This is a genomic window from Undibacterium sp. FT79W, assembly GCF_014284215.1.
In the GTDB taxonomy this organism is placed as follows: domain Bacteria; phylum Pseudomonadota; class Gammaproteobacteria; order Burkholderiales; family Burkholderiaceae_D; genus Undibacterium; species Undibacterium aquatile.
This window is the reverse complement of record NZ_JACOGB010000006.1, coordinates 1-57671: the sequence shown is the minus strand read 5'-3', so window position 1 is coordinate 57671 and position 57671 is coordinate 1. Positions and strand designations below refer to the sequence as shown.

52 protein-coding genes, 2 tRNA genes and 1 other RNA gene (1 of these 55 running past the window's edge) are annotated in these 57671 nt (G+C 46.2%); 24 read left to right on the top strand and 31 right to left on the bottom strand.

Features of this window, described 5'->3' with window-relative positions:
- The 3 genes from H8K38_RS11725 to H8K38_RS11715 all read left to right on the top strand — a co-directional run.
- Positions 1 to 148: the 3' portion of a sensor histidine kinase gene (locus H8K38_RS11725; RefSeq protein WP_186885023.1), read on the top strand. Its footprint begins 926 nt before the window's first position; 148 of the gene's 1074 nt are visible here — the last part of the coding sequence; its start codon lies off the left edge, out of view; it ends in the stop codon at positions 146 to 148.
- Positions 145 to 897, top strand: coding sequence for a LytTR family DNA-binding domain-containing protein (locus tag H8K38_RS11720; RefSeq protein ID WP_255422940.1), 753 nt, complete (start codon positions 145 to 147; stop codon positions 895 to 897). Before H8K38_RS11725 ends, H8K38_RS11720 begins: the two co-directional genes overlap by 4 nt.
- A gap of 167 nt (positions 898 to 1064) precedes the next feature.
- Positions 1065 to 1334 (top strand): hypothetical protein, encoded by a 270-nt coding sequence (locus H8K38_RS11715; RefSeq protein ID WP_186885022.1) that lies wholly within the window; start codon positions 1065 to 1067, stop codon positions 1332 to 1334.
- A gap of 36 nt (positions 1335 to 1370) precedes the next feature.
- Here the strand turns inward: H8K38_RS11715 and pyrF are convergent, their stop codons facing one another.
- Positions 1371 to 2192, bottom strand: coding sequence for an orotidine-5'-phosphate decarboxylase (gene pyrF, locus H8K38_RS11710; RefSeq protein WP_186885021.1), 822 nt, complete (start codon positions 2190 to 2192; stop codon positions 1371 to 1373).
- Positions 2193 to 2353: 161 nt separating this feature from the next.
- Between pyrF and H8K38_RS11705 the strand changes: the two genes are divergently transcribed.
- The 5 genes from H8K38_RS11705 (at position 2354) to H8K38_RS11685 (ending at position 5322) form a co-directional block, all read left to right on the top strand.
- Positions 2354 to 2806: a MarR family winged helix-turn-helix transcriptional regulator gene (locus tag H8K38_RS11705; protein WP_186885020.1), complete on the top strand. Its 453-nt coding sequence runs from the start codon at positions 2354 to 2356 to the stop codon at positions 2804 to 2806.
- Positions 2807 to 2946: 140 nt separating this feature from the next.
- Positions 2947 to 3366, top strand: coding sequence for an organic hydroperoxide resistance protein (locus H8K38_RS11700; protein WP_186885019.1), 420 nt, complete (start codon positions 2947 to 2949; stop codon positions 3364 to 3366).
- Positions 3367 to 3648: 282 nt separating this feature from the next.
- Positions 3649 to 4041: a hypothetical protein gene (locus tag H8K38_RS11695; RefSeq protein ID WP_186885018.1), complete on the top strand. Its 393-nt coding sequence runs from the start codon at positions 3649 to 3651 to the stop codon at positions 4039 to 4041.
- Positions 4038 to 4229, top strand: coding sequence for a helix-turn-helix transcriptional regulator (locus H8K38_RS11690; RefSeq protein WP_186885017.1), 192 nt, complete (start codon positions 4038 to 4040; stop codon positions 4227 to 4229). The genes H8K38_RS11695 and H8K38_RS11690 overlap by 4 nt, the downstream gene beginning before the upstream one ends.
- Before the next feature lie 121 nt (positions 4230 to 4350).
- A complete protein-coding gene (locus H8K38_RS11685; protein ID WP_186885016.1) occupies positions 4351 to 5322 on the top strand; it encodes an ornithine cyclodeaminase family protein in 972 nt (323 codons plus the stop codon).
- Positions 5323 to 5389: 67 nt separating this feature from the next.
- Here the strand turns inward: H8K38_RS11685 and H8K38_RS11680 are convergent, their stop codons facing one another.
- The 3 genes from H8K38_RS11680 to rpoD form a co-directional block, all read right to left on the bottom strand.
- Positions 5390 to 6838, bottom strand: coding sequence for a DEAD/DEAH box helicase (locus H8K38_RS11680; protein ID WP_186885015.1), 1449 nt, complete (start codon positions 6836 to 6838; stop codon positions 5390 to 5392).
- A 6-nt stretch (positions 6839 to 6844) separates the two neighbouring features.
- A tRNA-Ile gene (locus tag H8K38_RS11675) sits at positions 6845 to 6922 on the bottom strand.
- A 169-nt stretch (positions 6923 to 7091) separates the two neighbouring features.
- A complete protein-coding gene (gene rpoD / locus H8K38_RS11670) occupies positions 7092 to 9311 on the bottom strand; it encodes an RNA polymerase sigma factor RpoD (RefSeq protein ID WP_370587097.1) in 2220 nt (739 codons plus the stop codon).
- A gap of 163 nt (positions 9312 to 9474) precedes the next feature.
- Here rpoD and H8K38_RS18450 point away from each other — a divergent pair, with 163 nt between their 5' ends.
- A complete protein-coding gene (locus H8K38_RS18450) occupies positions 9475 to 10143 on the top strand; it encodes a hypothetical protein (RefSeq protein ID WP_186885014.1) in 669 nt (222 codons plus the stop codon).
- A 177-nt stretch (positions 10144 to 10320) separates the two neighbouring features.
- Here H8K38_RS18450 and dnaG read toward each other — a convergent pair whose 3' ends face one another.
- From dnaG to H8K38_RS11645, 4 genes are all read right to left on the bottom strand, one after another.
- A complete protein-coding gene (dnaG, locus tag H8K38_RS11660) occupies positions 10321 to 12117 on the bottom strand; it encodes a DNA primase (protein ID WP_186885013.1) in 1797 nt (598 codons plus the stop codon).
- A 50-nt stretch (positions 12118 to 12167) separates the two neighbouring features.
- Entirely contained in the window at positions 12168 to 12614 is a 447-nt protein-coding gene (locus tag H8K38_RS11655) for a GatB/YqeY domain-containing protein (RefSeq protein ID WP_186885012.1), read from the bottom strand.
- A gap of 127 nt (positions 12615 to 12741) precedes the next feature.
- Positions 12742 to 12954, bottom strand: coding sequence for a 30S ribosomal protein S21 (gene rpsU / locus H8K38_RS11650; RefSeq protein WP_005877634.1), 213 nt, complete (start codon positions 12952 to 12954; stop codon positions 12742 to 12744).
- A gap of 286 nt (positions 12955 to 13240) precedes the next feature.
- Positions 13241 to 14437 (bottom strand): NAD(P)/FAD-dependent oxidoreductase, encoded by a 1197-nt coding sequence (locus tag H8K38_RS11645; RefSeq protein ID WP_186885011.1) that lies wholly within the window; start codon positions 14435 to 14437, stop codon positions 13241 to 13243.
- Here H8K38_RS11645 and H8K38_RS11640 point away from each other — a divergent pair.
- Both H8K38_RS11640 and H8K38_RS11635 read left to right on the top strand, forming a co-directional pair.
- A complete protein-coding gene (locus H8K38_RS11640) occupies positions 14436 to 14651 on the top strand; it encodes a hypothetical protein (protein WP_186885010.1) in 216 nt (71 codons plus the stop codon). The two genes, H8K38_RS11645 and H8K38_RS11640, sit on opposite strands and share 2 nt — an antisense overlap.
- A 249-nt stretch (positions 14652 to 14900) precedes the next feature.
- Positions 14901 to 17150: a TonB-dependent receptor gene (locus tag H8K38_RS11635; RefSeq protein WP_186885009.1), complete on the top strand. Its 2250-nt coding sequence runs from the start codon at positions 14901 to 14903 to the stop codon at positions 17148 to 17150.
- A 91-nt stretch (positions 17151 to 17241) separates the two neighbouring features.
- Here H8K38_RS11635 and ybiB read toward each other — a convergent pair whose 3' ends face one another.
- The 5 genes from ybiB to H8K38_RS11610 all read right to left on the bottom strand — a co-directional run bounded on the left by ybiB (position 17242) and on the right by H8K38_RS11610 (position 19591).
- On the bottom strand, positions 17242 to 18234 hold the full coding sequence (ybiB, locus tag H8K38_RS11630; RefSeq protein ID WP_186885008.1) for a DNA-binding protein YbiB: 993 nt from the start codon (positions 18232 to 18234) through the stop codon (positions 17242 to 17244).
- Positions 18235 to 18238: 4 nt separating this feature from the next.
- Positions 18239 to 18694 (bottom strand): EVE domain-containing protein, encoded by a 456-nt coding sequence (locus H8K38_RS11625; protein WP_186885007.1) that lies wholly within the window; start codon positions 18692 to 18694, stop codon positions 18239 to 18241.
- Positions 18695 to 18785: 91 nt separating this feature from the next.
- Positions 18786 to 18966, bottom strand: a non-coding RNA gene (gene ssrS / locus H8K38_RS11620) — 6S RNA.
- A gap of 77 nt (positions 18967 to 19043) precedes the next feature.
- Complete coding sequence (locus tag H8K38_RS11615) at positions 19044 to 19355, bottom strand: cell division protein ZapA (protein ID WP_186885277.1); 312 nt, start codon at positions 19353 to 19355, stop codon at positions 19044 to 19046.
- Between the two features lie 11 nt (positions 19356 to 19366).
- Positions 19367 to 19591, bottom strand: a complete 225-nt coding sequence (locus H8K38_RS11610; protein ID WP_223826996.1) for a DUF904 domain-containing protein — start codon at positions 19589 to 19591, stop codon at positions 19367 to 19369.
- 438 nt (positions 19592 to 20029) lie between these two features.
- Between H8K38_RS11610 and trxA the strand changes: the two genes are divergently transcribed.
- On the top strand, positions 20030 to 20356 hold the full coding sequence (gene trxA / locus H8K38_RS11605) for a thioredoxin TrxA (protein ID WP_186885006.1): 327 nt from the start codon (positions 20030 to 20032) through the stop codon (positions 20354 to 20356).
- Between the two features lie 214 nt (positions 20357 to 20570).
- Complete coding sequence (gene rho, locus H8K38_RS11600; RefSeq protein ID WP_186885005.1) at positions 20571 to 21833, top strand: transcription termination factor Rho; 1263 nt, start codon at positions 20571 to 20573, stop codon at positions 21831 to 21833.
- A 159-nt stretch (positions 21834 to 21992) separates the two neighbouring features.
- Here rho and H8K38_RS11595 read toward each other — a convergent pair whose 3' ends face one another.
- The 3 genes from H8K38_RS11595 to H8K38_RS11585 form a co-directional block, all read right to left on the bottom strand.
- A complete protein-coding gene (locus tag H8K38_RS11595) occupies positions 21993 to 23423 on the bottom strand; it encodes an efflux transporter outer membrane subunit (protein ID WP_186885004.1) in 1431 nt (476 codons plus the stop codon).
- A gap of 2 nt (positions 23424 to 23425) precedes the next feature.
- Positions 23426 to 26593, bottom strand: coding sequence for an efflux RND transporter permease subunit (locus H8K38_RS11590; protein ID WP_186885003.1), 3168 nt, complete (start codon positions 26591 to 26593; stop codon positions 23426 to 23428).
- Between the two features lie 102 nt (positions 26594 to 26695).
- The gene (locus H8K38_RS11585) at positions 26696 to 28021 is read right to left on the bottom strand and encodes an efflux RND transporter periplasmic adaptor subunit (RefSeq protein WP_186885002.1); all 1326 of its coding nucleotides are present in this window, start codon (positions 28019 to 28021) and stop codon (positions 26696 to 26698) included.
- A gap of 382 nt (positions 28022 to 28403) precedes the next feature.
- On the opposite strand from H8K38_RS11585, the gene H8K38_RS11580 reads away from it, so the two are divergent.
- Positions 28404 to 29114, top strand: coding sequence for a TetR family transcriptional regulator (locus tag H8K38_RS11580; protein WP_222610836.1), 711 nt, complete (start codon positions 28404 to 28406; stop codon positions 29112 to 29114).
- A gap of 39 nt (positions 29115 to 29153) precedes the next feature.
- Here the strand turns inward: H8K38_RS11580 and H8K38_RS11575 are convergent, their stop codons facing one another.
- Positions 29154 to 29783: a trimeric intracellular cation channel family protein gene (locus H8K38_RS11575; RefSeq protein WP_370587092.1), complete on the bottom strand. Its 630-nt coding sequence runs from the start codon at positions 29781 to 29783 to the stop codon at positions 29154 to 29156.
- A gap of 321 nt (positions 29784 to 30104) precedes the next feature.
- On the opposite strand from H8K38_RS11575, the gene H8K38_RS11570 reads away from it, so the two are divergent.
- From H8K38_RS11570 to H8K38_RS11545, 6 genes are all read left to right on the top strand, one after another.
- Complete coding sequence (locus tag H8K38_RS11570) at positions 30105 to 30371, top strand: type B 50S ribosomal protein L31 (protein ID WP_186885000.1); 267 nt, start codon at positions 30105 to 30107, stop codon at positions 30369 to 30371.
- A gap of 97 nt (positions 30372 to 30468) precedes the next feature.
- A complete protein-coding gene (locus H8K38_RS11565; protein WP_186884999.1) occupies positions 30469 to 32190 on the top strand; it encodes a glycosyltransferase family 39 protein in 1722 nt (573 codons plus the stop codon).
- Positions 32191 to 32907: 717 nt separating this feature from the next.
- A complete protein-coding gene (locus H8K38_RS11560) occupies positions 32908 to 34029 on the top strand; it encodes a hypothetical protein (RefSeq protein ID WP_186884998.1) in 1122 nt (373 codons plus the stop codon).
- Between the two features lie 257 nt (positions 34030 to 34286).
- Complete coding sequence (locus H8K38_RS11555) at positions 34287 to 34541, top strand: AlpA family transcriptional regulator (protein ID WP_186884997.1); 255 nt, start codon at positions 34287 to 34289, stop codon at positions 34539 to 34541.
- Positions 34542 to 34853: 312 nt separating this feature from the next.
- On the top strand, positions 34854 to 36278 hold the full coding sequence (locus H8K38_RS11550; RefSeq protein WP_186884996.1) for a YfjI family protein: 1425 nt from the start codon (positions 34854 to 34856) through the stop codon (positions 36276 to 36278).
- 639 nt (positions 36279 to 36917) lie between these two features.
- Positions 36918 to 37913, top strand: coding sequence for an inovirus-type Gp2 protein (locus H8K38_RS11545; protein ID WP_186884995.1), 996 nt, complete (start codon positions 36918 to 36920; stop codon positions 37911 to 37913).
- A 216-nt stretch (positions 37914 to 38129) separates the two neighbouring features.
- Here the strand turns inward: H8K38_RS11545 and H8K38_RS11540 are convergent, their stop codons facing one another.
- The 7 genes from H8K38_RS11540 to H8K38_RS11510 form a co-directional block, all read right to left on the bottom strand.
- Positions 38130 to 40247 (bottom strand): hypothetical protein, encoded by a 2118-nt coding sequence (locus H8K38_RS11540; protein ID WP_186884994.1) that lies wholly within the window; start codon positions 40245 to 40247, stop codon positions 38130 to 38132.
- Position 40248: 1 nt separating this feature from the next.
- Positions 40249 to 40524: a hypothetical protein gene (locus H8K38_RS18260; RefSeq protein ID WP_222610835.1), complete on the bottom strand. Its 276-nt coding sequence runs from the start codon at positions 40522 to 40524 to the stop codon at positions 40249 to 40251.
- Positions 40525 to 40694: 170 nt separating this feature from the next.
- A complete protein-coding gene (locus H8K38_RS11530; protein ID WP_186884992.1) occupies positions 40695 to 41624 on the bottom strand; it encodes a hypothetical protein in 930 nt (309 codons plus the stop codon).
- Positions 41625 to 42145: 521 nt separating this feature from the next.
- Positions 42146 to 42583 carry a hypothetical protein gene (locus tag H8K38_RS11525; RefSeq protein ID WP_186884991.1) on the bottom strand — a complete coding sequence of 146 codons (438 nt, stop codon included), beginning with the start codon at positions 42581 to 42583 and terminating at the stop codon, positions 42146 to 42148.
- 185 nt (positions 42584 to 42768) lie between these two features.
- Positions 42769 to 43797 carry a toxin-antitoxin system YwqK family antitoxin gene (locus H8K38_RS11520; protein WP_186884990.1) on the bottom strand — a complete coding sequence of 343 codons (1029 nt, stop codon included), beginning with the start codon at positions 43795 to 43797 and terminating at the stop codon, positions 42769 to 42771.
- Positions 43798 to 43957: 160 nt separating this feature from the next.
- Positions 43958 to 44176 carry a hypothetical protein gene (locus H8K38_RS11515; RefSeq protein ID WP_186884989.1) on the bottom strand — a complete coding sequence of 73 codons (219 nt, stop codon included), beginning with the start codon at positions 44174 to 44176 and terminating at the stop codon, positions 43958 to 43960.
- A gap of 37 nt (positions 44177 to 44213) precedes the next feature.
- Positions 44214 to 44384 carry a hypothetical protein gene (locus tag H8K38_RS11510; RefSeq protein WP_186884988.1) on the bottom strand — a complete coding sequence of 57 codons (171 nt, stop codon included), beginning with the start codon at positions 44382 to 44384 and terminating at the stop codon, positions 44214 to 44216.
- Positions 44385 to 44494: 110 nt separating this feature from the next.
- Between H8K38_RS11510 and H8K38_RS11505 the strand changes: the two genes are divergently transcribed.
- Positions 44495 to 44740, top strand: coding sequence for a helix-turn-helix domain-containing protein (locus H8K38_RS11505; protein WP_186884987.1), 246 nt, complete (start codon positions 44495 to 44497; stop codon positions 44738 to 44740).
- Positions 44741 to 44746: 6 nt separating this feature from the next.
- On the opposite strand, the gene H8K38_RS11500 is transcribed toward H8K38_RS11505, so the two are convergent.
- The 4 genes from H8K38_RS11500 to H8K38_RS11485 all read right to left on the bottom strand — a co-directional run bounded on the left by H8K38_RS11500 (position 44747) and on the right by H8K38_RS11485 (position 48506).
- A complete protein-coding gene (locus H8K38_RS11500; RefSeq protein WP_186884986.1) occupies positions 44747 to 45682 on the bottom strand; it encodes a hydrolase or metal-binding protein in 936 nt (311 codons plus the stop codon).
- A 143-nt stretch (positions 45683 to 45825) separates the two neighbouring features.
- Positions 45826 to 46842: a YqaJ viral recombinase family protein gene (locus H8K38_RS11495; protein ID WP_186884985.1), complete on the bottom strand. Its 1017-nt coding sequence runs from the start codon at positions 46840 to 46842 to the stop codon at positions 45826 to 45828.
- 144 nt (positions 46843 to 46986) lie between these two features.
- Positions 46987 to 47946 carry a DUF932 domain-containing protein gene (locus H8K38_RS11490; RefSeq protein ID WP_186884984.1) on the bottom strand — a complete coding sequence of 320 codons (960 nt, stop codon included), beginning with the start codon at positions 47944 to 47946 and terminating at the stop codon, positions 46987 to 46989.
- A 227-nt stretch (positions 47947 to 48173) separates the two neighbouring features.
- A complete protein-coding gene (locus H8K38_RS11485; RefSeq protein WP_186884983.1) occupies positions 48174 to 48506 on the bottom strand; it encodes a hypothetical protein in 333 nt (110 codons plus the stop codon).
- Between the two features lie 364 nt (positions 48507 to 48870).
- On the opposite strand from H8K38_RS11485, the gene H8K38_RS11480 reads away from it, so the two are divergent.
- Entirely contained in the window at positions 48871 to 51381 is a 2511-nt protein-coding gene (locus H8K38_RS11480) for a hypothetical protein (protein WP_186884982.1), read from the top strand.
- 5 nt (positions 51382 to 51386) lie between these two features.
- Positions 51387 to 53105: a hypothetical protein gene (locus tag H8K38_RS11475; protein ID WP_186884981.1), complete on the top strand. Its 1719-nt coding sequence runs from the start codon at positions 51387 to 51389 to the stop codon at positions 53103 to 53105.
- Positions 53106 to 53584: 479 nt separating this feature from the next.
- On the opposite strand, the gene H8K38_RS11470 is transcribed toward H8K38_RS11475, so the two are convergent.
- The 3 genes from H8K38_RS11470 to H8K38_RS11460 all read right to left on the bottom strand — a co-directional run bounded on the left by H8K38_RS11470 (position 53585) and on the right by H8K38_RS11460 (position 55599).
- Positions 53585 to 54817, bottom strand: coding sequence for an integrase arm-type DNA-binding domain-containing protein (locus tag H8K38_RS11470; RefSeq protein ID WP_186884980.1), 1233 nt, complete (start codon positions 54815 to 54817; stop codon positions 53585 to 53587).
- Positions 54818 to 54982: 165 nt separating this feature from the next.
- Positions 54983 to 55067: transfer RNA gene (locus tag H8K38_RS11465), tRNA-Leu, on the bottom strand.
- A gap of 115 nt (positions 55068 to 55182) precedes the next feature.
- Positions 55183 to 55599, bottom strand: a complete 417-nt coding sequence (locus H8K38_RS11460; protein ID WP_255422937.1) for a hypothetical protein — start codon at positions 55597 to 55599, stop codon at positions 55183 to 55185.
- Between the two features lie 222 nt (positions 55600 to 55821).
- Between H8K38_RS11460 and H8K38_RS11455 the strand changes: the two genes are divergently transcribed.
- Positions 55822 to 57207 carry an IgA Peptidase M64 gene (locus H8K38_RS11455; protein WP_255422961.1) on the top strand — a complete coding sequence of 462 codons (1386 nt, stop codon included), beginning with the start codon at positions 55822 to 55824 and terminating at the stop codon, positions 57205 to 57207.
- The last annotated feature ends 464 nt before the right edge of the window (positions 57208 to 57671 follow it).

The following is a 57671-nucleotide window of genomic DNA, read 5'->3' as shown; positions in this document are numbered from 1 at the left end:
TATCGGCCTGGGATTAACAAATTTACGCGAGCGCTTTAATACGATTTATGGTGATCGTGCCCGGGTGCACTGGTCTCGCACGGAAAATCTCTTCTTTGTAGAAATATCGTTACCAATAGAGTTAAAACGACAAGCTGACACGATATGAATCATTCCCTGAGAGTATTAATTGCTGATGATGAAGAACTTGCCCGCCGCCTGATTCGGGAGTATCTGCGCTCTCATCCGGACATCATCGTTATCAGTGAATCTGAGACTGGCACTGAAGCAGTTGATGCGATATTTGCGCATCAACCCGATCTGATTTTTTTAGATATACAAATGCCGGAATTAACCGGGCTGGAAGTATTAGATGCCACCGGCAGAAAATCCGGCATTATCTTTACGACCGCGTATGACCAATATGCGGTGAAGGCCTTTGACTTACACGCAATAGATTATCTTTTAAAGCCATTTTCCCAACAGCGTTTTGATGAGGCACTGCAGAAGGCCAAAAAGCTCGTACAGGAAGATAAGGTTGTCGCCTCACCACCAATCGGTATGCAACAACTGATTACATCAAGTGTGCAACAATCGCAACGCCTGACGATACGCGACAGAGAGAAAGTACATGTGCTGCCATTCGAGGAAATTGATTTTATCGAGGCGCAGGATGACTACATTCTGGTTCACGCACAAGGCAGAACAGTGATGAAAACGCAGAGTCTGTCGGATATCGAGGAACAGCTTTCGTCAGCCGGTTTTGTCAGAGTCCATCGCTCTTATCTTTTGCAGATTAAGGCATTAACAGGAATAGAACGCCAGAGTAAAGATACTCAGGTGGCCGTGCTACGCAGTGGTATAAAAATTCCAGTCAGCCGCACGGGCTATGAGCGCCTGAAAACGAGATTGAATTGATCGACTTGAACCACGTTCCCTGTCCGTGAATCAGTCGGCGACAACGACCAGTCATTCTCGTTTTTTGTTGATTTGAACCCAGAATAATTCCGTTCATCGCAGCTCGTGTGCAAAGCAAAGAAATTAAGTCTATCTTTCTGCTTCAGACAAACAACCGAGGAAAGAAGATGAACTCAATAAATCTGGATGAAGTGACAGCATTTTTCCGCCAAAGCCTGCATGAATTTATTTACCTGATCAAAAAAGCGGCTTACCTGATTGCCAGTTTGCCACTGCACAGCATTTTCATCGCTTGCATCGCCATCGCACTGATATTCACTGTGCTCCCGTTGGCAATCAGTCTTTTTTGTATTTTTCTTTTATTGAAAATATTCAGCGTAATTATTATTTTTGCAGTCAGAAAAACACGACGCGGCTCCGTAAAGCAAATTCTTTAGCGTCATGACTAACGGTAAAAATGAATACTGTTTCAGTTAAGCTCGATGCTGATTAATCGCGTCACGAGTTTCAATCGCGACGCGTCGGGCAGCTTCTGCAAAGGTTTCATTACCGGAAGTTTTTGCGTACAGAATTGCGCGCGACGAATTAATCATCATTCCTGTTCCGTTCGCTGTTTTGCCTGCCGCGACAGTTGCAGCAATATCGCCGCCTTGCGCACCAATGCCGGGCACCAGCAATGGCATATCGCCGACAATATTGCGTACCTGCGCCAACTCATCAGGAAAGGTCGCGCCAACGACCAGTGCACATTGCCCATTGGTATTCCACTTTTCTACAACCAGTTTGGCAACATGCTGATACAGAGGCACTCCACCGACGTCCAGGAATTGCAAATCAGATCCGCCTGCGTTTGATGTGCGGCATAAAACTATCGCGCCTTTATCTTTCCATTCCATATACGGTGCGACAGAGTCGAATCCCATATAAGGATTGACGGTCACCGCATCGGCGGCATATCGTTCAAATGCTTCGCGTGCGTATTGCTCGGCAGTGGCACCGATGTCACCCCGCTTTGCATCCAATATGACGGGAATCGCGGGATAAGTCGTTTTGATATAGCGGCAAAGGGCTTCCAACTGATCTTCTGCACGTAATGCGGCAAAATAAGCAATCTGCGGTTTGAATGAGCAGGTAAGATCGGCAGTGGCATCGATCATCGCTTTGCAAAAAGTAAAAATGGCATCAGGTTTGCCGGCTAACTCGGCCGGAAAACGACTGATATCAGGATCGAGTCCAACGCAAAGCAGAGATTGATTTTCAGCCCAGGCGGCATTTAATTTTTCGATAAAAGTCACAACTTACCTCTGCATATACGGGTTTTCATTAATCCTGCATTATACCGTGCAGACTCAGGCCCGATAGACCAGAAGATCAAAGACAAGCGATACCGAATTTGATTATCATGTCAGGCAACCATTACTATTTCTTTTTAGTTTCCATTTTTTTTGAGTGTCATATGAACGAATCTGTAAAAAAAGAACCGGACTTACTGGCACTTGATAACCAGTTTTGCTTTGCGCTGTACTCTGCGTCGCTGGCACTCACCAAAAGTTATAAACCATTATTAGAAGAACTCGGCCTGACGTATCCGCAGTATCTGGTCATGCTGGTACTTTGGGAACAGGATCATATTCTCGTTAAAGATATAGGAAGCGCCCTGTTTCTTGACTCTGGCACACTGACGCCTCTGTTGAAACGCATGGAAGCAGCTGGATTGCTGGAACGCCAGCGGGACGACGCTGACGAACGACAGGTCAGAATTATTCTCACGAACAGTGGAAAAGAGTTGAAAAAGGCAGCAAAAAAAATTCCACTCAAAATCCTCTGTGCCAGCGGACAAGACCAAAAAACACTGACGCAACTGCGCAGCCAACTCTCAGAGTTGAGAGCAAATCTCACAGAAAAATAAAATTCCTTTATCGAGTACATAGAAAAAAACAATCGCCATTTACATTGCGCGCAATTAAATTGTGTAATATCATTCTTCCATCGACTCATTGGGTCGTAGCGGAAATATTCTTCATGCAGTCAATTTAAATGGGAAATCTTATGCAAGTTCTTTACACAGCAAGTGCAACCTCTACCGGTGGCCGCGATGGTCGCTCTGTTTCCAGTGATAATCAACTGGATGTTAAACTCACGACGCCAAAAGAATTAGGCGGCGCGGGCGGCGCAGGTACGAATCCGGAACAATTATTCGCTGCGGGTTATTCTGCATGTTTTATCGGTGCACTGAAGTTCGTCGCTGCGGCGAGTAAGACTGCATTGCCAGCAGATCTTTCAATCAAAGCGGACGTTGGTATCGGCCCCAATGGCAAGGGTGGTTTTGGTATTCAGGTTGCACTGAATATCTCGTTACCGGGAATGGATCGTCAGTTAGCTGAAGATCTGGTCAATAAAGCGCATGAAGTTTGCCCTTATTCGAACGCAACCCGCGGCAACATTGAAATAACACTGACCATATTGTAATAACATCGCGCTTGCCAGGGAAAATCACCCTGGCGCGGCAGAATCAGAACAAATACAACTTACCTGCACCGGTTTTTCCTTAAAAAATCGGTGCAGGTATTATTTTTCTTATCGATGTAAAGTTAGCTTGACATTATTTATTTTAACGCTAGTATGTAAAGCATGCTTTACTTTTCAATACATCAATTTCAGATTATTCAAGAAGTAAGGTAAAACAGCCTGCATTTGCAATGGCTATTTTTCTGCCTACACATGTCAAACAAACTTTACATGGAGAATATAATGCGTGAAAAACAAGCGAATTACATGTATTTCAAAGAGTTACTGGGTGCTTTTTTTATTTACTTTATCGTCATATTTCTCAGTAATTTCCTTGCCGATCAGATGACACCACAGCCGCTCCGTACCCTGATTATTCTGGCGCCGGTCATTCCAGCCATCATGATGATCTGGGCGATTATCAGACAATTCCGCCGTATGGATGAATACATCAGACGTCGCCAATTAGAAAATGTCGGCATTTCCGCAGCGATGACTGCTGTCTTCGCATTATCTTATGGCTTCATGGAAGCAGCAGGTTTTCCTAAATTAAGCATGTTTATTGTCTGGGGCTTGCTGATGGCGGGCTGGGGAGTAACCGATGCAGTGCGCTGCTGGAAAGAGAAATCAACATGAAAAATTCGCTCAGGGAATTGCGATCTCAAAAAGATTGGAGTCAGGCACAACTCGCCGATCTTCTGGAGGTATCCAGGCAGACGATTAACGCCATAGAAACAGGCAGATACGATCCCAGTTTGCCGCTCGCTTTTGCAATCGCAAAATTATTCGGAATGCCGATAGAAAAAATTTTTGAAGCGGAATAAAACTGAAAACTGGCCTGCAAACGAAGATGGGCTGAATGCATATTTTTCACCTCTTCTTCTTTGCCGACTCGATATGATGTGCATTTGATTCTTACCAGAAGTCTCTTGTGATTCTATCTATATGATTCCATTTATAAGCAAAGAAAAAGTACGGCAGGCATTGCAATATCCGCAGCTAATACACGCGTTACGGGAAGCTTTTCAGCAAGAGATCATTACCCCCAAACGACATGCACATCAACTATCGGAACAGGCCAACTCAAGTTTGCTCTTGATGCCAGCATGGAATCCGTCCGGTCATACTGGTGTGAAATTAGTCACGGTTGCGCCACAAAATATAGACACTCCGACGGTGCATGCGATATTCATTTTATTTGATTCGATCACTGGCGTACCGCTGGCCTTCATGGATGGTGAGGAAATAACGCAAAAACGAACTGCAGCAGCATCGGCGCTCGCTTCCAGTTTTTTATCCAGAAAAAACAGCAGTCATTTACTTCTCGTCGGCAACGGCAGTCTTGCACCGCATATGGCACTCGCACATTGCCATACCAGACCGATCGATAAAATCACGATCTGGGGCCGCTCTGCAGAAAAATCAGAACGTTGCCGTCAGACGTTAATGTCTTTCACAGATTTACCAAAGGGGATCAAGATTGAAGTAACCAGCGATCTCGCCGGATCCTGCATGTCTGTAGATATCATCACCTGCGCAACAACAAGCAGACAAGCCATCATCAAAGGAGAATGGATACAAGCAGGTACGCATCTTGACCTGGTTGGCGGTTTCAAACCGGATATGCGGGAAGTTGACGATGAACTGATGGCAAAGTCTGTCGTCTTCGTGGATACGTTCACGGGAGCATTAGCAGAGGCCGGCGATATTCTGCAGGCGCTGCAAAGTGGCAGCTTAAAGAAAGAAGCGATTGTTGCCGAGCTTGCCGATCTCTGCTCTGGAAGACATACCGGCCGTCGATCGGAACAGGAAGTGACGGTATTTAAGTCAGTAGGAACAGCTCTGCAAGATTTGTGTGCCGCGAACCTCGTCTGGCAATCTCACCAGCAGGAAGCTAATGAAAAAGCATCTGTCTGAGTTTTTCAACAATGAAATCGTCAACTGAGATCCGCTATACGTGACCTCAGTTGTCATTGAGGAGCGTTCAGACTTTAGGGATGCCACCCAGTAAAGCTGCACGTTTTTGTGGCTTCACGTCGGTATTTTCACTGGTTTTAGCAGAGCTACCGGTTTTCAGGGAAGAGGATACAGCTGGCTCATAAGGCTTCAAGAACCACGGGTCCACTTTTTCTCTTGGCGGCTGATAACCTCGCGCAGGCTTTTCGCTACGCTCAGCACGCTCGGTAGTACGTTCAGATTTATCGCGCGCCGGACGACTGCGCTCCACTTGATGGGTAACAGGGACAAAACCAGCGAGAGTCAATCTGACAATTTTCTGTTTGATCAGCTTCTCAATATCGACGAGCAAGCGCTCGTCCTGATCCGTGTACAAAGAAATGGCGTCACCTTTAGCACCAGCACGCCCGGTACGGCCAATACGGTGAACATAGTCTTCGGCGTTATACGGAAGATCGTAATTGATCACGCAAGGCATTTCGGATATGTCCAGACCACGTGCAGCCACATCCGTCGCCACCAGCACTTCCACTTCACCGCGTTTAAAATCTTCCAGCGCGACCATACGTTCATTTTGCGATTTATCACCATGAATCGCAGACGCTTTCACACCTTGCTTAACCAGATGGACGGCGAGACGTGACGCACCGATTTTCGTGTTACTGAAAACAATCACTTGCTTCAAACCACGCTCACGAATAATGAAGGAAACCGCATCGCGCTTCTCATCTTCCGCGACCTTGTACAAAATCTGCGTCACGTTGTCGGATGTTGCGTTACTACGAGCCACTTCTATCGTCTGTGGATCGTTCAAAAAGCTGGCTGCCAGCTTTTTAATTTCAGGAGAAAAAGTCGCTGAAAACATCAGGTTTTGTCGCTGCTTAGGCAACAGATTGATGATGCGTTGCAGATCCGGTAAAAAACCCATATCAAGCATACGATCAGCTTCATCCATCACCAGAATTTGTGTCTGCGATAAATTAATCGTCTTTTGCTGAACGTGATCGAGCAAACGCCCCGGTGTTGCAATCACGATTTCCACGCCGGAACGCAACATGGCAACTTGTGGCGCCATATCCATGCCACCAAAGACAACTGTGGAACGTAACGGTGTGAAGCGAGAGTATGCCTTGACGTTCTCAGCAACCTGATCCGCGAGCTCACGCGTTGGCGTCAGTATCAAAGCACGGACAGGGTGGCGCGCCGGCGAGGCACTGGTACTCGCATGAGCGAGCAAACGCTGGATAATCGGTAAAGAAAATCCTGCTGTTTTACCAGTGCCCGTTTGTGCGGCGCCCATCACATCCCTGCCTTGCAATACAACAGGAATTGCTTCCGCTTGTATTGGCGTAGGGTGGACGTAACCCTGCTCAGTCAAAGCACGCAGAATATCAGGAGATAAGCCGAAATCTTCAAACTTCACTTTGTGTTCAGTCTGGTCGGAAGGGGAATTGGGGATGGACTTAATATCAGTCATGGTAAATGGTGGGCCTCCCGTGAGTCGAACACGGTACCAACGGATTATGAGTCCGCTGCTCTAACCAACATGAGCTAGAGGCCCAATTCTTTCTGCAAGCTCTGCCTGCTGTAATCTGAGGTTAATCCAGGTTTGGAAATCACTTCAGGATTTGCAGGAAAAGCCCGATGCTGCCGCCTGCAAAACATTGCGCTGAAAACTCAGCTCAATATATTAACGGGCGCTGAAAAAAATCAGCGCCAATTATATAACATTAATTACCTTCAAGGAAGCTCTTCAGCTTATCTGAACGTGATGGGTGACGTAACTTACGCAATGCTTTTGCTTCTATCTGACGAATCCGTTCACGTGTCACGTCAAACTGTTTACCAACCTCTTCTAAAGTATGGTCAGTCGACATTTCAACACCAAAACGCATACGCAATACTTTCGCCTCACGTGGCGTCAGAGAATCCAGCACATCTTTAACGACATTGCGCATGGATGCGTGCAGAGCTGCATCTGCCGGCGCCAGCGTGTGATTATCCTCAATGAAATCGCCAAGATGAGAATCATCGTCGTCACCGATCGGTGTTTCCATCGAAATCGGCTCTTTCGCGATCTTCATGATCTTGCGGATTTTATCTTCCGGCATTTCCATCTTGATCGCTAACGTTGCCGGATCTGGCTCAGCACCTGTCTCTTGCAAAATCTGACGCGAGATACGATTCATTTTGTTAATCGTCTCTATCATATGCACAGGAATACGAATCGTACGCGCCTGATCGGCAATCGAGCGGGTAATCGCCTGACGTATCCACCATGTCGCATAAGTGGAAAACTTGTAACCACGGCGATATTCAAACTTATCCACGGCCTTCATCAGACCGATATTACCTTCCTGAATCAAGTCCAGGAATTGCAAGCCACGATTGGTGTATTTCTTCGCGATAGAAATGACCAGACGCAAGTTTGCTTCAGTCATTTCACGCTTTGCTTTACGCGCCTTCATCTCACCAGCCGACATCTTTTTATTGATGCCACGCAGATCAGGCAATGGCAATACCACACGCGCCTGCAAATCAATCAATTTCTGTTGCAATTGTTGAACCGCAGGGACATTGCGTCCAAGAATCGCGCTATAGGAGTGCCCTGCATTCACTTCGCCCTCAACCCAGCTCAGATTGGTTTCATTGCCGGGGAAAACTTTAATGAAATGCGAACGTGGCATACCACAACGGTTCACTGCCACATCCAGAATTTGTTTTTCAATATGACGAACTTCGTCAACCTGTCCACGCAAAGTATCGCAAAGCTTTTCAACTACTTTGGCAGTAAAACGAATGCCAAGCAGCTCATTCGAAATAGCTTCCTGAGCTTTGACGTAAGTCTTAGAGTTATAGCCTTCTTTCTCATAAGACTTGCGCATTTTTTCAAAATTAGAAGCAATGATTTCAAACTTGGCGAGCGCATCACGCTTCATTTGCTCTAACTGTTCAGAAGATATTGCGGCAGCGGCAGCGGCACCGCCATCCTCATCTTCTTCCTCTTCATCTTCTTCCTCGTCCTCATCTTCATCAGATTCTTCTGCGGCAGCAACGACAGCTGGTGCAGGAGGCGCGTCTTCGGTCGCGTTTGGATCGACCAGACCATCGACGATTTCATCGATTTTTATTTCGTCTGCGGCAATTCTGTCGGCCGCTGCCAGAATTTCTGCGATTGTCGTAGGACATGCTGAAATCGCCTGAATCATATCCTTCAGGCCTTCTTCAATCTTCTTCGCAATAACGATCTCGCCTTCGCGAGTCAACAATTCAACCGAGCCCATTTCACGCATATACATGCGAACCGGATCGGTAGTGCGCCCGAAATCAGAATCAACAGTTGACAATGCAGCCTCGGCTGCCGCTTCCACTTCATCATCATCCGTCGTGACAGTAACGACGTTATCGGATAACAACAATGTTTCAGCATCAGGGGCGCGCTCATAAACTGCAACACCCATGTCGTTAAAGGTACTGATGATGCCTTCGATCGCTTCAGGATCAACAACATTTTCTGGCAAGTGATCGTTAATCTCGGCAAATGTCAGATAGCCGCGATCTTTACCAAGCTTAATCAGTGTTTTCAGTTTCTGACGACGACGTTCGAGCTCTTCCTCTGTCGCCTCTGGGTCAGAGGAAAACGCGTCCTTCAATAACGCTTTCTCTTTTGCTTTGCGATCTTTTGCCTTCGCCTTATCGATTGCCTTCATTTCCGCGCGTTCAACCGCATTCAATGCTGCAATTTCTTCGTTTTCCGGCTGGTATTCTTTTGGTTTGCGGCCACGGCGTCCAGGCACCTTTACTCCGGGCAAAACATAGCCGGACGTATCGATAGCAGCAAGTACGGCAGCGTCTGTAGTCTGACTGACGGTAGGCGCAGATCCGGTCTTGATTTCCTGAACTTCAGGTGCAGCAGCTTTCGCTGATTTCTTGGTAGGTTTGGTCACTATCTTTGAATCGGTTTTGTTAGTTGTCACGGAAGCTTTCGATGTTGCGGATGGTACTGATTTAGCTCGGGACGACTCCGTTGTCACTCGCTTTTGCTTACCTTCAGCCTGATGAACTGCACCTTCCGCCAGCTTCTCATCAATTTTTTTTGCTTTCGGTGGCGCCTTGACTGCAACCTGCTTTACAGTCGTTTTCACAGTCGTTTTTTTAGATGGGACGCTAACTGATTTCTTTATATCTGTTTTTGCAGCAACCGACTTTGATACCGTCTTTTTGACTGCCGGCGCGGACGCTGTCGCTTTACTTACTTTAGGCGCTTTGATATCTTTTGCCCCCGTTTTTTTACCCGCCACACTAACAGTTACTGCAGCCTTTGCTTTTGCGACAGCCTTAACTGGCGCGACTACTTTCGGTGCTTTGGCAGCGACGGGCTTACTAATGGCTTTGGACGGCGCTTTCGGGCTGGTAGTTTTTGTTTTGGCTACAACTGCCTTACTCACCGTTTTTGCTGCGGTGCTGACACCTGCATTTTTAGATGCCTTTGCCGTAGTTTTTTTAACCGTTGTAGGCATCAGGGTTTTCGAGGGTTTCTTCATTGCGCTAGCCATTGAATCAAACCATCCGGAACTGAGGAAGTCGCCTGCTGACATATTCTGCAAAAAAGACATACTCCTGCATCAGACCAGACGATCTGTATGCGGAGCAAACCATTTTTGCTTCAGACTTCCCGAGTCTCAGCGCCAGTGTTTTGGGTTACTCGGAGGAGCATTACGCTCACCTAAACAACACATTTTGCGACAATCAAATGATTTTACGCAAAATGAAACAACCTAAGACCTTGAATCGTAAGCCTTTAATTATACCACGCGAGCGTCACATTCTCTAGCCCAAAGCCAGAGTAACGACAACTAAATTGATAAAAAAATAGGCAAACCATTCATCGTCACGGACATACCCGGAACAAATTCAGACGAAAAAATTACAAATTAATCAATAAAAACTGTAGTGAGTTTATTGGCGGCTTCCAGCTTCTGCGGCAGCCTCTTTGCGCAAATCTTCCTGCAACTGCATAATTTCACGCCAGCGCGCCTTTTCTACTTCAGTGCGCAAACCGGATGCCACCAATCTTTCTGCTTCATATTTGAGCGCCTGAGAGCGAATCTGTCGAATGGCACCAAGCAATTCCAGCCTGACCAATTCGGCATCAGCATCGGTCTGGCCTGCCACTTCCGCGATCAAGCCATCGAAATCGGAACTAACGACACGCAATCGCTCAGCCAGCGCTGCAAATTGCGCCCCCTCGCCCATCTCTTTCGCAATACCGACTAACTGCATCAACATCTCTGCGCCATCCGGCGCCAACAATGCCGCCTCAGCAAGAGCAACGTCGTCGAGCATTAGCGCTAAGGCTGGATAAGCCACGAGTATCCGCATAATCTGGCGCTCAAGGCCAACCGGCGCACTGCGTTTCGACCGTGGCGGAGCAAGCTTCTGACGGGCAACTGGCTGGGAAAGCTCAAACAAAGCCTCTATCTCGGCGGGAGTCGTCTGCGTCACCTGCGCCAGATTGCGCACCATTTGCAAACGCAACCCAGAAGGCTGCATCGTTTGCAGCAAGGGTTTAGCGTCAAACTGCGTTTTTGCGCGCCCCTCTGCCGAATTGAGATCATGATCAGCGATCATCTCCCGCATGAAAAACTGGGACAACGGCATCGCCTCATGTACTTGCTGCTCAAACGCGTCCGCGCCGAATTCACGGATAAAGCTATCAGGATCATGCTCGGCAGGCAAAAACAGAAACTTAATAAATTTATCGTCATTCGCATGAGGTAAGCAGGCATCGAGTGCACGCCGGGCAGCACGGCGGCCGGCAGTATCACCATCGAAGCTAAATACAACATGATCTGTCTGCCGCAACAATTTTTGTACGTGAGTTGGCGTACAAGCCGTTCCCAGCGTCGCAACGGCTTGCGGAAAACCCATTTGCGCCAGCGCAACGACATCCATATAGCCTTCAGTGACCAGCACATAACCTGCATCCCGAATCGCCTGGCGCGCTTCAAATAAACCGTAGAGTTCGTAGCCCTTCTGGAATAGCGGCGTTTCAGGGGAGTTCAGATACTTAGGCTCGCCCTGCTCCATAATGCGCCCGCCAAAACCGATGATCTGCCCCTTCGTATTGCGAATCGGGAACATCACGCGATCGCGGAAACGGTCATAGCGCTTGCGTCCACCACCTTCTTCGTCGCTTTTATCGATGACCAGCCCAGCCTCAACCAGCTCAGGTGCCTGATAGTCCGCAAAGACAGAACGCAAACCATCCCACGCATCCGGCGCAAAACCCAAACCGAAACGAGCGGCAATCTCCCCGGTCAGACCACGCTTTTTCAAATACGCAATCGCTGGCGGCGCCGAGCGCAACTGTTGCTTGTAATACTCCCCGGCCTTGGTCATGACTTCTGACAAGGCCAGACTTTTAGCCTGCACCTCCGCCCGTTGCGCTGGCAGCATGCGATCTTCTTCAGGAACGACCATGCCATTGCTTTGCGCCAGATCACGAATGGCATCGACAAAACTCAAACCTGAGTATTCCATCAAAAACCCGATGGAGCTGCCATGCGCACCGCAACCAAAGCAGTGATAAAACTGCTTGGTCGGGCTTACGGTAAAACTGGGGGATTTTTCATTATGAAAGGGACACAAACCCATATAGTTTGCGCCACCTTTTTTCAGCTGGACGTATTTACCCACCACGTCAACAATGTCAACGCGGGCGAGTAAATCCTGAATAAAACTTTGTGGAATCAAGTCTGCTTACCGGTTTTTCAACCGCCGCGATTGACAAATAAAATACAAAATTAACGGCTCAAAGCGGCTTTCACCAAGCCGGATACTTTTCCCATATCTGCGCGGCCGGCGAGCTTCACTTTTAACACGTCAATTACTTTACGCATATCCTGCGGACCTGCAGCGCCAGTCTCGGCAACAGCAGCAACAACCGCCGCCTGAACTTCCTCATCAGACAAAGCTGCTGGCATATAGGTCGACAGCACAGCCAATTCCGCTTTTTCGATATCGGCCAGATCCTGGCGGCCACCCGCTTCGAATTGCTGAATCGAATCTTTACGCTGCTTGATCATTTTTTCAATAATGGCGAGGATCATGCCGTCATCCAACTCAACGCGCTCATCGACTTCTTTTTGCTTCATTGCTGCCGTCAACAAACGGATAGTCCCGAGCTTGCCAGCTTCCTTGGCACGCATCGCGGCTTTCATATCATCGGTGATTTGCTCTTTTAAGCTCATGACTTACCCCTGAGTAACTGAATCAGATAAAAATAATAAAGCCCGCTGCGGCTGACCGGAGCGGGCATGCAATACCTAGGCAATGCAATACCGAAAGTATCTGACTACGCCAGACACTAAATCGGAATTAATACATTTTCTTAGGCAATTGCTGACTACGAATACGTTTGTAGTGACGCTTAACTGCTGCTGCCAGCTTACGCTTACGCTCTGCAGTTGGCTTCTCGTAGAACTCGCGAGCGCGCAATTCGGTCAACAGACCGGTCTTTTCGATAGTGCGCTTGAAGCGGCGCATGGCGACTTCGAACGGCTCGTTTTCTTTAAGGCGAATTGTGGTCATGTAAGTTCAAACCAATGAAAGATTTATAGAAGAACGAGATATTAGCAGGCTTTTGCAGATATGGGAAGGACGATGATTAAATCTTACGCAAAAAACTTGCCTCACCCTAGCAAAAAACAACAAGAAGTCAACACCTCAAGCCATATTTTTTAAGAAAAATGGGGAGTATCCGGCAAAAACGAATAAATGTCCGCGTTAAATCTGGGGTTTAAAATATACTCCCCCCAGTATATTTAGCCTCTCCAGATTGCCTCTGCTCTCGCTACTTCAGATTGGGCAAACCGGATCACACTGCCATTCCGGCAGCGCTACCCGAAGCCCATGCCCATTGGAAGTTATAACCTCCCAGCCAGCCAGTGACATCCACCGCCTCACCAATAAAATACAGTCCGGGAACTTTGTTTGCCATCATGCTCTGCTGCGACAACTCTCGCGTATCCACTCCGCCACGCGTCACTTCAGCCTTGCGATAACCTTCAGAACCATTAGGAATCAGTTCCCAGCGATTGATTTTTTCGGCCAGCAAACGCAAACGCTTATCCTGCATATCCGCGATTTTTAGATTGCCATCGAACGCATGCGCCGTCAGCAGGCCATCAATCAGGCGTACCGGTAAATATTGTGACAAATAATTTGCCAGATTCTTTTTTGTCGTCGTTTTAGCCGCGATCAAATCTTCTGCCAGATCGATTTCCGGCAACAGATTAATCCGGATAGGCGTACCCGGTTGCCAGTAACTTGAAATCTGCAATACGCCCGGCCCCGACAAGCCCCGGTGCGTGAACAGCAAATCTTCACGGAACAGCACTTTGTTCTTCTTGTCGCCGGTCTCAATATCGACCTCAAGAGAAATGCCTGACAACGGCACAAACGGTTCCCACGCAGCCGCATCAAACGTCAATGGCACCAAAGCGGGTCTGGTCTCTATGATTTTCAAACCAAACTGACGTGCAATCTTGTGTGAGAAATCGGTCGCACCAATCTTAGGAATCGATAGCCCACCCGTTGCAACGACGACCTGCGCCGCCATGATGTCGCCTTGCGACGTCTGCACGACAAAGCCAGCATCTGCCGTTTGCACATCAGTGACAGCACAAGACATGCGCCACTGCACCTTACCCAGATCACATTCCGCCTTCAGCATGCGAATGATGTCTTCGGCACTATCGTCACAAAATAACTGGCCTTTGTGTTTTTCGTGCCAGGCGATGTTGTGGCGCTTCATCAGAGACAAAAAATCCTGCGGGGTGTAGCGCGACAAAGCACTTTTACAGAAATGCGGATTCTCTGACAAAAAATTGACGGGGCTGGCATACAGATTCGTGAAATTACAACGGCCGCCGCCAGAAATACGGATTTTTTCCGCGAGACGGCTGGCATGATCAATCAACACAACACGTTTGCCACGCTGCCCGGCCACCGCCGCACACATCATTCCTGCCGCGCCGGCACCGATTACAGCAACATCAAATTGTTTATTCATGGCAGCCTCAAAAAATTCAGGCGTGATTGTAGCGGAATCCACTTCTGCTACGGACAATAACAATCAGCAATACGAATCAGAATGGCGCTACCACACGACGCCGCCAACACGTCAGCTGCTTGATTTGCGGTTCAACCAGCGATGCTGCTTTACAGTGCAAAATCGCCTCATCGTAAAAATCGCGCCATCGGACTCAGCAAATGCTGAAAACTGAGGATGCTGATCGCGGAGTGCCCGACTGTTTGAAATTCACCACACGATTTCGCTCATATCTAAACTTATTTTTGTCATAAAAGAGTTAACACTTGACTTGATTTACATCAAAAGAGATAACTAATTGCAGCCGCAAGCAAACGTTTGCGCAGCGACGATCAAACAAAGAACACCATCGTCGCTACGCACACTTCTGGCTCATTAATGCACTCAATCTGGTCACTGATCAACCACTACGGGGACTCCCTTCATGCAAAAGTTATCTTCTCATTCCGTACTGAAAGTACAAGCTCGCAGTCTGATTGCATTAGCAATCGCATCTGCGTTTCCTATGCAGTCTGCATGGGCGCAGGAAGCAAGCAACGATACAACGAAACTGGAAACAGTCATCGTCACCGCAAACCGCCGCGCTGAAAACATCAAAGAAGTGCCGATGTCCATTTCCGCCATTAAAGGCGAGGCGCTTGATACTTATAACGCCAGCGGTCAGGATATCCGCTTCCTTTCAGCGCGCGTGCCCAGTCTGAATATCGAATCCGATTTCGGTCGGTCTTTTCCACGGTTTTATATCCGTGGCCTGGGTAACACTGATTTCGATCTGAATGCGTCGCAACCTGTCGGGCTTATTTTTGATGATGTCGTACAAGAGAGCCCTATTCTCAAAGGCTTCCCGGTTTTTGACGTCGATCAGGTTGAAATTTTACGCGGCCCGCAAGGCACACTGTTTGGTCGCAACTCGCCAGCTGGCGTGCTGAAATTCGACTCAGCAAAACCAACGAACCGCTTTGAAGGTTATGGCAGCCTCGGTTACGGCAACAATAATGCAGTGAATCTGGAAGGTGCCATCAACGTGCCGCTCAGCAAAGAATGGGCGATGCGCTTCTCAGGTCAGGCGCAAAGCCGTGATGACCGCGTGACCAATCCACGTTCTACCGGTGAAAAAAATCTGGAAGGCTACCGCGACAATGCTGCGCGCCTGCAGTTCTCTTACAAAACATCTGACTTCAGCGCTCTGATCAATTTACATGGTCGCGACATGTCTGGTAACGCGACCTTATTCCGCGCCAATATCATCCAGAAAGGCACGAATAATCTGGTGCCTAGCTTTGATTACGGAACCTACCCTACCGATGGTTTGAACACCCAAACCCTGACCTCCTCCGGTGCCAGCCTGCGTCTGCGCTGGGATTTGCCGGGCATGAGCGTTTACTCCATCACGGCGTACGACAAAGCAAAATTCTATAGCCGAGCTGACGTTGATGGTGGCTATGGCGTAGGCGCAACCTCTGGCCCAGGATTTATTCCGTTCCCATCCGAAACAGCGGATGGCTTGCCATACCTGCGCCAGATCACGCAAGAGGTGCGTGTCGAGTCCAATACCAAAGATCCTCTGCAATGGATCGCTGGCCTGTACTACTTCAATGAAAAAATCCAGGTTGATAGTTTTGACTACAATACTTTGGGCGGTAACGTGCTAGACGGCTACGCTGTACAGCACCAGAATGCAAAGTCCTATGCAGCGTTTGGCTCACTCAACTATGCAGTGAGCGATCAATTCAAAGTCCGTGCAGGTATGCGTTACACCAAAGACAATAAAGACTTTGATGCACAACGCCAATGGACGCCAGGCAAAGCGATCAGTGCTGGTGGCACATCCATCCTGACGGAGAATCCTAGCGCAAGCAACATCACCTGGGATTTGAGCGGCAACTATGCATTGGATAAATCAACAAACTTGTTTGCTCGCGTTGCAACTGGCTACCGTGCACCAAGTATTCAGGGTCGCATTTTGTTTGCTGATACCCGCTCAGTAGCACAGTCTGAAAAGAATTTGTCATTCGAAGCAGGTATCAAAAAGGATATTCTGGACAATACGGCTCGTGTGAGCGCGACAGTATTCCATTACACAGCAAAAGATTTGCAGCTCACTGCTGGTAGCGGCAGCGTCAATCAAAACAAACTGGTTAACGCAGATAAAGCCGTTGGTCAGGGTTTCGAACTGGATTTACAAGCAAATCTGAACCGCAACTGGAAAACGACGGTAGGTGTCAGCTATAACGATACTGAAATCAAAGATGACAAACTGTTCGTCGCTCCATGTGGCAACGGTTGTACTGTAACAAATACGAAAGGCCCTGTCGCCGGTACAGTTTTAATCGGCGGCAACCCGTTGCCACGTGCGCCTAAATGGGTAGGTAATTTCTCGTTGAAATATTCGACGCAAATCGGTGCCGGTACTCTGTATGCGAATACGGACTGGGCTTACAAAGACAGCTACAACATGTTCCTGTACGAAGCAAAAGAGTACAAAGCAAAGTCTATGCTGGAAGGTGGTCTGCGCGTTGGTTACGTCTGGGCCGATGGCAAATATGAACTCGCAGCTTATGGCCGTAACATCACCAATAAGCAACAAGTCATCGCCGCAATCGACTTCAACAATCTGACAGGTATCGTCAATGAACCACGCAGCTATGGCGTGCAGTTCAAAGCAAACTTCTGATACACCATCGCACATAAAAAAACGCCGGATTTATCGTCCGGCGTTTTTTTTCGTTAATCGTTAGCGGTGCCTTCGCACAATCTCCGGCAAATTACCTCACTAATCGCTGATGAATCAGGCGCGACACCAGCACACAATGCTCTACCTGCGCCGCAATATTCACTGGTACGGGAATTTCGTCATTTAATACGCGCTGTATCCATGCTGCGGTGGTCGCAGCATCGAACTGCTCTGGAATATTTTCAACCTCTCCAACAATCACAGACTGGGTGTGAGCCAAGGTTGTCACCTCACCTTCGTGTATCCAGTCTATCTGCTGTGCACGCCCGGTACTTGCAACCGTTTCGCCTTCGGTTCCACGCATCAAAAAGACATCGCCAGCCTCATGTGGTGCGCGCTGACTAAAGTAGTGCTGCAACATCTGCTGATATTCCGGGTGAGTGTAAGAAGTCAGACGCAAGGCCGGTGTTGTAAAAGGCTGCAGCAACTTCACCAAGGTGTGTGTCGAGTTACGGACACCAAGTATTTTTCGTAAAGCTAGCAAACGTGCGAGGGCTGGAGCAAGCAATTCAACGGGAATAAATGCCGGGCGCGATAAAGACATTTCAAGGCTGACATCGGAGGCATTACTACACACGGGAAAATTCAGCGCAGAAAAAATTTCGGCAGTCGTCACGCGACCAGGGTCATGACTAACGCCATGCACCACCACAGGTACGCCACGACGAGCCAACAAGATTGCCAGTAATGGCGTCAGATTCGCTTTTTTGCGTGCGCCGTTGTAACTCGGTATCAATACCGGAACATAGTTGTTGCTGAGCGGAGCTTCCAGTGCCAGCATAAACGGGCGGGCAGCGTGTAAAAAACCAGCGATCTCATCGATCGACTCGCCTTTGATACGCATCGCCAGCAAAATTGCACCCAACTCAAGGTCGCTGACGCGACCATTCAGCATTGCGGTATATAAGCTTGCAGCATCTTCAGATGACATGCTGCGGGCACCATCTTTTCCCCGGCCAATTTCCTTAATGAATCTGGCGGCTGGAAAAGCTGTTGCAACTGTTTGAGTCAGATCGTCAGTCATCAGTTTATTTATCCAAAATAGCTAATATGGTTTCCCATTCATACGGAGTCACCGGCGTTATCGATAAGCGACTGCCTTTTTGCAGTACCAGCATACTCTCTAACCCGGGTACCGATCTTAACTCTGCAAGGCTGAATAAGCGTGTTTTACGCAAGGCCTTAATATCAACCATCATCCAGCGCGGATTTTCTCTGGTCGACTTAGGATCGAAATATTTACTGTCGGGATCAAACTGCGTATGGTCAGGATACGATGTGCTGCTCACTTCCGCGATACCGGCAATGCCCGGCTGGGCGCAACTGGAATGATAGAACAACACGCCATCACCGATTCGCATTGCATCCCGCATAAAATTTCGTGCCTGATAATTTCTCACACCAAACCACGGCACGCTCTTCATCGCCAGCACGTCATCAATACTGATCTCATCAGGTTCTGACTTCATTAGCCAATAATTCATCGTCGTTTTAGAGGAAGGTAAAAATAAATTGTCGCACATTCAGACGCGCCAAATAAAAAAACGACTGTCAGAAATGACAGTCGTTTCAAAATAAGTCCCCACCGATGCCGCTATGCCGGCATCCTGAACCTAAGCGGTTCAAGTTGGCCACGGTCAGTTCAATTTCGGGTTCATCGAACTAGCGACGCTCACACCCATCAAACAATATCCCACAGCCTATGCACATAAATGGTTCAAGGAATATATGGCACTGGCGAACACGGCAGGGAATTAAAGTTTACTCTCAAATGCGATTGAAGCGAGAACTATTTTGCTCATTTTTGATTAAATTAAGTAATAACTCTAAAAATCAAAATAGATTTTCTTGCGGAGTCAACGCCTGATCCATCACCTCATGCATCTGCGTCATCTTTTGTTTTACTTCCGACAAAGACAATCCAGATAAGGGACCTTCGGGCGATTTAGTTGCCAGCAATTCCGTTGTCATACCCAACGCCGCCATCACAGCAATTCTATCAGTACCTTTGACACGGGAAGAATCACGAATTGCACACATCTTCGCATCAAGATAAGCAGCCGCTTCTCGCAACGCCCGATCTTCACCTTCTTTGCAGGACAACTTGTAAGCTTGTCCCATGATATTGACGTCAACCTGAATCAATTTTTTATCAGTCATGCTGACACCTCTTCATCCTTCAGGACTTCTGCTGGTAATTGTGTCAGTAAAGCAGTAATCCGTTCATGCGCTTGTTGCATACGTTCCCTGACATCCTGATTCTGCGTCGTTAACGCGGTCACCTCATTACGCAAGGCAGCGTTCTCCACCCGCAAGGCGTGGGTAAGCTCAGCAAGCTTGGCTACTTTTTCAGCAAGCAATTCGAAATCGGAAATCATCATATGTTTATGTGTATTGGGGCGCGACAAACCTGACTTGTTATTATACGAGCAAACCCTCGGCATCAGCATCGTGATCTAAAGCTAAACACGTAAATTCAGTGTCTGAACGATGTATTCAGCATCCAGAAACACTTCTCAAACAAAAAGCGCACTGCTTAAAACCAGAAAAATCAGAATGCATTCCCGGGATTTTACGTACCGAATTATACAAATTGGCGCTTAGCATCACACTTTTTTTGAAAATAGGTTATTATTTGACGCATAGCTAACCACGCTTGGTTCTTCATTGGCATATTCAAGGTGAGAAATAAATCTCCGCTATTGAATTTAAGCCAATCGCCGCCAGATCCAACCTCTGAATACGGCGAGTTCCCAACTGCCCGACCGATATTCTGTGGCGCTGTTACCCCTTAATTTTTCCCTCTCGATGAGGATTCCATGAGCGAAAACATCAAATACGTAAGCGATGCTTCTTTTGAAGCTGATGTATTAAAATCTGACAAACCTGTCCTGGTCGATTTCTGGGCCGAATGGTGTGGTCCATGCAAAATGATTGCGCCGATTCTGGAAGAAGTTGCTAAAGAATACGATGGCAAAATTATTGTCGCAAAAATGGACGTTGATGCAAATCAGGCAGTTCCTGCTCAATTTGGCATCCGTGGCATCCCGACACTGATACTGTTTAAAAATGGCGCAGTCGCCGCACAAAAAGTCGGCGCACTGGCTAAAGGTCAGCTGATCTCTTTTATCGATAGCAATATCTGAAAATTTGCTCACCAACTGCGCTGGATGTTCTTTCTGATGGTGTACAATCCTTCAAAAATAAAATCCGGCGCTGTATGCACATTGAGCACAAAGTACAAATACATAAAGAATGCTTAACAGGTCGCTGACCTCAAAAGACAAATAACGATTCTGTTTATTCCGCAGTTCCTCTGTTCACTCCCCCACCTCATATTCCCGTCCCGGGACACTCACCATGCATCTATCTGAATTAAAAGCCCTACACGTATCCGCATTGCTGGAAATGGCTATTGGGCTTGATATTGACAACGCTGCACGTATGCGCAAACAAGAGTTAATGTTTGCGATTCTGAAAAAACGCGCAAAAGCAGGCGAACAAATTTTTGGCGATGGCGCACTCGAAGTATTACCTGACGGTTTTGGCTTCCTGCGCTCGCCCGATGCCAGTTACATGGCATCGACCGACGATATCTATATCTCGCCTTCGCAAATCCGTCGTTTCAATCTGCATACTGGTGACTCGATTGAAGGTGAAGTCCGTACTCCTAAGGATGGTGAACGCTACTTCGCGTTGGTGAAGGTAGACAAGGTGAACGGTGAATCACCAGAAGCATCGAAACACCGTATTCTGTTTGAAAATCTGACGCCTCTGCATCCGAATAAGGTGCTGACGCTGGAACGCGAAATGCGCGGCGAAGAGAATACAACAGGCCGGATCATCGACATGATTGCACCAATAGGGCGTGGTCAGCGCGGCTTACTGGTTGCATCACCGAAATCTGGCAAGTCCGTGATGCTGCAGCATATCGCGCATGCGATCACCACTAATCATCCGGATGTAACATTAATCGTTTTACTGATCGATGAACGTCCTGAAGAAGTGACCGAAATGCAGCGTTCCGTGCGTGGTGAAGTCGTTGCTTCCACTTTCGACGAACCGGCAACGCGCCACGTTCAGGTCGCCGAGATGGTGCTGGAAAAAGCCAAGCGTTTAGTCGAAATGAAAAAAGACGTGGTCATTCTGCTCGACTCGATTACCCGTCTGGCACGTGCCTACAATACAGTTATTCCGGCCTCCGGCAAAGTGTTGACCGGTGGTGTCGATGCCAATGCACTGCAACGCCCAAAACGTTTCTTTGGTGCGGCACGTAATGTCGAAGAAGGTGGTTCATTAACCATTATCGCCACGGCACTGATCGAAACAGGCAGCCGTATGGACGACGTGATCTACGAGGAATTTAAAGGCACGGGTAACATGGAAGTGCATCTGGAACGTCGCCTGGCGGAAAAGCGCGTTTATCCGGCAATTAACCTGAATAAATCTGGCACACGTCGTGAAGAATTACTGATCAAACCAGATCAGCTTCAGAAAATCTGGATTCTGCGTAAGTTGCTGTATTCGATGGATGAGATCGAAGCGATGGAATTCATTCTCGATAAAATGAAAGCCACCAAAAATAATGCAGAGTTTTTTGAAATGATGCGCCGTGGTGGTTGAGTACGGCCATCGCTGTTGAATGAGTGATGGATGTACTTAAAAGAGCCGACAATGAAAATTGTCGGCTCTTTTTTCGTCTTACTGTCTGATATCAATTTCATGAAAATAAAAAAGGCTTCCTGAATTACATCAGGAAGCCTTTTTCTTTAAGCGCACAATTTACTGTGAGATAGCTTTCACTTCCCAACCACCGCCAACCGCTTTATACAAGCTGACAACAGCGCTGAGATGTGCCCGCTGAGTGTCAATCAACGCTGTTTCGACAGCAGCCAGATCGCGTTGCGCGTTCAACACTTCCAGATAGCTGCTGTAACCATTTTTATAGCGTAACTCCGCTAAACGCTGACTATCTTTCAATGCCTTGACGCGCTTCAGATTTGCGCGATAAATCTGCTCATTCGATTCAGCGCTGCTCAACGCATCATGTACGTCGCGGAAGGCTCCTTGTACCGCTTGCACATACTGCGCGGTAGCCTGCGTTTTACGGGCTTCAGCGCCAGAGACCACGGCACCAATTGCTCCCGCACGGAAGACCGGCTGCACCAGATTGGCACCGAGATTCCACAGCAACGATGTCGGGTCAATCAGATCTTTGAATACACGCGACTCGTAACCTATACCTGTCGTCAACTTCAAACTAGGAAAGTACGCCGCCTTCGCCTGCCCGATATCCGCATTCGCTGCCACCAACGTTTGTTCCGCCGCCAGAATATCCGGACGGCGATTCAACACATCAGATGGCAAATCAGCAGGTAAGCTCAGATGTTGGTACAACGCCTGGATATCATTACCACGTGCGATCACTGGTTGCGCGACTGCTGCAGGGCTACGTCCAAGCAGCACTGCTATCGCTGACTCAAGATTGGAGACAGCCAGCTTCGCTTGCGATACGCTGACTTCTGCCGCGGCAGCTTCAGATTCGGCTTGATGCAAATCCAGCTCGCCTGTCGCGCCAGATGCAAAGCGTTTCTGTTGCAAACGCAAATTTTCCGTACGCGTCTGATAAGTAGCCTGCGCTAACGCCAGTTGTGCGTCAGCGGCACGCAAGGCGAAATAACTTTGTGCAAGATTACTGAACAAACTGGTTTGCACCGTCGTACGGTTGTACTCCTGTGCGAATAATCTTGCTTTCGCAGCCTCATCTGCACGAGATAATTTCCCCCAGAAATCGACTTCATAAGAAGCAGTCAAACCCAGCTGGAAATCTTTACTGACCGGCTCAGCGCCAGCGGCCAACTTACCGGCAGTCTCACTGGTACGGACTTTAGAGCCGCTCAGTGTTGCGTCAACACTAGGATAGCGGTTCGACTTCGCGCCAACAGCAAGAGCGCGAGCCTCTTCTATACGCCCTGTCGCCAGCAGCAAGTCCTGATTATTTTTTGCCGCTTCCTGTATCAGATCAAGCAGAACCGGGTCACTGAATGCGCTCCACCATTGCACAAAATCAGTATTGGCCGCTTTACCGCCGGTTACCTCCAGCTTGGCAGGAACCTCAAGCTGAGGACGCTGATAATCAGGCCCGACCGATGCACAACCCACCAGTGCCAGACTCGCGACAATAGTGCTCAGGACAAATTGAGTTTTCAACATAATTACTCCTTCCCTTCTACTTTTTTTTCTTTAATCAGCTGCCCCAGAGGGATGTGATCAGGATGATGGAAGTCTTCAGGGAATGTTTTAAACCGCTTGTCATTAATCAGTTTAAAGAACAAAGGAACAAAGAAGATCGCGAGGAAAGTCGCTGCCAGCATACCGCCCAAAACACCGGTCCCCAGGGATTGACGTGCCGCAGCACCCGCACCGTGTGAGAATGCCAGCGGAACCACACCCAGAATAAACGCCAGCGATGTCATCAGAATCGGACGGAAACGCAAGCGTGCTGCTTCCACCGCTGCTGCAACCGGCGCATAACCCTCGTGCACTTTCATCACCGCGAACTCCACAATCAGAATCGCATTTTTCGCCGACAAACCAAGTAAGGTGACCAAGCCGATCTGGAAGTACACGTCATTATTAAAGTGACGCAGATACACTGCCAGCAGCGCACCGAAGATACCGAAAGGCATCGCCAGCAATACCGAGAACGGCAGCGACCATTTTTCGTACTGTGCAGCCAGAATCAGGAAAATCATTAAGACACCCGCGCCCAATGCCAAACCTGCGGCGTTGCTGCTACGTTTTTCCTGGAACGATGCACCACCCCAGTCATACACGACATCCGATGGCAACACATTTTTCGCTGCACGTTCCATCGCCGCTATCGCCTGACCAGAGCTGAAGCCCGGTTTAGCATCGCCCATGAGTTTAATCGCAGGCAAGGCATTGAAACGTTCTACCGAGTCAGGTCCGGTAATGAACTTGATCGTGGTGAATGCGCGGATCGGTACCATCTGACCATTGGCAGCGCGCACATACATGCCGCCAATATCGTCTGGTTTAGCGCGAAACTGACCTTCTGCCTGTAACTGTACTGTGTAGATACGACCGTTTTTATTGAAGTCGTTCACATAGTAACTACCCATCGTAGCAGCCAGCGTGCTGTAAACATCGGCCAGCGCAACGCCCATCGATTTGGCTTTTTCATTGTCCACATCCACGTACAATTGTGGCGAATTCGCTTGCCATAATGTTTTCACACCTGCGAGTTCTGGCTGTTTGTTCGCTTCTGCAATCAGCAAAGGCAAAATCTCTGCGAGACGTTTAACGCCACCTTCACCAGCATTCTGCAGATAGAACTCGAAACCACCGGTTTGACCTAAACCCTGAATCGCTGGCGGAGCAAAAAATAAAGGTAAGCCTTCTTTAATGCCACCCGTTTTCATATAGCTTTCGCCAACCAGCTGTTGCGCAGATTTACTACGTTCTTCCCACGGTTTCAACGGGAAGAACATCGTCGCTGCGGATGATTTCAGACCACCACCGCCAAGGAAATCCAGACCAACTAACGCAAATGTAGTGTCGATATCCGGATTCGTTTTCATTGCGGCTTCAACTTGTTTGACGACGGCATCGGTACGATCAAGCGATGCACCATCCGGCAAAATAGTCGCGCCGATGAAATAGCCCTGATCTTCATCAGGCACCAGTCCACCAGGGACGGTTTTCCACAGGACACCAGTCAAAGCGACCATGCCGAGCACTAACGCAACGCCTAATACGGCTCGCTTGAGGAAAAAACTGACGCCATTGGTGTAGTGTTTTGTGAAACGCAGGAAAGCCGCGTTAAACCACAAGAAAAACGGATGGTGATTTTCTGCTCCGGGTTTCAATAAAATCGCACACAGAGCCGGGGTCAGAGTCAAAGCAACGATACCGGACAACACTACCGCGATCGAAATCGTGACAGAGAACTGACGATATAATTCACCGGCAAGGCCACCAAGGAAAGCAATCGGACCAAAAGCCGCCACCAGCACCAGCACAATCGCAATCACCGGCCCGGTCACTTCTTGCATCGCTTCAATTGCCGCGTCCTTCGGGGTCATGCCCTCTTCGTTCATCAGGCGCTCAACGTTTTCCAACACCACAATCGCATCATCAACAACGATACCGATCGCAAGCACCATACCGAATAAGGTCAGTGTATTGATGCTGTATCCCAACAAATGCAAACCGGCCATCGTACCAACAAGCGATACAGGAACCGCCAGCGTAGGAATGATGGTTGCGCGCCAGCTTTGCAGAAACAGATACACGACAATGAACACCAGCACCATCGCTTCGCCCAGAGTCTTGAGTACTTCATAAATAGACTCGGTTACAAACGGTGTCGTGTCATATGGTGTTGCGTAACTCATTCCTTCCGGGAATTTGGCCTTCAGGTCTTCCAGTGTTTTCTCAACCGCTTTACGTGTTTCCAGCGCATTTGCGCCGGTTTGTAAGAACACACCGATATTGGCAGATGGATGTCCATTAATACGACCATAGAGGTTGTAATCTTTTGAACCCAGTTCGACACGCGCCACATCTTTAATGCGTATCGTGGCACCACTCTTATCCGACTTCACGATAATATTGGCAAACTGTTCCGGCTCAAGCAAACGCCCTTTGGCGGTGACGGTCATCGTCAACTCTTCGGTATTATTCGGCGTCGCACCAATCTTACCTGCAGCATACTGCGCATTTTGCTCATTCACCGCGTTAGAAATATCTGCCACTGTGACACCAAGCTGCGCCATACGATCAGGACGCATCCAGATCCGCATTGCATAGTCTTTCGCACCGAAAATCTGTACGTTCGTTGTTCCCGGAATCCGCTTGATCGCATCCAACACATTTTGCGTCGCGTAATTAGAAAGATACAAAGCATCGTAACGATTGTCAGGCGAATATAAAGCTGCAACCACCAGGAAATTCGACGAGCTCTTGGAAACTGTCACGCCCTGACGACGCACTTCTTGCGGCAACTTGGCATCGGCCTGACGCACGCGGTTGTTCACGTTCACCGCTGCAATATCGAGATCGGTACCGACTTCGAAGGTCACGTTAATTGACACGCGACCATCTGCAGACGAAACAGAGTCCATATACAGCATATGTTCGACGCCGTTGATCTGTTCTTCAATCGGGGCGGCGACGGTGCGCTCAATCACTTCGGCAGAAGCACCCGGGTAAACGGCAGTCACATTAACTACCGGCGGAGAAATTTCCGGGTAGCGAGAAATTGGCAGGACGCGTAATGCGGCCAGACCAGCCAGCACGATAATCAGCGAAACGACAGTCGCGAAAATCGGCCGGTTAATAAAAAATTTAGAGAACATGAATTATTCCTTGTCGCCCGCTTCTGTCAGAAGTGGGATGTTCATAAAGAATGGAGTGCTATCAACAATAAGCTACGCATCTCTCAATGCGTATCGACACGTTTACTTAGCACTGGCAGCCGAAGCGGCAGATGCAGCAGCAGATGCAGAAGCGCCTTCTTTTGCGGTAGCCGGAGCTGCTGTTGGCGCTGGTGCGGCGTTGGCTGCCTGTGCAGAAATAAGCACTGGCTTCACTGTCATACCAGGATCATGTGCTTTGATCACGCCGTCAACCATCACGCGCTCACCGGCTTTCAGTCCTTTGGTAACAATCCATTCTCCGTGCGACCAGCCGTCAAGCTCAACCGGACGAGGTGCCAGTTTGTTATCTGGTGTCACCACAAAAACAATCTTACCCATCGGCGCATCAATCACAGCGCGCTGCGGTACAGCAAGTGCCCCTATACGTTTTGCCCCTGACAACATGACGCGAACAAATTGTCCAGGACGCAGAGTACCGTCAGGATTAGCCACTTGCGCACGCGCATCAAAACCGCCATTGGCAGCGTTGATACGCTCACTGACAAAATTCATTTTTCCTGTCGTCGGGAACATACTGCCATCGGCCAGTTTCAGCTTCACATCAAAACCTATGCTGCCATTTTTAGCGGCTTTTCCTGGTACAGCAACCTTGCCGCCATTCACCTCTTTGGAAACTTTCAGGTAATCTGATTCCGGAATGCTGAAGTTGACATACAAAGTATCGGTCTGAACGATCGTGGTTAATAAACTGTCTGCGCTGGTGATCAAACTACCGTTCGACTTAGCAGCCATACCAGTCACGCCGTCTATTGGCGCCACGACTTTGGTATAGCCCAGATTCAGTTTTGCTTCATTGGCCTGCGCACGCGCTTGCTTGTAGCTCGCTTCTGCGGTTTCCAACGTTGACTTCGCGTCGTCAAATTCTTTTTGACTAATCGCTTTTTCTGTCGCCAGAGGTGCCAGACGCGCATATTCACGTTTTGCCTGATTCAGCTTCGCTTCTGCAACACCAGCAGAAGCTTCGGCGGAGGCCAGTTGCGTCTGATAAGTTGCTGGATCGATCTGAAATAAGACTGTGCCTGCTTTCACGCGGGAGCCTTCTTCGTATAAACGATTTTCCAGAATTCCCGGAACACGCGCCCGGATTTCTGTTTCTTTCGAGCCTGCAGTCTGGCCCACATATTCAAAATCCACTGCAAGATCACGACTTTCCAGCGCAACTACATTGACTTCTGGCGGAGGCATATTGCCTGGACCAGCATTTTGCCCACCTTGCTTGCCGCACGCAGTCAACACAATTAAAGAGAAACTAATCGCCAGCGCACTGGCCGCGCGGCGAGAGAACAATTGTGATATCTGTGATGACAGGGTCAAGGACTGGGACGAAGGGAAACCTGAGGAGTACATAGAAATTCTTTCTTATAAATGAAAGGACGGTGTGCTATTATATACATACACGAATGTTTGTAAATGAAATTCTGAAATGACCCTATAGATTAGCAAGGCATTCACAGATAACGATGACAACTTGATTACGAATCGTGAAATCATCGAAATTAACGGCAGGTTGTATTCAACAAGCGCACCAAGATTGAGCCCGTTATTATTATCTGGATAGCGTTGTTTCTCATGTAACAAAGTATGAATTTTTCGTAAAAAGAAGTGTACTGCCGCAAACTTCGTGGAAATAGAGTCATTCTGGTATTGCGATAATTGCGCACCCCTCTTAAGATGCCGACCAAAAAGAGGAAAGCGCCTCTTTATAAAAAACGGGGACGCATCAGACAGAGTGATATCAGCGCTTCCGGTTACCTTCGGCGACCGGGCGGCAGATATGGACTTAGCAAGGAAAATCATGGCAAGAAAGACGAAAGAGGAAGCACAGGAAACCCACACGGCTCTTTTAAATGCTGCGGAAGATGTCTTCTCGACCAAAGGCGTGACCAACACAACGCTGAATGACGTGGCATGTGCAGCAGGAATGACGCGCGGCGCTATCTATTGGCACTTTAAAGATAAGAACGCGCTGTTTCAGGCGATGTGTGATCGCGCCTTCCTGCCTATGGAAGCCTTATTGAACGAAATCAGTGATGCTCCCCAAAAAGATCCCATCGCAGCGCTACGCCAGTTGAATATCCACTTTCTGAAGCTGGTATCCAGTGATTCTCGTCAACGCAAGGTATTCGACATTATTTTTCATCGCAGCGAAAAAAATGTTGACCTACCCTACTTCGAAACTGAAAAAGAAAAACGCACAGAATGCCTGAATAAAGTGCAGGTCATTATCGACAATGCAGTAGCTTCAGGCCAGTTGCCGAAGGAGACTGATACATGGATCGCCATGCACGCAAATCATAGTTTCCTGGTAGGTCTCATCGGCGAATGGCTTGAAGACCCAAATGCATACTGCATCAACACGCACGCAGAGGATATGGTGGATATGTTTTTAAGCGGCTTACTGACACGCCCACCGCTTAAAAAAAATCCCCCGTCTGCCTGAGTACAGGGTAAGCGCAGCTACTGGCAGTATTACTCGTATTCAAGCGGGCAACTTCAGATCAAACTTTACTGCCAGCATCCGTAACGCGAAAGTACTGATAATGCCGGCGAGTAAGGCTGCCGCATCGTTAAACTGAAGGTAAGTCATCCCGAGATAAACCCAGCACCCCGTGAAAGCACAGGTAGCGTAAAGTTGCCCGCGCCGGAACACCATCGGTATCTCATTACAGATCACATCCCGCAATACACCACCAAAAATACCGGTAATAACACCCATCATGGCGCAGACAAAAGCCGGCATATCCAACTCCAGTGCCAGCGATGTTCCTGTCACACTGAATAAGCCCAAGCCTAGAGCATCTGCCCACTCGATCGCACTCTCAGTAACAGCATGGCGCAAATGACGAAACAAAGGTGTGGCGATCAGTGCCAGTAAAAAAATCAATATAGGATATTCCTGATTTTCCACCCAAAACAGCGGTCGGCGATCGAGTAACAAATCACGTAGCGTGCCGCCACCGAAAGCAGTAATAAAGGCAACAGTAAACACACCGACCGGATCCATACGCTTGCGCCTGGCTTCTATAAATCCGGAACAGGCAAAAGCCACGACACCTGCCACTTCTATGGTGTGCAACATTGCGTTCATTCCTACATAGCTTCCTGCCATACTCTTCTCACGTCATTCAATCAATGCCAAATTTTAACTGTAGTCCGGCTAATTCATTACATAAAACTAAAACAGCAACGCTGTAGAGATAAACAAAACTAAGAAATCAATCCTCCCTGCATTCATTGATTGATTAGTAAACATGGTAAAACAATCCGATATGGCGCCAACGACCGATCCTATTGTATAATCGCGAGCTTGGCATTTTGCAATCGCGAAATCCATAATTACTTTAACTCTGGCAAGTGATACGCAATCGGGTCAAGAAGCGAGACGACCGACGAAGTGCTGATTGGCTACCAACTTTATATTGAGGCAAGCATGAAAGAAGGCATCCACCCAAACTATCGCGAAGTGTTGTTCCACGACGTTTCTAACGATTTCAAATTCATCACACGTTCAACTATCAGCACAAAAGACAAAGCTGAATTTGAAGGTAAAGAATATCCACTGGTTAAGATCGAGGTTTCTGCAGAATCCCATCCTTTCTACACTGGCAAACATAAAATCGTTGACACCGCTGGTCGCGTTGACAAATTCCGTAAAAAGTTCGGCAGCGTTGGTTCCAAGACTTCTGTTGCTAACTAATTCGTGCAATGATTTAAATAAAAAAAGGCAGCTCAGGCTGCCTTTTTTACTTCTTCTTTCCTTACAATAAGCACGCTTTCCACCCATATTTAAAGCTATGAAGCCAGTTCGTCTTCCTGCCTCCGCCACCATTGCCCTTCCTCGCTGGGGAATACTGGCACTCTGTCTGCTGTACATCCTGCCAGGCCTGATTGGACGAGATCCATGGAAAGGCGATGATGCGACAAGTTTCGGCATCATGTGGACGATGGCACAAGGCATGCTTTCCGACTGGCTGTGGCCACACATCGTTGGCCTGCCCATGGCAGAAAAAGGACCGCTGGCGTTCTGGATCGGTGCGATCTGCATCAAACTATTCGGCGGTATTGTTGGTGCCCCTATGGCGGCCCGACTGTCGACTGGTTTTTTCTTTTTACTTGGATCAGTTTCAGTCTGGTATGCAACCTATCTGCTCGGGCGCCGTGCAGAAGCCCAGCCACTGAAACTCGCTTTTGGGGGGCAACCGGATCCCAAAGATTTCGGCCGCACACTTGCCGACGGTGCTTTACTCATCTACCTCGGATGCCTGGGCTTACTGATACGTAGCCATGAAACGGGCGCTGAAACCCTGCAAATTTCGCTGGTGGCATTCACTCTGTATGTTTGCGTCCGCCTGCTTGATACGCCGAAAATTTCTCTTAGTGCTCAATTAGGACTTAGCCTCGGTCTGCTCGTGCTGACGAAAGGCTGGGTGCTGCCGGTTACCTTATTTTTGATACTGATTGCACTATGCGTCTATCGCCAACAAACGCAGCACATCAAATTTATTGTTGCAGCGTTACCGATAGCACTGCTTCCAACAACTATCTGGCTGCTCGCAATACACGTTAACCATCCATACGACAGCAGCCCGGTCCCCGCCTGGATGTTATGGAATTATCGTCAAATTAACTGGCCAGGCATCGATAGCGTCAGCTACTTTTTTAAATATAGCATCTGGTTTGCGTGGCCAGCCTGGCCTTTTGCTGCGTGGGCTATTTATGCGTGGCGCAGGCAAGAAAAAGCGCTGCATATTGCGTTACCAGTTGCGTTCCTGTTCGGATTTATCATTCTGGCCTTAATGAGTCAAAACGCAGAGGAAAGTTTATTACTTCCGCTGCTGCCTCCAATGGCAATTCTTGCCGCATTCGGCCTGCCAACAATGAAGCGCAGTGCGATCAACGCTGTTGACTGGTTTGCAGTGACCGTACTCACGGGCACTGCGGGCTTTATCTGGCTGGGCTGGATAGCAGAGCAAACCGGCTTCCCAAGCAACCTGGGAGCTAAAATCCTAAGACTGGCTCCGGGTTTCGAAGCAAGCTTTAACCCGTTCGTTTTTATGCTCGCTTTCATCGCTACGCTTGCCTGGTTCCTTCTGGTTTATTGGCGTATTTCGCGGCAACCATCGGTTCTTTGGCGGGCAGTCGTACTGTCTAGTGGTGGGCTTATTTTATGCTGGTTGCTGCTGCTGACATTATGGTTGCCGTGGATTAATCACCGAGTGACGTACGCCAGTGTTGCCGAAGACCTCGCCCAGCAACTACCGAATAAAGCATACTGTATCGAGGGATATATCGGGCCATCGCAACGAAGTACTTTTGCTTACTTCGGCAAAATTCAATTTGCCGGATTCTCGGACCATGACTGCGGCTATCTGATGGTGCAGAATAGCCGGAAGCAAACCACCACACCCGTTATGCCAGCTCACGTTGACGCTGAACAATGGGAACCCGTCTGGAGTGGGCACCGCGCTGCCGATAAAGATGAACTGTTTATATTGTATCGCCGCAAATTGCAGTAATGACATAGCGTAAGCATTTCGGGCGATTCACAACCATGTATGCTCATTACGATCAGGGATGCGTACCTAGGATATTCAGCAGCGTTAATCGCGCTCTTACTTATCCAACGCTGGCTCAATGCAATCAAAAAATTGAATCCTCTTGCAATTGGCGATAGAGATAGCTGTTTTGAATATGTCAAACGCTTGAGCCCGTGGAAGAACAGCATGGGGCAATTCTAATTAGCGCTGCGCATAATATCAGCGCACCCCATATTTTTATGATCAGCAACTATTCAAAGATACGTCTTGTGTCATCAACAAAAGCACATGCATTTCTTCTCAGCGTTGGTAGCTGCAATTTGTGAAAATTTACAGACGAACCAACGGATACATCACGAAATGCATAAAACAAAAAACCCGCGTTCTCATAGTGAGCAACACGGGTCATTGGACTACTTTGTACTGCTTTAAACAATCTCTTGGTGCGAGAGCCGGAACCGAAATATGCCTTATAACGATTAATAGGCAACAATTTATCTTCTATGAAATTTCAAATGGATGCAAACATGGATGCAAAAATCTATGCTGCAACTTTGATGAGGGCATGATGATTTGTGCAAAAAATTTTTGTGGCGCAATGTACATTTAATTTTGCTATTAACAAATAAAATAAATTGCAAATAGCTATGTTGGATGCTTCGCAAGAAGAATCATAACGTGTACATTTCATTGTCAATGCTATCCACAGAAATTTTAAAGAAAATGCCTAATAGTGACTTCAACAATAAATTTGACAATGAAATTGAGTATGTTCGTTTAACTGCTGCTGCAAAAGTACTAAAGCGCGATATAGACGATTTATTGCATCTTGGTGCGACGGGGAAATTGCCGATTATTGCGGGTGTTGTCGCAAAAGGCGAATATGAGTTACTGGACATCTGTCAATGCCTTGTACTTCAGCCCGGAATTACTGGTCCACTTCGGAAGATTTTCGGTCCGAAAGATCGAGTTGAACTTTTGAAGGAGGATGTCGCTGAAATTGAGGCAGTAGGATTTGTTATCCCCCATTCTTTCAATTCTCCAAAAGAAGCCGAAAAAATTCTCAAAGAAAAAAGAACGAGTAATTTGAGAAAAAAATTGGCAACTTTTAGATTTACAGATGAAATATCACTTCAGCCAGCTTCTCTGAAAAATGAGACACAAAATTCCCTTCCAGTAACAAATGAGGCCGATCCAGACTGGATTCGTCGAGCATTATCCCCCCCTGTCAAAGTAGATAAAGATAAATTAGAGCCAGATCGTGGATTATTTGGTATACCGACATTCTCGCATTTGGCATCCCTCCTCATCCCGTGGAAATCAGTAAGGCCACTGACAAAAGATGATGGCGTAACCACCAAAGATCATCTTTTCATTTCAGAAAGAGAATTAGATCGATTGCAGCAAGAGTTCCCCCCATCGCCAAACGAGAGGGTGCAGATTGAAGTAGGTGCACAAAAGAGTCCAACGGAAATAAAAGATCAAAAAATTCCATTATCTAAAGAATTTAGTAAAACACAGGTGAGCCTTACTATTCAAACTGAAAAAGAAAATTTTGAAAAAAATGAGCGCAACAATGTATTGACTGAAGTAATTGCGCGCGCAATAACAGCGGCGGCTCCTAGTAATAATATTCAGATAATTTGGGGAAAATTTGTAGAAATGGCAAAGTGCGAGGAGCGTCCATATCCGTTATCGGGATACGTCGATGGTGAGGTCCAATATGAAAAAAATGGCAAAACTGGTTCTTTGAGCTTCAAAAATTTTGGGGCGAGAGTTGCACGGAAAAATAAAATAAAAATTAAAAAAAACGATTAATTCAACTCGTTAAGTCTTTTTAAGACTCGATAGAGCCTAACAATGCATGTTAAGAATTTCACTTGAAAATTCTGGAGCATAGTTAATGCACGGTGCCTGAAAAGACACCATTTGAAATTAACTATAGCAAGGAGTTTATTGTGAAATTAATGTTTTTTATTCCCCTAGGTTCTTTAACCATTATGGGGCTGAAATATTTTGGTCAGCAGGACTTACCTATTCCTCTCGTAATTTTTTTTTGAAATAAAGAGGGAAATATGGTTACTCAATTCAATCCATCTCTCACGATCTTACGTAGCAAACAGGTTTTAGCGCGCACGGGATTGTCCAGATCGGCCTTGTATCAAAAACTCGATAAAAAATCAGCACACTTTGATCCCACGTTTCCAACTCAAGTCAAATTAGGCGCAAATACCGTCGGATGGGTTGAATCGGAGGTGACAAGTTGGATCGAATCTCGCATATCAGCCAGCCGGGCAGATATCCCAAATCCTTATTTACCTAAAAACTAAGTCACCCATGGTGGTACCTAAATTGGTTACCTCATGCTTAACCGTTGGCTATCACTCTATATCGAGATCGCATGACAAATATTAATTTAGTGAGTGTTGTGAACTCTGATGCATCTGCTCTTTTTGAATCTAGGCCGCCAACTATCTCGTAAAGGAATTTGGATCGAAAAAATATTCTGAAGTAAGTATTTTGAAAAATACGAATGAAAGGAAATGTGACTTTAATTTCAACTAGACGAGTTGAATAGTGAGAGAAAGATTTTCTCTCCTGCATACGTAATAACCAAATTAGAAAAATGAAGGATTTTAAAAATGAAGGATGCTTATATTCGAAAACAAAAATTTCCCATCGAAGCATTTCCTGCTTTGATTCGAGATGCTATCCAGGAAGTGGAGAGCAATATTCAGGCACCGATCGCACTCATTGCATCTTCTGCTTTAGGGGCGATGTCTTTAGTGTGTCAAGAGTATGTCAATGTACTTCGACCTAATATGACTGACCCAACGCCGATATCACTTTTTTTGCTGGTGATCGCAGAATCAGGAGAGCGTAAAACTTCTGCCGACAAATTATTTACACGAGTTATTTTTGACTATGAAAGAGAACAAGAAAACATATATCAACAAAAGAAAATGGAGTATGACGCTGCCATGTATTTATGGAATACAAGTAAAAAAGCTATTCATGCTTCTATAAAAAAAATGTCAAAGGGTGAATCAGCTGATCTATTACAGCAAGAGCTGATTGCGCACGCATCGTCGGAACCCATTATGCCGAAAAAGAAAAAAATGATTTATGTCGATGCGACGCCAGAAGCTATCGTGCGGGGCTTATTTGAACACGGAAGGTCTGCTGGAATCATGTCCGATGAAGCTGGAAATATTTTCAAAGGACGAGCTGCAAGCAGTCTTCCACTTCTCAACAAAATTTGGGAAGGGGCTACCCATAAAGTTGAGCGACGCGTTTCGGAGAGTTTTTCAATTCACAATCCGCGCTTAACGATGTCATTAATGGGGCAAGAAAAAATCGTCAAAAAATTTATTCAACGACACGGAGAAGAATCCAGAGATATCGGTTTCCTTGCACGTACCTTAATTTGCTTTCCTAGCTCAACACAGGGGTCAAGGCAAATTGAAAACAAAACTCCATCATGGGAGCATTTACCGAAGTTTCAGAAACGTATGGCAGATATATTGAATATGGAGAGGATAGATGGCAGTAGCGAATCAGTCAAATTCTCACCTGAGGCGGCGGCATTCTGGATTGACACTTTTAATAGCGTGGAAGCCGATATGCAACCTGGGTGTTACTTCGCAGAGATCAAAGATTACGCTTCGAAATATGCGGAAAATTTGGCAAGGCTTGCTGCCGTCTTACATTTTTTTGGAGGGGATGTTGGCGATATCTCCTTAGAGACTATCCGAGGTGCGGAAAAAATATGTGCTTGGTATGCAGATGAATTTAAGCAACTTTTTTCGCCAAAGCCTGAAATACCCATTGAAGAATTAGATGGTTCCGAGCTAACGCGCTGGCTTCAGCACAATGTCTGGGATAGAGGAGATGACTGGATCAGAAAAAACGAAATTCTAAAGTATGGGCCGAACGCATTACGCAATAAAGAGCGGTTGGGGGCTGCATTGAAATATCTTGAATTTCAAAGAAGAGTCGACGTTTCCATTGAGCGGAAAGTGAATTATGTAAATTTGAATCCCAATTATTTTAATCGTCGATTTTGAGCTGATTGGTCAGACTAATATGTAGTTAGTGTAATCATGGCACGAGTCGTAGCAAATCTGATCTGATCTGATCTGATCTGATCTGATCTGACAGTTATTTTTTAGACCAGTGATGATCATGTCAATTCCTGTGCCAGTGAAAATTATGTCGAATGAGACAGCATGATGCTCGAACGTAGTGTAAGGGATTTTTACAACCAGAATATTTGCAACACAGCGTAAACCAATAAAAAAATTATTGTTGATATTAAGCGCGTTAGAACCGTTAGCTTTTTTATTTAGAGAAAAATTAAGTCCACACGTGATAAGTCTGCTATTTCCGCTACATGTAGCGGAAATAGCCAGATAAATGAACATAGAGACTATCTGTAATTGGACCGTTCCGAACCGAGTGCAGAAGCGCATTGCGCAGATTAGGCTACCGGTATAGGGAGCCAGATACCCATAAAAAGTATTTGATCGGAGCTAACTATGTACATGTACACGGGTGAATAAAACCTTGCCAGCGAACAAAAAATATGAGCAAAGCGATCCTGGCTGCTATTTTCTTCAAAATGAGAGTTTCGGTTATTTATGTTATTGAAATAGAAATTAAATTTGTTAAACAACATCTATGAAATAGAGGAATAGGAATGTGTAATGGACACATCAATCGATCAAGAAGATCAGCTGATTAATGCTCCCGATAATGTCAATTCAGACTTCAAATACCTGACTGAGTTAGAAATTTTAATTCGGAAATTAGCATCGACAGATTGCCAAATCAGTGAAGCAAACGCAAAGTCTTCTCTCTTTCAGTTTTTCCCTGAATATATCAATGTCGTTGCTAGGCTTCCTGTGGAATATGACTACAGTGAATACCTGAATGTGTTTATTGCATGTTGTGACGAATTTGGGTTATTTGATTTATCAATAGATGAGATTGAGCAAATACCTAAACGAGTCATCTTTGGTCTGATATCACTAGTTAGTAGAGACTGTCGGACAACCGATTTCAGAGAGAAATTACGAATTCAGCGAAGGGAGGCAGATAAGCGTTACGAAGAATATGCTTCGTATATTGATGCACTATTTGAAAATAATGATCGTTTAATTGTTCTTAGATTGGATCTTGGCTACGAAAAGTATTTTACTGAGCGTATTACGCTAGATATTGCGCTGGAAGACATCGGCAGACTAATGTTGAATAGACACAATAACCAAATATTTGATCATATGGTTGGCTACATAATCAAAACTGAATTTGGTATTGATCGGAGAATCCATTTCCATACTCTATTCTTTTTTAATGGTTCACATCGTCAAGGGAATGCGCATGTAAGATTGGCACAGCAGATCGGCGAGTATTGGTGTAAGACAATTACACAAGACACGGGGATCTATTGGAATTGCAATAACCAAATCCATCAGTTTGAACAAATAGACCGTTGCGGGATTGGTTTAATCCATTGGAGTGATGATGCCAAACGACGTAATTTGAAGGACTACGTGTTGGCATATCTTTTTAAGCTGGCTCAAGGTTTTCGTCCGAGGATACACCCGAAATCTAAATTAATACGTCGTGGTGCTTGGCCAAAGGAGAGAGTTATAAAGCTAGGGCGGCCACGAATAGGAACTGAGGAACGTATAGTATAGACTCAACTAACATATTTTTTTGAGGCAATAAAACATTCTATCTGAAATTGGCTCGAAATTTCAGCATCTGTCCCCGACGTTTACGACCATTGAGTCAGACTGAATGGATCAGACTGATTGCGCAGCACGCTTGCCTGCTTGCAGGCTACCGGAAATGGTGCTGTAGAGCTCGGACACTTGCAGATACTTGGTGCCTCTATTTGGGCACCATCTTTGTTAAGCCAAAGGTTCTACGCCGTGATTGGTTGTTGTCCGAAGAGGTACAATCGACTTCCCGTTCAATTCAATTAAGGTAAACTCAATGCCTTGAGTAACCTCCCTAAACACCTCCGGTGACTCATCAAATGATGCTGCAACGATGCCTTGTAACGATGCACTTCCCGCAATTTGCTGCAGAAGGCTTCGTTGACTGGACTGGGCCATTGAGTGTTGACCAGGTTCATCCAGCATGAAGATTCCTGGATGCCGACCTCCACCATTCGGTAATGCTGAGGCCTGATGCAATGCCAGCAGATAGCTGAGAATCAAACGAACAAAGTCACTAGCGCTGGAATCAGCCTTAATATCTGCCCCCTTCCGAACAGCTTGTTCCGCTTTCTTCGTCGGTGTCAGTTCGATGTTCCGCAGTTCTATGTTTTCCAAGAATGGGACGAGCGTCTCATCGTTGATGCGTATGTCTTTGATCGGTGCGCTCTCATACTCAAAAGTGCCTGCGTTAGCACGGAACAGTCTTTCGAAAACACGTATCTTCCGCTTATCCTCGTCCGAGTAGTATTCTTTCGGGAGATTTACTCGTTCGCTTTGATTGACACGGAGCCGGCCTGCAAGCAGCTGGAGCTTCTGAGTCAAAGCTTGAACCTTCTCCTCAGTCTTCTGTAGTTTTTCGATCTCCAACTCGATTTGCAACTGTTGGCGAATAATGGCCCGCGACTCTGATGCATCCGTTGCCACATCGCCTCGAAGGGACTTCAACAATGCGCGCGTTTCGTCCATCTGGGAAGATATTTGCCGAATAAGAGTTTGCGTCTCTTTAATTGCATTCTTTCCACCAACAACCTGCCGCTCAAGCATTCGAGCTTGTTTTTCAAGGTAGTTGATGTTCGTCTCCAGATCCATCTGAGGACCATCGACGACGTCAACAAGTAGTGTATCTCCCACTCCTTGGTGGCACGTTGGGCAGCGATCTTTTGCCAGTTCAATATCATGTACAGCCGCACCAAGCTCGCGAAGTTTGAGCGCAGTCCTATTACGCGCAAGATCCTCCTTCGCCTCCACATATAGCTGCTCGTATTCTTTTACCGACGCAGTTTGATACGTAATAGTACCTGTCGCAGTTTCATACAGATTGGTTAGGCGATACAGTTCCTTAGTCGCAGACTCCAAGGCGGTCTGAGCCTCTCCACTGCCACCACTCGTCGCCGAGTTAGCACGCTCTCCCAATTGCTGGTATCTAGTACGCAACTGTCCAATGTATTCAGGCAGTCCAATCTCGGATTCACTGGTTCGCTTCTTAACAACTACCTTTTCGGTCTCAAACAGAACTGAAACCTTATGTGGCACGTTCAAGATGCTTAAACTACTTTCCGACGTGATCCTGTAAAGTTCTTGGTACGTTGAATCCCAAGAAACCGCAATCTCAACAGAGTCTGAATTCAATCGGTTGCGTTCAGCGTTGGTTTCGAACACATCCAGTGCAAGCAAGAACTCAACAACCCGAGTCCGTGCATCCCGTATGCCGAAGAATGGAATATTGGCAATATAGTCAGTCCAGCCTCGCTTTTGCTCGATTGCGACCGCTGCGAAAATTGCCTGCAGATACAGTTTCGTGTCACCACCAGATGTCGTTGGTACTCTCGGCAATGTATAACCGATAAACTGTTCGAAGAATGAATGAAATCCTTCCGCTTTTTGAGCACCACCTGGATCGTGGAGATAAGTAGATCGAACCCAAGCAGGTTGCTCTCGATCAGACAGCTGCGCCCCCTCAAGAACCTCAATCAATTTTGGACTGCGTACGTTATCTTTGATGGCGCGGCGGAATGTCACGACATCGTTCAAATGATTGGAGACCTCGACGAGCACTTCAGATGCTAGCACCTCAATATTGCGACCGTCGTAGGCGAAGTGTGTCTTTGTCGCGTAGGGAAGAACCAAGTCATTCTTTCCACCCGCAAGCTCTTCCATCCCCATACCGTACAAGAGGCTTAAAAATAAGGTGCTTTTTCCGGACGAGTTGTTACCCCTAATGATTGTCAGACGCTCACCAAATCGGACATGGAATCCAAAGTCCCCCTCACTCGTTGCGATCCGAAGTTTTACTGCATGTATCCGCATGTTAGCCCCAATCCTTTGCCACATTCTCAACCATAGTTTCTGTAATCAGTTTTCCAACTGAGCGAATATCGTCACGTTCGCCCTTGAAGAGTTCCGCGTCCTTCAACGCATCGTTGATGAACCTTTTTCCTCTGTCTGTCAACTGATATCCATTCGTAGCCTGAGAGATCAGCCGTTCTGCCAACGCGTACCGCAATGCAATTGCTAGTGCGGGATCAAAGCCCCAAGTGGGGAGTAGCAGTTCACCACCCCTCGCAGCTTCTTGCAGTACCGCCATCCGCTTAGACGATTTCATAGCCCAGTTAAAAAGGTGGAGTCTCAAAAGGCTTGATTTCTGACCACGCGAGAAATGTAAGACTAGGAGGATCTGCGATATCTTGTAGACTGACCTGTGCTCTGGCAACACTGGCACAGGACGACGTGAAAATTTTAGAAATGCCATGTGATTTAGTCGAAGAAGTCGAGTTCACATACCGCAAGCCACCGGGCAACAATATGACGAGCAATTCTCTGCGCTTCGGTATGATCAACCTGAGGTCCTAAGGAGGTTGCTATACGTTCGGCAAGACCATCCCGTACTTTAGCGACCAGCTCTTCAGCAGTACCATTCCATGTGGCATTCCACTCAAGCACACTGTTCTCGAACTCGCTAACAATCCGAATCAACTTGAAATATACGGGTGGCGCTGTGCGTTCAATATGCTTTAACAAGGAGCCGTGCTCAAGAAATGCGGATTGCGTTTGCTGGAAGATAGTCGCAAAGGAGCGCTGATACTGGGAATGACCGCTCTTGGCTTCTAAACGCATTGCAGTTTTTCGGCGCATGTTCGCTTCGTACTCCTCCAAAGGTCCACTAGGGTCTTCCAAAGTAGGTGTTGTGGTATCGAAATTAAGGGCCTGTCCGTTTAGCGTCTGTATCTCATTGATTTCAGTGATGAAGAAATCTGCATCGCGCAAATACACGGTAAAGTCAGTATCCAGAATGGGAACGTTCCACCCACGAACTTCCAACTCCTTTGTGCGAGCATGCGCCAGTAGTTTGTGCCGATCTATTTCTGGAGTTACAAAATGCCACTCCCGAAGTTTCGTCGTCCCAATGCGCTCCCCGATTTCCTTTGCATACGTTCGCAACTTTTTAAGATCCGTTGTGATCTTATCCCGCTGGTACTCAAAGAGTTCAGTCGGGCCATAGTGGTCATCTGGGCAATAACATTGGAACCCAATACCGGTCTGAAGGGTGAATCCCTCTAGGCCAAAGTCTCCAGGTGATGCTGGCATTTCTTGATACCCAACATCACCATACTTTTTCTTGAATACCAACTGGCACAAATTTTCCCACGTTGTACCATTGAATGTCCCCAGTTTCGTTCGAAGCATGACAACCTTTTCGCGCGTTATTCGTCTATGAATTCTGCAAAAATGCAATGCTCCCCTTGACGGAGCATCATTACTCAAAAGTGACGAATGTTTTCCATTGGCAAAGTCTAGCTTTGCGCGCAAAATTTGTCTACTTGTTAAGCCGGAGCACATATATGTAGATAGTAAGTGCCAATTCTGCCCCCCTGTATCGCTGAATCGATGCCCACTGGATAATTCACATGAATTATTTAGGGATAAGAATGAGAAAACGGCGCACACCAGCAATGGGGCAAAATTTTTGGCTCGGGTATATCCGTGCGTGGCAGCAGGTGAGTGGACTCTAGAAATTAGTGCCAATATTGGAATTGATTATCGTCTAACATCAGTGCCAATGCTAATTGGAGCTACGATTATAGTTTTTGGCTACCGTGTGATAGTTTAATTTGGTGATTAAGGAAAATCTCGGGTCGCCGAAATTATGTCACCACGATTAAGTTGTGACAGGTACCAAGCAAGCCAAACTCACTTTGAATACGGTGCTACATTAAATTGCATTCAAATTTCTTGCCATAGACAGGAATGATTGTGGCGGCATTACTTTTCGGGAAAGTTATCGATTGATTACCGAACTTGACGACGGCATTCGTTTTACGAAGTCCGTCTAGCAGAGACAAAAAATTTTGTGCGCCAACGTGACTGTCCGCATCAAAGGGCGCATCGTAGCTGATGCCATTGACAATGATGGTAAATTGTTTAATTTCCTTATTATCGCTGAGTCGATGTAGCAAGACGGACGAGGCTGTTTCAGCACTGCCATTCTGAGTCGGACAACTGATATATAACTGCATTCCTTTCTGATCAATGAAATACTCCAGATTGCCTTGACCATAGCCTTGCGTCCATCTGCCTTCTGCTGCGAACGCCGGTAGGCATAGGTAGGTGAAAAATACACGGAGAATAATGAATATTGATTTCATAAAAGCACCTTATATGGTGATGGGTATCGTTAATGTGAGGACTTCTTTCTGTTGACACTTCGTCTGTCTACCGGGGTATCTTAAAAATCATGGCGCCGGACTACCGAACGACGACTGAATCTAACTAGCCAATCACCCTTACTACAACGGGTGATTGGCTAGTTAGTTGTCTACAGCAATACGGATCATTGTCCCTGCAGACACTCTTTTTCGTATTGGTCCTGCATTCCAGAAGTGAGGCGAATATCTAAACCTTCATGAAAATGTGCTACTTTTGCATCAAAACAAGCCTTATATTGAGGATTCGCTGTAATCACTGCAGTCTGTTCACATGCACTCTCCCAACGTGATAATTCAAGATTGCCGATAATCACGTTCTTGCCTTCAGCGGTTTGATATTCAGTCATCTTGGTATTAACGCAAGATTGATTTTTTGGTTTGACTTGCCAGACGCCATCAGCATAGATTTCTTCCTTGTAAACTACCACTCCTGGTTGCTCCCCCATGAAATACATACCACCGCGCAATTTTTCTACAATGCTGCTAGCAGTGCTCACTTTGTCCACGAGCGCCTGCGATTGGTTGAAATCGGTAGGGTATCCATACGTTCTTTGAACACCATCCGGTTTGCCATTTTTATATGTTCTTTGTTCGAGGTTAAAGTTGCTAAAACCAGTTTGTTTTCCATCGACCCAAGTGAAATCCTTAAGCAGTTTTTTGCCGGTAATATCCCAGACCTTTTCACTCCCAACTTTTTGATCATTGCCCCATTCGATTTTCGAGATCAAGACTTCGTTTTCATAAGGGTTATGTACCTCTTCTACTCCATCTTTCTTTCCGTCTTTATAGTGAGTTTCTCTCCAGAATTTACTGGTGGTCGCCTCCCAGAGTTTTTCTGAACCATTTTTCTTCCCCTCACGCCACTCGGATTCCACCATTTTGATTCCGTTAGCAGAGGTACAAAGCATCTTGCCATCCCTCAGACCCTCTTTATATTCGACACTGCAACTACCTGTGGCGATTTCCGGATAAGACGTGCCCCAAGGTTCATTCTTGATAGTTCCGTTGAACGGGGTACTTTCACTGGCGCGGTAAACTAGACCACGTTGATTAACGGCTTCGCGATAATCAATTTTTTTACCGCAGGCAGTCAGTAAAAGTGCAGCAGCAATGACAGCAAGGGCTGTTTTGTATTGTGGGTAATTCGTTTTCAAAATAAACTCCAAATGTTGATTAATAGTTAATTATTTATGTAAATAAAAACCACCGATCAGGTTTGATGCGGTGGTTGAACTAAAGAAGTTAGCTGAACACACCCCTACTAGGTAAAGTGTAGAGACAGTGTGTTGAATGCCTGAGAATGGGTGCGCGCAATTATTTTTTGGATTTGGTGTTATCGATTTCTTTCTGTGCGCGACTGTTTATTTCAGGAAGTGCTTCCTTAAACGTGAACCGGGTAATGTTGTACAAACCTTTGCCAACCAGCTTAAGTCCCGCAACCGCTTTGTCTGTTTTGCCCACAGCATCAAAGCGTAACTCGTCGAGGGCATCGGACATTTTGTAATAAGGGTCGTTCTCTTTCTTGTCGCTCATGGAGTGCTCCTTTCAGCATGAGAAGCGATAAAGTGAATTAGTTAGCGTCGATTTTTCCGGTACCGTCGCAACGAGGACATTCAACTCGGACATGGCGGTCACCAGCACAACCGGGACAGTTTGCCGGATGTGGGTGTTCGTCATAGTCGATTGGGCAAGGAATCTCGCCTTTGCCTTTACATTCCGGGCACTTGATTTTTTTGCTCATGAGGATTTCCTTTCATTTAATGGGTAAAGCCAGATTTCAAAGCTGATCAATAATTAATTGGGTCGTAAATACCGTGGCTGTTTAAGCATCATAGCGCGACCATTTGCGATATGGCAAGAGTCTCCGCAAAATTAGATAAAGATCAGTTCCTCGTTCAAATAGGCGCGGCTGTACGGGCGCGTCGGGTTTTGATGAATCTGTCGCAAGAAGCCTTAGCTGATTACGCAGAGATTGATCGATCCCATATGGGTAAAATTGAACGTGGTGAGCGTAATGTCACGATCTTGAATATCGTTCGTATAGCTAAAGCAATAGGTTGTACCCCGTCAGAACTACTGCACGAGGCAGGTCTCTGAGTTGCATTACGATGCCGACAACAGCGCCGCTTTTTTCTCCAGCTTCTCCATGAGATTGGGTTTGGTCGATGTGCTCGTCGCATTGCTCTTGTCCGCATGCGTGGTCAATGGTTCGGTGATGGATGGCGTCTCAACTGCTGTCCCAGCAAAGAACTCCTCCACAATCTCTCCCGCATCTTCCTCACTGTCTTCAAACGCCCCATTCGTAAATCCCTCTCGTACCGCCTGATCCAAGGCATCCTGCATGTAGCCGCCAGCTTGTCGTCGTTCATGAATTTGTTTGGCTGTGGCAATCGCTTCTTCTAGGCTCATCCCTTCGCGTATGGTCAGATCTGCGTAATAGATGGCTGACCGGTGACTTTGCGTCGTACTTTTACCTCGTAAGCGTAATTCCAACGGTAAGCAGGCTAGCAGATTGCCGGAGACGGCCTGGTAATAATGCAGACGCGCCGTAAGGCAACGAATGCTGTTAAAGCCTGTCGTTCTAAAAATAAAACTCCCGACATCATCTTCATCCCCGATTTGGACATTCAGACGCCCATAGGGTTTACAAGCCTGTCCTTTCGCCAGTTCACAACTTTCCGGTGCCGGACAAGGCAGTGTTTGCATCCCTGTTGCCGTGTAACGTTTGCAGGTGTCGCCGTTACCGACGCAGAGTGGACGACCCGTTTGCCGGTCAAACAGGCTGTATTCCGCACGCAGGTTGATATTCGGATCGTTGAATAACACGCGAACCGGAATCGAACGCAATTTCCCATTCGCGGAAAGCTTGCGTAATTCCTCATCGAGGGGATGCGTCACCCAGCCATCCCGGCCTTGCACCTGTGAGGTAATGGTAAATTGATCGTCCTTCTCAGGAAGGCGTTTGCCATTTTTTTCGATCACTTTACCAATGGAGATCCGCCCCAGTACCGGCGGTGTAATGGCAAGTCCTTTAATCATGATTTGCTCCTTCAAATAAAAAAGCTGCGTTTTCTCAGAAGAAAGACGCAGCCCTTGGTTTTATGGGTAGTGGTTTTTTGTTCGTCAATTCGTTGATGAATGCTTGTTGTGCCCACAGAGTGACACATGCAGTAACATGGACTTCACGTGGAAATCAAAAAGCGCCGACTTCCCGGCTTCGTCGTCGCGTACTGTTGTGGAATATCCGGCTGATCTTCCAGCAGGCGCGCCATATCAATGCCGTTGCTGTCTTTGGAACGCTTCCAGCTGATTTTGCCAGTCTCAAATAAAGCGATGCTGGCGTCACCCATACGCTGTTGCAAGGTTTGTTTCAGCTGCGCTTCAATCGCTTCGCGGTTAGCGATATCGTCACGCACGGCAACCAGATCAGCAAAGACGGACGACAAGTGTCTGTCTTCTTTAAAATCCACCACATTCCCTTTGTCCTGCGGATACAAGCAACGCAAGGCCGTCTCCGCAGAAGCAGAACCATCTGCCGGTGGTGGCGTATCCGTTTCCACGTAATGCCAGAACTGCCGCTCCAATTCAATCAGACGACGAATCAACACATCATCCCGTTCTATCCGATGAATACGAATCTCCTGACCACACACCAGGACACACACATCCGCTGCTGCTTTTCCTGTTACGGCTAACTGATGCTGAACCTGACACACGACATAGTCCGGTACACCATCGCGCCACAATCGCGCACCGAACTCTCCGGCAGTTTTACATTCCAGAATCTGCACATCCGCTGCGCCCATGACTTCCCGGTCGATATTCGCTAGCATCCAGCTCTTGTCCGGGTCAGGGTGCTGTAATACCGCATTGATCTTGCGTACCCGGTTACCAGTGCGACGTGTGTAATGCGCGGCCACAATCGGTTCCAATAAGGTGCCCCAATACATGGGACTGTCTTCATCATTTGGATCAACTTGTGGTAAGGCCGCATCACGTCCGGTCTTGATCATCCATAATTCCAGTTGTGACTGATAAGGATTGAGTCCCACCGCCGCACCGGCATCACTACTACCGATACCCCCTTTGCGTACTGCTAACCATTCATCACGGCTTAAATGATTGGTTTTGACTAACTTCAGCGCTGGACGCTGAGACATCAGTTGAGAATCAGGCTGAATTTGCTGACTAAGAGACATGTCCGACTCCTTCAATTAAAAATGTACAGAAATAAAAAATCGCATGCCCATGCAATCACACGGGCATAAAAGAACAGCCCGGTGCGTTAAACGCAGCCGGGCTGTGAAGAAAGAAGAATGAACAAGAAGACACAAGAAACAAGCTCAGGCAATCATCAACAACGCCTGATCCAGTGCCTTCTGTTTCAAGGCCGCGCCCTGACCGAACCAGGCGGATTCCAGACGATGATCGGTACTGCGGGCACGTCGTTCATGATCGACATACTCCGTCACTGAATTCAACAAACCAAAGGCGGTGGATTTTGATGAGGCCAGTTCGGCTCCTTTACCTTGACCGTCATAAAGCGCTTGTACTTTCTTGATCGCCCGTTCATTCGATAAGCCACCAGCGGTATGACTTGCATCGGTAAATACCCGCAAGAAGTAATTCATCGCTTCATGTGATTTCACCTTGCGTTCAGAGAGTGTTTTCATCCGATACATAAACGCATCCCATGACGCCACTGAAATACCGAGTTGCTTCTTGACGGCTTGCGGATCGAATGAAGTGTTATGCGGCACCTTCACTGCACCAGCTCCGTTGTTTAAAGCAATCGCCAGCGTGTTATTGCACACCACCCGGATACTGGTGAATTGCGCCGTTGTCGCCAACGTACCGTCACAGGCGGTTGCCAACAGCAGATACGCATTCACTACATCGTTGCCTTTCAGAACAGACGATTGATTCGTTTTAGCCAGTGCCCAGACCTTGCGGCCTTCTTTCAAGACACCGGCAGTTTCCAACTCAAATCCAGAGATTTCCGTCAGATCGCGATAAAACTCCAGAATCTCCCTTGGTTGCACTACCTGATAACGGTTGGATACCACCGACAAAGCAGCCTTGGTATCGGAACGGTACAGGACCTTTTGTTCTGGGAAGGACATGATCGCCCCGAGACTACCGATGCTTTCAGTCATGAAACGCACCGGTGTTTCTTTGATGTCAAACGCCATCCCTGCTTGTTGCGCCCAGACTTCAATTGGTTGCTTTGCGGTGAGTTGATTACCCAGACCATGCCAGGGAACTTGATTAACATAAGCCATTGATTCGACGAGATGTGCCATAAAACCTCCTGAGAGAAGAAATAAAGAAAGTCAATAAAAGAGAATTGAAAAACAGGAAAAACCAGAAAACAGAAAACAGAAAAGCCAAAAATCGGAATACAAAAACTCGCGCACAAAAAAGCCACCCGGCACAAACCGGATGGCGTGAACGATTGAGTGGAATGAAGCGGAAAAACGAGGGGAAAAAGACGGAAAAGAGAGAAAAGAACGACGAAGGGGAAGAGTATTTAATTGCGCGGCATACTGAAGGTATAACCACACTCCAGACATTCATGATTATCGAACAAGGCACCATCAAATGATTCACCGATCTTTGCACCGGCGACACAGCCGGTCGAGCCACCGATCAGCCCACCAAAAATAGCACCGGCCAGACCACCGATCAGCATGCCAGCAGGTCCGGCAAAGGTACCCATACTGGCACCGACTTCAGCACCGGCAGTGGCACCAGAGACACCGGCAACGGTGCCAGCAACCGTACCAATGGCACTGCCTGTTCTTTTACCTGTGTGTTTCACAGCAATGCGTGCAGAGTCGCATTGGGGACAACGATAGTTCATGGGAATTACCTCTTAGTTGAGATGAAGAAATCGGCTGAAAAAAAACCGAGTCACTAAGCGGGATTTGCTTGGTCACATACTGGTGATATATGCGTGAAAAATTTTGGAATTTAATAAAATGGCGTACTAGTAAAGATTTCTATTTTTTTATTTAATGAAAACAGGTGTCGTTAAAATCGATAAGAGAGGCATCTCAACATCGAAAATTAATATAAAAAACAAGAGGGTGCGCGGACTACTTTTAAAAATTTCGCTTCTATTTTATTGAAAATATTTCATTTTTAAAAGAATATTATTCTCACTTTTCGCACTACAATCATGACGTTAACTCACATAACAAGTACGTATTATTTAAGGACTTCCAATGAGTAAAGAAGAAGAATTTTTCGTAATTGCCTATAAACTATATTCAAAGGAGAATCCTAATCACGGCACCATTCGTCCATTATTTAAACTTGACGCAAATGGTTACTCCAAAGTTACGCCTGAGAATTTTTGTCCTTCGCTCAAAGTTTTCATTACAGCTTATTACGATGAAATAGATAGTAAATTTAAAGATTTTGAATTGTTCAAAATTCCTGTTTCGGTAAGTGTTTTTCAGAGTGAGAAAGTAGATCCATCCAGTGCGAGCAAATACGTAGCTAGCGGGCGGAATGCAGAACGACTAATGCCTAAAGCTTTAATGGAGGTAATTTTTGCAGAATTACCTGATTGCAATAATCGCATGATCGACTCTATTAACGTCAGACCTACATGTAAGTATGTTTTCGTTAAATCTGACAAAGGATGCTTTGGTCCTTTTGAATGGAACATTGATACGGAGAATGACGCTTTAGAATTGATCCTCTCTACATCTCCAATACCTGGTCAGCCGCTTGAGCCTGGACAAATATACAAAATACAAGAAACCCAGTACTCAAAACAATTCATCGCTGCAGATGATAGGCGAAGTTACTTAATCGATTTAGCGACAGTTATACAAGGTGGCGAATTCTATGACTATGCCTCGGATATGGAAATTATTCACTACTGTGGAAAACAAGCAACCACTTTCAAGTCCGTTCCTTTGGACAAACGTACTCTCAAAGCACTTGAGACTCAAGCCAAAGCTAATGCCAAACCCTTAATAAAAACCCGCTGGGACCGATTTGCGAAACTTGCGAGTACCCTTATTAACAATCAGGAAGAGGTGAGCAAACAGCTTGGTGATTACTTAAATAGTGAAAATGGTGCTGAAATAGTTGAACTTCACGTTGAAAGGCAAACAGATAAGTACCTTTCTGTGTTGATAGAAAAAAACAAAGATAAAATTCAAGACGAAATTTCTAAATTAGATAGTGAATTGCGCCAAGCAAAAGATCGTTTAGCTGAAATTAACGAACAAAAAAAACACGCGACATTCGAACTTGAGTCTGCAAGAGAAGAAAAGAAAAATCTACCAAAAATTAATTCGGTAGATAAAAAACTACTTCACGCAGAACTTGATCAACTGCTTTTGAAGAAAAAAGACGAGATTGATCAATTAGAAAATCGAATAAAAAAATCATTGGTTCACGATCAAGCATTATCGAACCTTGAAACTATCAAAGTTAAAACATCCGATGCAGAAATCTATTATGACCGAATGGTTGCTCGGAAACTTGAAATCCAAAATACGATTCAAGAATTAGAGCGAGAATACAGTGACCGTGAGGAAAATATAAGTAAAAAGCTGTCGCTGATGACTCCAATGGTAAAAGCTATTAATGGGTTTTCATCGATAACACGTAAGAGTTTACCTATTGTAAGAACAGAGATCGCTAGTTCTATCGATCCCAATAATCTGTTAACAGAGCAAGAACGAGTTTGTGCCGCAGTTGAAAAATCGTTAGCTAAACTTGGGCGCAATATTCCTTCTATTCAAGTAGCTAATTTGTTGATTTGCACACAGCAATCATTTATTACCTTTCTTTCAGGTTTGCCTGGAGCTGGAAAAACTTCACTATCACGTTTGTTAGCAACATCGCAATCACTCAAGACTCGTTTTAACGAAGTTTCTGTTGGCCGCGGCTGGACAAGTCAGAAAGATTTAATTGGCTTTTACAATCCATTGATAAATAAATTCCAAGCTTCGAGCACTGGCATATACGAATTTTTGCTCGCATTGAAAGCGGAAAGTGAGACAAATCAGGTTACTCCGATGGCTTATATTCTATTAGATGAAGCTAATCTAAGCCCGATTGAGCATTATTGGTCTGCATTTTTTGGGATGACCGATAAAGATGGATCAAAATTTTTGACCCTTGGGAATGATGTTGTAGCTATTCCCAATTGCCTTCGCTTTTTGGCAACGATAAATCATGATGGAACTACTGAACCTTTGAGCCCGAGAACAATAGATCGAGCACCTTTTATAGTCATGGAAAGTAATTCATTTACAAATGAAGATGTTGCCAATTTACAAGAATTAGTTTCAATTTTTCCTTTATCTCATGACGATATGGAGTTGTTGTTTGGCAATTCTAGTTTTGTTCCTGTATTTAACGATATGGAAGCTTCAATTTTTAATGAAATTCGTTCCGTGCTATCCAATCCATCATCAGAAAAAGGGCGGCCAATTATTATTTCTGTTCGCAAAGAACACAGTATCCGTCAGTACTGTAATAAGGCGCGCGCCCTAATGAACTTTGATAGTGATTTTGTTGCACTTGATTACGCCGTACTTCAACACATCCTTCCTTTGGTTCGAGGTAGTGGTACCAAATTTGCAAAACGTTTAGATGAATTGTTAATTATTTTGCGTAACAACAATTTGACTCATTCCGAACAATACCTCAATCAAATGATTAATTACGGCGCAGCTGAACTACATTCCTATGACTTTTTCTGCTGGTAGTCACTATGGAATTTTCTCTTGGTATTCAAATTAATGGAACGAATGTCACTTTACAGCCGGGGGAACGCATTGCCGTCAAGGAGCGCGACGAAGTTCAGTTCTTTGTAAATATTCCTCCAGGTTTTGACGTTCCAGTTTTGTATGTAGAGGATCATGAAGTTAACTTCGAGAGTCAGACATCGATAACTGGTTTTACTCATAGTACCAAGCGTGGGATTTTTTTTCGTGAGGTTATGGGATTATCTATGGTTCGCTGTGAATTTAATAGGACTGTTAAATTCGTCACTTTCGATGTTCTTATAAACAAACTTGATTCTCATCAGATCGAGGGAATGATTCGCTATCTTTATTCGCACAGTGATTCGCTCATTCGAGTTTGTCTTGCGCGATCGACTATGCCTGCGGGTTCACAGGGAATTGGAAACTCGGATCCAGAGGCAATTCTTACAACTGCCGAGCGCTTTGTTACAACGTTACTCAATGGTCGATTGGAGTTGCAAAGTCAACTTCGCAAGCGTCTCGTGCCACAAAAAAAGCCTGTATGGGATGCGCGAGCCCAGAATACATACATTGATCCTCAAGACGTACTTTCGAATTTAGATGGATTATTACCGGTTACAGATGAGGGTGACTTATTTATTCAAGGTAAGCATTTCTCGCTTTCAGGTGTTGATGTCACAGCGATGATCAATTCAACAAATGTCTACGAAAACGCTGTCATTATCGGTGGGATTTATTCAGTAAGAAGGGGAATCGAAGAGCTGTACAACCAAATTCAGGTTGGTAAAGGGGTTCGCGGAGTGTCTTCACACGATAAAGAGCATGAGTCTCTCACTGATGTCTTAGCTCGCGTTACAGTTGGTAATATTCGCCTCCGCTGTTCTGTATTGATTGAACAATTAAATGACTTATTGCGTTATTTTCGCAATGATCTAAATATTGCTTATAAAGGCGAGATCCAACCGGTAATCACACCTTACGTTAGATCGTCACGTATTTATCACAGTTTATTTAGCCAAATCCATGAATGGTACAGTTTGGGGGCGCCATCCTTGAGTGGCTTGCATTTATTATTAAAGTTGAGAACAGTTAGTAAAATTTATGAATATTTTTGTTTATTTAAACTTTTAGAATATTTTTTAAAATCAGAATGGACACTCCGACATGCCATACATATGACTGGGGAAGATTCTCTTATTCCTGGACAGGTTGATTTTACGAGTGGGGATTACTTAATTTCGTTGTTTTACGATAAGCCAATAGCGCCAATGTCTGGAGATACCGTTCACAACGACTTAGTAGATTTGCGTCATCTTTATAGTAACCATGATTATTGGTGGCGCCCAGACTTTGTGATTCGTTTTGAACGTTCTGATAATGTTCGTTATTTCATTTTAGACGCGAAATATAGTAAGCAAAGCATTGTGGAGGGACAGAGTTTACCTGATTTGATAAATAAATATTTTTTGGATACCGGCGTTTTCGATGCCAACAGAAGCACAATTACAAGTAACAATATACTTGCCATAATTGCACTTTATCCGGGAGCGCAGTTTACTAAAAATATCTCGTCACATTGGAAAACAAAATTCTTTAGTAAGATACCTCGCCTGCCGCTTGCAGCGGGTGCTACGCTTTCCACGTATGATGACACCATAATGAGTGAAGTCATGGACAAATTACTAGAAGTGGGCATCAGTCATACAAATGAATTTCATTTATGATCGTTAATTACAATGTTATTTTGCGTTTTTTTGGCATGGTATTCACCAAGGTGTATACCTTTTTGCTTTCAACTGAAGTGTGCCATTTCTCCTTATGCAGATCTCTAGGTTAAACAAAGTCTAAGAAGCATTTATAGTGTTCTAAATGGTTCCTCATAATCTTTATTGCAATAAGTAGGTTGCACTAAATTGGGATGAGTAATCCCTGTTTAGCAGTTAGCCGATGATAACTACCCGCAAATCGGCTACCGAGCACACATAGTGATTGAATCTAAGCAGCTTTGCCAAATTTACCTTTAATCACGTTACCGTTCACTGCATTATCAAAATAATCAGTATATTGCTGCGTCATTACTTCTTTTTCATCTAAGAATATCGCTCAATCATAAGTCACGTCATGAGTGTCGCCGGAAGTATGTGGTAATCGTTGATCGACGAGTTCATTAGGGGATAGCCAAGGCGCCATTAATCAAATTTTATTACGCTCTCAACGGTAGTATCGTTGCGCCTTCGCGTAATTTATCAAGATAGTCCGCCCAGCGCTGCATCATCTCTCTGCGTGCCGGCAAGTGCGCAGTACGGTTATAAGCCCTGCCATTCGGATCTTTTACCGCATGCGCTAATTGATGTTCGATAAAATCAACGCGCTCGCCAAGTACTTCATCCATGATGGTTCGCGCCATCGCCCTGAAGCCATGGGCCGTCATCATTTCCTTCGTATAACCCAAAGATCTCAGAGCGGCGTTAATCGTGTTTTCACTCATGCAGCGTTCGCTTGTTCGGATGCTTGGAAACACATACTTTCTGTGCCCGGACATCGGATGAACAGACTTTAGAATTTCCAAGGCTTGGATCGAAAGCGGCACGACATGATCCATGCCCATTTTCATTTTTATGCCGGGTATTCGCCATTCAGCTTTTTCAAAGTCAATTTCCGACCATTCTGCAGAACGAAGCTCGCCAGGTCTTACAAAAACTAAAGGTGACAGCTTCAGTGCCGCAACGGCATAGGCATGACCACTATAGTGATGTATAGCTCTCATCAATTCAGCCACTTGTTTGGGTTCGGTGATTGATGCGTAGTTCGTTTTTACGGCGACCGATAAGGCGCCTTTTAAATCAACGGTGACATCTCGTTCAGCAAGGCCAACTGCGACACCGTATCTGAGAACTTGTCCGCAAATCTGTTTTACGCGATGAGCGGAATCAATGGCTCCGCGCGCTTCCATTTTCTGTACCGCCGTTAAAATATCTAATGGCTTGATTAACGATATCGGCATATTGCCGATAAATGGAAAAACATCTTTTTGCAGCCAGTTTGTAACTTTCTCTTGCGTGGTGGTGGCGCGACTGGCTGCCGTCTTTTCTAACCATGAGCGTGCAACGGATTCGAACGTGTTTGCTGCTGCTATGGCTTTCGCCTGTTTTTCTTCTCGCTTAGATTTTGCAGGGTCAATGCCATCTGCTAGTAGTTTACGCGCGTCAGCACGCTTCGCCCTTGCTTCCTGAAGGCTGATTTCTGGATATGACCCAAACGTGAGGCGATTCTGTTTACCATTTTCCTGACGATAGGACATGCGCCAGATTTTTGTACCGGCTGCTGACACTTCAAGGTACATACCTCCACCGTCAGCCAAAGTATATGTCTTTCCATCTCTGGGTTTAGCGGTTCTGACTTGTGTGTCAGTGAGTGGTTTAGCGAGTTTTGGCATTTTGCATCCAAGTGATTTTGAGATTTGCATCCATGGATAAAAGTATGGATGCAAAAACCTCGGATGGCAATGGACGCCCCAAGACAGCATAAAACAAAAAACCCGCGTTCTCATAGTGAGTAACACGGGTTATTAGACTGCTTTGTACTGCTTTAAACAAGCTCTTGGTGCCGAGAGCCGGAATCGAACCGGCACGCCTTGCGGCGCGGGATTTTGAGTCCCGTGCGTCTACCTATTCCGCCATCTCGGCAACGCATATACGGGATTATGACATTAATAGGCAAAACTTGCAATACGCACGACCAATCAGGCTTGTTCTCATCTGCAAAAATAAATCTCATTACCGCGAACTGAATCGCGCTCGATTAATATCTATACTCATCAACAAGATGCTTGTTAAAGCTGTATTTTGTCCCGCCTTGTAACGCATCAACCAATCGCTTGGGATTCGCCGCAGAGATAAAGATATCAGCAACGCCATCTTTAACACGAAACTTGGTAGCGGGGCTCAGGATGTTATTCGCCTTAATCGTTAAGTGACGAATGATTCTCGCTTTATCGCTACAAATAAGAAAATGAATTTCTTTGCGGAAGTGAGTCAGAGGAATATTGAGCCACCAGCCTTCGTCGCCCGCGTAACGGACAACATTAGAAAACTGTGTATTCATCTCATTAAGTATGTTCGCACGTAAAGACTCGTTAGCGATCAATATGGCTTCAGATTTATTCATTGTTACCTTAAAAAATAAACTGATTGCGTGTTCTGCAATCTCATTCGCCATTGTAAATGCGAAGCCAGAAACTAGGCGTACCGATAATCGGGAAAATTCCGGAATAACCTCGGATTACGCCTGAGCTCAAATTTTCCGTTTATACGAAATGCAAGAACAATTTACAATCAAGTCTGTTTTTGCTGATATGAATCTTGATTAAAACTGGTGGTCAAATTTTTTAACATCACGGGAGAGTAAATGAGTTCTTTTTTAAAGCATGGCGTCATTGCTATGTTGCTGAGTTTTTCAAACATTTGTCTGGCAGCGACGCCTGCAACTGTGCGGCTGGACTATATGCATACTGGCAATGCTAAAACTGAACAGTATGCTTTAAGCCGCGTCTTGATAGAACCACTGCCTTGGCCTGGCAATCTGCAACAAAATATTGACACATCTAACCGCGGAGTTAATAAGGTGGAAGTGCGCGACCTGAAAACGGGTGAACTCATTTATTCGAGGGGGTTTTCAACGATTTTTGGTGAATGGAAAAGTACAGATGAAGCAAGCAAGTTAAATCGTGGCTTTGAAGAGTCGGTGCGATTTCCCAAGCCGGACAAGCCTGTCCGCGTCACCATACAGAAACGAGATGAGAACAATGTATTTGTGCCTGTATGGAGCGTTGACATCGATACAGACGCACAGGATGTCATACGCAAGCAACCGCGAGCTATCGCCAAACCCGTGCCTATAATCGTCAATGGTCCATCGCCGGAAAAGGTGGATTTATTAATTCTTGGGGATGGTTACAGTGCCACGGAAATGAAGAAATTTATCGCAGATGCACGTCGTTTATCGGCGCATCTTTTTAAGGTTTCACCATTTAAAGAACGTGCCAAAGACTTTAACGTCTGGGCAATCGCCGTTCCAACGAGCGACTCGGGAGTTTCACGCCCTTCGACCGGAGTACATCATGCATCTGCACTCGGCACACGTTACGATATCTTTGGTAGTGAACGCTATATTCTTACAACAGATAATCGCGCGTTGAGAGACATCGCCCAAAATGCTCCGTACGAATTCATTGAAATTCTTGTTAATAATGAGACTTATGGTGGTGGCGGTATTTTTGGACAATTCAGTACTGCGGCAGCAAAAAATGATTGGGCTGAATATCTGTTTGTGCATGAATTTGGCCATCATTTTGCCGGCCTCGCTGATGAATACTACACGTCGCCTGTTGCGTATCAAAGTAGTGAGGTATTGCCAGAACCATGGGAACCGAATGCAACAGCTATGCGCGACCCGGCTAATCTGAAGTGGAAACACAAGGTAAGGCCGGGGACGCCATTACCAACTCCATGGCCTAAAACTGTGTTTGATCAGCATGCAAAAGAATACCAGCAAACACGAATACAACTACGCGCACAAAATCGACCTGAATCCGAAATGAGTGCTTTGTTTAAGAAGGATCTGCAATTTAATCGCCAATTGTTTTCCAATGCGTCGCATAAAAACGATGTTGGCGCTTACGAAGGGGCGAACTATGAGTCAACTGGATATTTCCGTCCGCAAATGCAATGCATTATGTTCGATCGTAGTGACTCTTTCTGTGACGTATGCAACGAAGCGATCAACGTCATTATTGATTTGTATAGTCAATCGGGAGTAAAAAATTAAGTCTGATTACGCAACTACAACAAATTTATCCACGAATAAAAAGAGTGAAGTTGTGTTTTGATGTTCGATTAATACATCACCGCTTCAGAAAGCGCCTCTGATCTGATACGGACTTAACGGAGGCGACACTGTGGAATAAAACGAAGAGTGACAGCCCCCTGGAAATGACACTCAAGATCAAACAAAGGAGCCTGCGGGCTCCTTTTTCTTTACCCGGCGTACTGACCGCTGGTCAGTAAGATCGAAGAGCAGAAGACGGCTGAATAAGGAGTGGTAATGGGAAGAGACGTCAGGATCAGAAATAAAGCCACCAGCGCCGAAACATGATAATCCTGCGCTAAAAGCAAAACCCCCCGTTACGCTAGTAACGGGGGGTTCGCAGAATACAAGCCTGACGATAACCTACTTTCACACTGGTTGCAGCACTATCATTGGCGCAGAGTCGTTTCACGGTCCTGTTCGGG

Bases quoted from the DNA above. Each gene is read 5' to 3' on its own strand.
- H8K38_RS11720 (WP_255422940.1), top strand. From the start codon at position 145: ATGAATCATTCCCTGAGAGTATTAATTGCTGATGATGAAGAACTTGCC.
- H8K38_RS11715 (WP_186885022.1), top strand. From the start codon at position 1,065: ATGAACTCAATAAATCTGGATGAAGTGACAGCATTTTTCCGCCAAAGC.
- H8K38_RS11705 (WP_186885020.1), top strand. From the start codon at position 2,354: ATGAACGAATCTGTAAAAAAAGAACCGGACTTACTGGCACTTGATAAC.
- H8K38_RS11700 (WP_186885019.1), top strand. From the start codon at position 2,947: ATGCAAGTTCTTTACACAGCAAGTGCAACCTCTACCGGTGGCCGCGAT.
- H8K38_RS11695 (WP_186885018.1), top strand. From the start codon at position 3,649: ATGCGTGAAAAACAAGCGAATTACATGTATTTCAAAGAGTTACTGGGT.
- H8K38_RS11690 (WP_186885017.1), top strand. From the start codon at position 4,038: ATGAAAAATTCGCTCAGGGAATTGCGATCTCAAAAAGATTGGAGTCAG.
- H8K38_RS11685 (WP_186885016.1), top strand. From the start codon at position 4,351: ATGATTCCATTTATAAGCAAAGAAAAAGTACGGCAGGCATTGCAATAT.
- H8K38_RS11680 (WP_186885015.1), bottom strand. From the start codon at position 6,838: ATGACTGATATTAAGTCCATCCCCAATTCCCCTTCCGACCAGACTGAA.
- H8K38_RS11655 (WP_186885012.1), bottom strand. From the start codon at position 12,614: ATGAGCTTAAAAGAGCAAATCACCGATGATATGAAAGCCGCGATGCGT.
- rpsU (WP_005877634.1), bottom strand. From the start codon at position 12,954: ATGACCACAATTCGCCTTAAAGAAAACGAGCCGTTCGAAGTCGCCATG.
- H8K38_RS11640 (WP_186885010.1), top strand. From the start codon at position 14,436: ATGGCAGCCTCAAAAAATTCAGGCGTGATTGTAGCGGAATCCACTTCT.
- H8K38_RS11645 (WP_186885011.1), bottom strand. From the start codon at position 14,437: ATGAATAAACAATTTGATGTTGCTGTAATCGGTGCCGGCGCGGCAGGA.
- H8K38_RS11635 (WP_186885009.1), top strand. From the start codon at position 14,901: ATGCAAAAGTTATCTTCTCATTCCGTACTGAAAGTACAAGCTCGCAGT.
- ybiB (WP_186885008.1), bottom strand. From the start codon at position 18,234: ATGACTGACGATCTGACTCAAACAGTTGCAACAGCTTTTCCAGCCGCC.
- H8K38_RS11625 (WP_186885007.1), bottom strand. From the start codon at position 18,694: ATGAATTATTGGCTAATGAAGTCAGAACCTGATGAGATCAGTATTGAT.
- H8K38_RS11610 (WP_223826996.1), bottom strand. From the start codon at position 19,591: ATGATGATTTCCGATTTCGAATTGCTTGCTGAAAAAGTAGCCAAGCTT.
- trxA (WP_186885006.1), top strand. From the start codon at position 20,030: ATGAGCGAAAACATCAAATACGTAAGCGATGCTTCTTTTGAAGCTGAT.
- rho (WP_186885005.1), top strand. From the start codon at position 20,571: ATGCATCTATCTGAATTAAAAGCCCTACACGTATCCGCATTGCTGGAA.
- H8K38_RS11595 (WP_186885004.1), bottom strand. From the start codon at position 23,423: ATGTTGAAAACTCAATTTGTCCTGAGCACTATTGTCGCGAGTCTGGCA.
- H8K38_RS11590 (WP_186885003.1), bottom strand. From the start codon at position 26,593: ATGTTCTCTAAATTTTTTATTAACCGGCCGATTTTCGCGACTGTCGTT.
- H8K38_RS11585 (WP_186885002.1), bottom strand. From the start codon at position 28,021: ATGTACTCCTCAGGTTTCCCTTCGTCCCAGTCCTTGACCCTGTCATCA.
- H8K38_RS11575 (WP_370587092.1), bottom strand. From the start codon at position 29,783: ATGGCAGGAAGCTATGTAGGAATGAACGCAATGTTGCACACCATAGAA.
- H8K38_RS11570 (WP_186885000.1), top strand. From the start codon at position 30,105: ATGAAAGAAGGCATCCACCCAAACTATCGCGAAGTGTTGTTCCACGAC.
- H8K38_RS11565 (WP_186884999.1), top strand. From the start codon at position 30,469: ATGAAGCCAGTTCGTCTTCCTGCCTCCGCCACCATTGCCCTTCCTCGC.
- H8K38_RS11560 (WP_186884998.1), top strand. From the start codon at position 32,908: ATGCTATCCACAGAAATTTTAAAGAAAATGCCTAATAGTGACTTCAAC.
- H8K38_RS11555 (WP_186884997.1), top strand. From the start codon at position 34,287: ATGGTTACTCAATTCAATCCATCTCTCACGATCTTACGTAGCAAACAG.
- H8K38_RS11550 (WP_186884996.1), top strand. From the start codon at position 34,854: ATGAAGGATGCTTATATTCGAAAACAAAAATTTCCCATCGAAGCATTT.
- H8K38_RS11545 (WP_186884995.1), top strand. From the start codon at position 36,918: ATGGACACATCAATCGATCAAGAAGATCAGCTGATTAATGCTCCCGAT.
- H8K38_RS11540 (WP_186884994.1), bottom strand. From the start codon at position 40,247: ATGCGGATACATGCAGTAAAACTTCGGATCGCAACGAGTGAGGGGGAC.
- H8K38_RS18260 (WP_222610835.1), bottom strand. From the start codon at position 40,524: ATGGCGGTACTGCAAGAAGCTGCGAGGGGTGGTGAACTGCTACTCCCC.
- H8K38_RS11530 (WP_186884992.1), bottom strand. From the start codon at position 41,624: ATGCTTCGAACGAAACTGGGGACATTCAATGGTACAACGTGGGAAAAT.
- H8K38_RS11525 (WP_186884991.1), bottom strand. From the start codon at position 42,583: ATGAAATCAATATTCATTATTCTCCGTGTATTTTTCACCTACCTATGC.
- H8K38_RS11515 (WP_186884989.1), bottom strand. From the start codon at position 44,176: ATGAGCGACAAGAAAGAGAACGACCCTTATTACAAAATGTCCGATGCC.
- H8K38_RS11510 (WP_186884988.1), bottom strand. From the start codon at position 44,384: ATGAGCAAAAAAATCAAGTGCCCGGAATGTAAAGGCAAAGGCGAGATT.
- H8K38_RS11505 (WP_186884987.1), top strand. From the start codon at position 44,495: ATGGCAAGAGTCTCCGCAAAATTAGATAAAGATCAGTTCCTCGTTCAA.
- H8K38_RS11500 (WP_186884986.1), bottom strand. From the start codon at position 45,682: ATGATTAAAGGACTTGCCATTACACCGCCGGTACTGGGGCGGATCTCC.
- H8K38_RS11495 (WP_186884985.1), bottom strand. From the start codon at position 46,842: ATGTCTCTTAGTCAGCAAATTCAGCCTGATTCTCAACTGATGTCTCAG.
- H8K38_RS11490 (WP_186884984.1), bottom strand. From the start codon at position 47,946: ATGGCACATCTCGTCGAATCAATGGCTTATGTTAATCAAGTTCCCTGG.
- H8K38_RS11485 (WP_186884983.1), bottom strand. From the start codon at position 48,506: ATGAACTATCGTTGTCCCCAATGCGACTCTGCACGCATTGCTGTGAAA.
- H8K38_RS11480 (WP_186884982.1), top strand. From the start codon at position 48,871: ATGAGTAAAGAAGAAGAATTTTTCGTAATTGCCTATAAACTATATTCA.
- H8K38_RS11475 (WP_186884981.1), top strand. From the start codon at position 51,387: ATGGAATTTTCTCTTGGTATTCAAATTAATGGAACGAATGTCACTTTA.
- H8K38_RS11470 (WP_186884980.1), bottom strand. From the start codon at position 54,817: ATGCCAAAACTCGCTAAACCACTCACTGACACACAAGTCAGAACCGCT.
- H8K38_RS11460 (WP_255422937.1), bottom strand. From the start codon at position 55,599: ATGGCGAATGAGATTGCAGAACACGCAATCAGTTTATTTTTTAAGGTA.
- H8K38_RS11455 (WP_255422961.1), top strand. From the start codon at position 55,822: ATGTTGCTGAGTTTTTCAAACATTTGTCTGGCAGCGACGCCTGCAACT.